This window comes from Microlunatus speluncae (genome assembly GCF_009299835.1).
GTDB lineage: Bacteria > Actinomycetota > Actinomycetes > Propionibacteriales > Propionibacteriaceae > Microlunatus > Microlunatus speluncae.
In genome coordinates this window covers 1-55913 of the sequence record NZ_VKCZ01000009.1, presented here as the reverse complement: position 1 = coordinate 55913, position 55913 = coordinate 1, and the positions used below count along the sequence as shown (strand labels likewise).

Below are 55913 nucleotides of genomic sequence, written 5' to 3'. Positions count from 1 at the left end.
CGATCGGGGCCCGGGTGATCGCGCGGGAGACCATCCGGGCGATCCGCAAGGACGTGCTGGCCAAGTGCTACGGCGGCGACATCACCCGGAAGCGGAAGCTGCTGGAGAAGCAGAAGGAAGGCAAGAAGCGGATGAAGATGGTCGGCCGGGTCGAGGTGCCGCAGGAGGCGTTCGTCGCCGCACTGTCGACCGGCGAGACCAGCAAGGTGGAGAAGAAGGCCTAGGAGGGTGGCGTGATCACCCGGCTGGCCTCGGCCGCCGAGCTGCGGTCCTTCGATCCGGCGGATCCCTTTCTGCAGTGGGAGATCCCGGCCGACTACACCGGTCCGGCCTACGCTCTCGGCCGGGCGTTGATCTTGGCCCGGACGACCCAGACCCGCGGGCCGGGGATGGCGGTGCTCGGTCCTTCCGGCGACGTCGCGAAGCTGCTCGACGTCATGATCACCGACGACCTGCTGGCCGAGTTCTCGCCGATCAACCTGGCCTGCGGCGCGCCGTGCTTCGACGCGGTGGCGGAGCGGTTGGAGCTCGGGCCCGGCGGTGACTGGCACTGGATGTGGACCGAGGCGGCCCCACCCGGCGTTGCCGACGAGTCGGTGATCGAACTCGGCGAAGTCGATCATGCGGACCTGGTCGGGTTGATCGAGCAGCACAACCCGGGCAGTGACGGGAAACCCGGCCGGCAGCCCGGCCAGACCTGGCTCGGGATCCGCGGCCGGGACGGCTTGCTGATCGCCTGCGGCGTGATCGAGTCCAACCTCGCCGGCCGCCCCCTGCTGTCGGGCATCACCGTCCACGCCGATCATCGGGGCCGCGGCCTCGGCCGGACCATGACCTCGGCGCTGACCCGGCGCGCCGTCGCGGCCCACGGCGTCTGCACCCTCGGCGTATACGCGGCCAACACGGTCGCCCTCCGGCTCTACGAGTCGCTCGGCTTCCGGATCGGCCATCGGTGGCGGAGCCGGCGGCTGATCGGCCTGCGCTAGCGCCGCCCAAACCCCGAGCAATCCGAAAATAGATGCCACTGTGCCGGGTGCGGCAGGAGAGGCGATCGCCGCTCTATTTTCAGGCCAGGACGGGCCCCAACCAGGTGGGACTGCGGCTTGTCAGAACTAGGGGACGCTATAGCGTCCCCTAGTTCTGACAAGTCGGGGTTTCTTTGGGGGCGACCACGGCATCAGTCGCGGGCCGGTTCTTGGAGTCGGAGTAGCGGGGAGGAGCCGGTGAAGATGTCGTCCACGGCCTTGCCGAACAGTGCGTACTTCTCGGTGTACTGCACCGGATAGCTGCCCGGCGGGTCCGCCGGCCGGTTCGGATCGACGTAGCGGTTGCCGAGGTTGGAGTGGATCGCGACCACGTAGTGCCGGTCCTCGGCGCCGGGCAGGCTGTGCACGATCCCGGCGTCCTGGCCGGAGGTGTCGATGTAGCCGGTCTTGTGCTGGAAGGTCACCTCGGCTGCCTCCTGGCAGGGCCGGACATCCTGCCCGTAGACGCGGTCGCCGACCTTCACCTGGCCGGTCGCCGGATCGATCCACCGCTCCGAGATCCGCTGCGGCAGCCCGGCCGCCGGATAGCCGCGGCCACAGTAGTTGGTGGTGGACAGGACCTGGTTGAGACCCTGCTCGCCGAGCACCTTCAGATAGTGCGCGCGGGAGGCGTCGGAGAGCAGCGACGCCCGCACCGGCGTCCCGTCCGGCGCGGTCCACAACCGGCCGGCGCCGCCGTTGATCAACACCAGCAGCTTGGCGGTGTCCAGGGCGTTCATGGTGACGTTGCCCCAACCGCCGCCGTCGACGGTCCTGGTGCCGTTCAGTTGCAGCATCGGCAGGCCGACGTCCCGGAAATGCTGGTTCAGCGGGGCCACCGCGTCGTGGTCGTGCAGCAACTTGATCATGGCGCAGGTCGACTCGTTGCGTGAGATCGTCTGCATCTCGTCGAAGAAGGTCGAGATCTTCTTGGTGACGTTGAGGCCGCAGGCCGTGTTCGGTGCGCCGGTGCGATCGTAGGCGTAGTCGTCGTCGAGCTTGATCACGCCGGCGTCGACCAGGCGCAGCACGCCGTAGCCGACCATCAGCTTCAGTACCGACGCCGGATACGGCGACATGAAGTCGATCGGCGCGTCCTCTCGGCCCGGGATCGCGTCCTCGGTGCCCTGCCCGCCGTTGCCGTCCCAGGTGTCGTCGGACCATGATCGCCAGCGGACCTGGTCGGTGGCCAGATCGGCGTCCAGCGGGACGATCCGGCCCTTCGGATACTGCGGGCTGAGCAGCACGTTGGCGGCCGCGATCGGCGTGCCGGCCCCGCTCAACTCGATCACCGTCGCGTCGACGTTGGGCATCTGGTGGATCGGCGCGGCCGCGGCGGTGCCGGCGGTCGGCGTCCGTCGCGGGGCCTGGTCGGGGGAGAGCTCGTACTTCTCGGCGCCCGCGGCATACAACACCCGGGCGGCCGCCGATCCCGGCGGGGCGGTGTCCAGGACGTCCTCGAAGTGCTGCTGCTTGACCGCGCCGAGCAGCGCCAGGGCCAGCCGGCTGTTGCTCGACTCGGATGGCCGCGGCTCGGCCACGGCGGTGCCGGTGGATCCGCCGGCCAACACCAGCGTCGCGGTCAGCCCGGCCGCGACGCCGGTGGCGATGCCGGTGGCGATGCCGGTGGCGATGCCCCGGTTGCAGGATTTCCGGTCACGGCGGAGGGGCATCGAGACTCCTGAAGGTCGGGTCGCAGCGGTCAGGTCGGTGCGTCGCCGACTCTAACGAAACCGCGTTGCGATCCCGGGTACCTCAGCCGGGCACGTCGCCTCTTGCCCGGCGATCAGTCCGGTCAGACGGGTTCGGCCAAGGCGGTGGCGATCCGGCTGACCTGATCATCACTGAGCGGCCCGGCCGTGAGCACGCCGGCGTTGTCCTGTGCCTGCGCCACCGTACGGATACCGGGGATCGGGACGAAGGCCGAGCTGCGGGCGAGCAGCCAGCCGAGGGCACCCTGGGCCAGCGTCCGGCCGTCCTCGGTCAGGATCGTCCTGATCTTGTCCAGCGCGTCCAGCCGCCGACCTTGATCACCGGACCAGTCCCAGCCGTGCCGGACGTCGGTGTCGGAGAAGGTCGTCTGCCGATTCATCTTGCCGGTCAGCAGCCCCATTGACAGCGGCCCGCGGACGATGCTGGCCAGGCCGGCCCGCTCCGCCACCGCCAGGGTGTCGGCGTTGCCGTTGACAATGCTGAACGACTGCTGGATCGCGGCGCAGTGCTCGCCCTCGGCGAAGAACGCGGCCCGCTCCGGATCGTCGGTGCTCCAGCCGTACGCCTTGATCTTGCCGTCGGCGACCAGACCCTCCAACGCGTCCCGGACCTCGCCGGCCTGCTCCAGCGGGTAGTCGCCGATGTGGAACTGGTAGAGATCGATCACGTCGGTCTGCAGTCGGCTCAGGCTGCCGTCGCACTGTTCCTTGATCGATTCCGGCGACGCGTCCCGGCCGATCGCCTCGCGCTTGTCCTCGTCGATCAGGTTGCCGAACTTGGTGGCGATCACCACCTCGTCGCGGCGGCCGTTGAGGGCCCGGGCGACGACCCGCTCGCTGTGCCCGGCGCCGTAGACGTTGGCGGTGTCGATCAAGGTCACCCCGGCGTCGAGCGCGGCGTGGATGGCGGCCACCGACTCGTCGTCGTCGACCTCACCCCAGCCGATCGGCTTCCCCTCGCGGCTGGCCGGTCCGCCGATCGCCCAGGCCCCGAATCCGATGGCACTGACCTCCGGGCCGTTCGCTCCGAGCCGTCGAGTGGTGATTGTCTGCTCAGCCATCGCTATTCCTATCTATGGAAGTGAGTTTCCGATTCTAGTGAGGTGGCGAGGAGGTAACGGCACCTCAAGTGGTATCGAATCCAAATTCGCTTTCCAAGTTGGAAAGTAGTATCTTCATGAGAACCCAATGAGGAGGAGTGAGAGCGATGACCGACGCGAACCAGGCCGCTGATCGACTCCAGGCCGGTGCGATGATCACCCGCGCCGTCGCCGGCACGGATCTCCGACCGTTCCGGCGCGCAGTGCTTGCCGGCGCGATGGCCCAGATCTTGATCTTCGTGGCGTTCGGGCTGCTGTACGCCTATGCCTGGAACTCGGTGACGGCCATGATCGTGTTCGCGGTCGGTGTCGGGATGACGATCCTGCTGTTTCGGTGGGTCACGGCCCGCCGCACGGTGATCCTGGTCGGGCTCGGCCGGCTCGACCGGTTCTCACAGTGGCTGATGCTGATCGGCGGCGCCGCGTTGGTGGCGGCCGCGTCACTGCTGTCGCCGCCCCTCACGCTGCAACTGACCGGCATCGGCCCGCCCGGACTGCTCGTCGGGCTGGCCGGTGTCGTGTTGACCGCGCCGCGACTCGTCTTCGGCCTGCGCCTCGGCAGCGGTCAGCCGTGAGCCTGGCGGATCACCTGGCCGAGTTGGAGCCGGTGCTGTCATCGCCGATCCGCTATTCGATCATCGCCGCGCTGAGCAGCGTCGACTCGGCGACGTTCAAGATCGTCAGGGACGCGCTACAAGTCTCGCAATCGGTTCTGAGCAAGCACATGTGGGCCTTGGCCGAGGCGGAGTTGATCACTGTTGACAAGGTCCCGCAAGGACGGGTCGTGGTCACCATTCTCCGACTGACGCCGAAGGGCCGGTCAACCTTCGCCCGGCACCGTCGCGCCCTCGAATCGATCGCGCAGGGATTCGATGAGAACTAGTGTCACGCACTGACCGACGAGATGGGTTGTCGGTGGCGGCTGGTAGACGAGAGGCATGACGATGAGATTCGGGATCAGCCTGCCCAACGGCGGGGAAGCCGGCAGCCTCGTTCAGCTCGCGGTCGACGCCGAGCAGGCGGGCTGGGACGGCTTCTTCCTCTGGGACCATCTGCAGCTGGATCCGCAGCATCAGGCCGAGACCCTCGATCCGTGGGTGCTGCTCGGCGCGATGGCGGTGCGGACGGAGCGGGTGCGGCTCGGCACGATGGTCACCCCGATCCCGCGGCGCCGGCCGCAGAAGGTGGTCAAGGAGCTGGTCACGCTGGATCGGTTGAGCGCCGGCCGCGCCGTCCTCGGTGTGGGTTTGGGGGTGCCGCAGCAGACGGAGTACGGGGTCTTCGGTGAGCCGACCGACCCGAAGGTGCATGCGGCCAAGCTGGACGAGGCGCTGCCGGTGATCGACGCCCTGCTCCGCGGGCAGGCCGTTGATCATCAGGGCGAGCACTATCGGGTCTCGGCCCAACTGACGCCGTCCCCGATCCAGCGGCCCCGGCCGCCGATCTGGGTCGCGGCCACGCTGCCGGCCCGCGCCGGTGTCCGGCGGGCCAAGCGCTGGGACGGGATCTTCCCGATGACGTACGAGCCGGGCGGCCTGACCCCGGACCGGGTCGCGGCCCTGGTCGCCGAACTCCAGCCGGCCCCCGGCTTCGACGTGGTCGTCTCGCTCACCGCCGACGCCCCGGCCGACGAACTGGCCGAGGCCGGCGCCACCTGGGCCATCGACGGCGCCCGCGACCGCTGGGAATCCCGAACGGACATCCGCAACCGGATCCTCGCCGGCCCACCGCGCTAGCGATTCATTCACCGCAAGGCTCATATCCTCGGTCTGGGGCCTTGGGGCCTTGGGGTCAGGAGGTGCAGGATGACGATCATCCGGATCGACATCGACGACGAGGTGCTGGCAGCAACGATGCGCTTCGCCGGGGAGCGCACGAAGTCCGAGATGGTGAATCTCGCGCTTCGCGAGTATGCCCAGCGCTGCACCGGCAGCGAGGCTCGGCTGCGGCATTTCGCGGCGGCTCAGCAGTGGGACGATCGGGACTTCTGGCGGCGTCATGTGGCAGAGAAGACGCAGACAGCGGGCCGGTCGTCCGGCCATGATCACGACTGATCCGGTTGGCCCTCGTTCTGCAGCAGGGCCGAGATCTCACTCTCGACAGTCGGCTTGGTGACACCTAGTTCGGAAAGGATCTCGTAGGCCCGCCCGTCGCCCTGCTCGAGCAGGGCCAGCAGCTGGTGCTCGGTGCCGATGTAACTGTGGCCGAGCCGGAGCGCCTCGCGAGCGGTCAGTTCGATCGCCTTGCGGCAGTGCTGGCTGAACGGCACGTGCACGTCCGGCACCGAGTCCGCCGGCTCCGGCAGGGCCGCGGTGATCCGGGCGCCGACGTCGGCCTTGGAGCCGCAGAGGTTCCGGATCACCTTCGCGGCGATCCCGTGCTCCTCCTCGACCAGGCTGAGCAGGAGATGGGTGGTCTCGATCGTGTCGTTGCCGACCTCGCGGGCTGAGCGCTCGGCCCGGATCAGCACGTTCCGGGCCCGCGGGCTGTACCGGCTGAACGGGGACTCGGCCTCGGTCGAGAACTCCTTGGGCACGAACCGCTTCTGGGCTGCCTGCTTGGTCACGCCCATGCTGGTGCCGATCTCGGACCAGGACGCACCGGATCGCCGGGCCTGGTCGACGAAGTGCCCGATCAGATGGTCGGCCACCTCGCCGACCTGCTCCGCGACCAGCACGGCCTCGGACAACTGACCCAGGGGGTCGGCACCGGAATGATGGGATTTCACGGCCTCGATCAGATCGTCGAGCCGTACGGGTGAGGTCGTCATGCGTCAACCGTAGGTTGACGATCCATATTCGTCAACCACGAGTTGACGATGTTTCGTTCCCTGGGCCTGTCGAAGTGCAGACAGGCCCTGCCGTTCTCCCGCGGTTTCGTCCTGACGGCCGGAAAAGACGCATCAAAGTGCGGGCGGGTTGTTTGCGGTCCGCATCGCGCCCGGGCGCCGGCTTACAGCGCTGCCCGCTGCCGCCGGTTGCCACTCTCGACGGACGGCACCTCGCCGGGGCGTCGAGGAATTGTGTTGATCATCGAGAGTAACGTTTCCCACCTGGAAACCCGACTATCGAGGTGGAAAAGGTCACACTCGATGAACCCGAAGCACCCCTGCGGCCCGAAACGACTCCGGCCCACCCGAACACCGACGCAACCGCCGAAATCCTGGCGATCATGGCCCGAAGTACACGCACACAATCACTCCGACCGGCACCCGGCCGCGATCCCCACCCACCGCAAACCCTGCCCGTCCTTGCTGCGTCTTTTCCCGGCCGCAAGGCCGAAACCCCGGGAGAACGGTGTGGTCTGGTTTGCCCCCTTCGACAGGCTCAGGACATGCTTCGCCAGGCTCAGGAAACGAAGGTCGATCGGACCTTCAGGGAACGAGGAGGTTCGGTCAGGGTGGACGTTCGGCTGGAGCTGGGAGGGGGCCGATCCGCGTCGTGGATGTGGAGCCGGCTCGGTGGTAGTCGGACGGTGATTTCGAGGCCACCGTCCGGCCGGGCCGTGGCGATCAGGTCTCCGTGATGGGCGGTCACCACCGAGCGGACGATCGACAGTCCAAGACCGGAGCCCTTCGCGCCGGCGAGCCGGTCGGCGTCGAGCCGGCGGAAGGGTTCGAACAACTCGGGCACCTGGCTCTGGATGATCTTCGGGCCGGAGTTGATCACCCGGATCCCGGCCCGACCGTCGACGACCTCGCTGCGCACCCGGACCCAGCCGTGCTCGGCGAGGTTGTGCCGGATCCCGTTCTCGACCAGGTTGTGCGCCAATCGCTGCAGCAGCAGGGGATCGCCGACGGTCAGCGCCGGGCTGATCATGGAATCGACGGTGACGCCGGCCAGCTCGGCCTCCCGTTCGGTGTCCTCGACGACCAGCTCGACGACGTCGGCGAGATCGACCGTCCGGCGTTCCAGCGGCTCGTTGTCGATGCCGGCCAGGGTCAGTAACCCATTGATCAACTTCTCGTGCCGGTCGTTCACCCGGAGCAGGTCCTCGCCCAACCGGTGCAGATCTGCGGACCCGCCCCTGCGGTGCAGGGCCAGTTCGATCATGGCCCGGCTCAGCGCCAGCGGGGTGCGCAGCTCATGCGAGGCGTTGGCCACGAAGCGGCGCTGCCCGGCGAACGAGGAGTCCAGCCGCTCGACCATGGTGTCGAACGCCCTGGCCAGATCCTTCACCTCGTCGTCCGGCCCGGCCGGCGCGATCCGTTCGTGCAGGCTCCGGTCGGCTGTCGGGGCCGCGGCGATCCGCTCGGCGGCCTCGCGGACCCGGTGCAGCGGCGCCAGCACCCGGTCGGCCACCAGCCAGCCGAGGGCGAGGGCGACCCCGCCGACCGCCAGCAGGGCGACGCCGCCCCAGAGCAGGATCGAGTGGGCGGCCGCATCCTGCAGCCGGGCCGCCTGATCGGCCATGAAGGCGCGGGCGTCCTCCCCGGAGAGCATCCGGCCGTCCGGCGTGTAGACGTACACCTGGCTCTTGGTCACCGGCGGATCCTGGCCCGGCTTCGGCGACGGCGCCGCCGGGGGAGCGGACGAGCTGCCGGGTGGGCCGAGCCAAGTCACCTTCTGCCGGCCGAGCTGGCCGAGCAGCTGCTGATGGAACAGCAGGTAGGTGATGATCAACAAGACGGCACCGGCGGCCAGGAACAGCCCGCCGTAGAGCAGCGTCAGCCGGGTCCGCAGGCCGAACCGGCCGCGCCGCCCGGAGCCGGGCCGCCTCATCGGAGCCGGTACCCGACGCCGGTGACCGTGTCGATCATGGTCGGCTCGCCCAGCTTGCGCCGCAACTTGTGCACGGTGAGCCGGACCGACCCGGTGAACGGATCCGCGAACTCGTCCCAGACCTTCTCCAGCAGCTGCTCCGCCGAGACCGTCGCTCCGTCCGCCCGCAGCAGTTCGGCCAGCACACCGAATTCCTTTCTGGCCAAGGGAACGCAACGCTTCCCCCGGAACACCTCGCGGCGTGCCGGATCGAGCGCCAGGTCGCCGCGGCGCAGGACCGGCGGCATCGCCGGCCGGGACCGGCGGCCGAGGGCCTGCACCCGGGCGGCCAGCTCGGCCAGCGCGAACGGTTTGGTCAGGTAGTCGTCGGCACCGAGGGCGAGTCCGCCGACCCGGTCGGTGATCGCCGCCGAGGCGGTGAGCATCAGCACCCGGGCGGTCGACGGTGACTCGATCAGCCGCCGGCAGACCTCGTCGCCGTGCAGCACCGGAAGATCACGATCCAGGACCACCACGTCGTAGTCGTAGGTGTAGATCCGTTCCACCGCGCCGGCTCCGTCGCCGACGATGTCGACGGCGTGCGGTTCATCGCGAAGCCATTCGGCGATGGCATCGGCCAGGATCGGCTCGTCCTCGACCACCAGCACGCGCATGATCATCTCCCTTGTCCGGGCTCGGGTCCCGATCATCCGGGAATCTATGTTTCCTTCCTGTTAGCCACCCATGAATCCGGTAACGGCCGGGAAACGGGCAGCGGGCTTCACTGGGCACCGTCCTGTCGAGTGAAGGAGAAACGACGAAATGTTGAGACGTGTGCAGGGACCGATCTTCGGCCTGCTCCTCGGATTGATCATGCTGGCCGGTTGTGCTGCCGACGGCGGAAACGTCGCCAGCGCAGGTGGCGACGAACCGGGCGCGGACCCGTCGGCGGCCGCGTCGAAGGACCCGCGGCAGGCGGCGCTGGACTATGTCGAATGCCTGCGTGAGCACGGTCTCGAGGTCGACGACCCCGGACCGGACGGCCGGCTGAAGCTGCGGGTGCAGGGCCAGAACGGCCAGTCCAAGGAGGCGATGGAGGCCTGCCGGGATCTGGCGCCGCAGATGGACAAGAACAATCCGAAGGCGAAGGAACAGGCCGAGCGGAGCCGGCAGTTCGCGGCCTGCATGCGGGAGAACGGCGTCGAGAAGTTCCCGGACCCGGATCCGAACTCGCCCGGCATCCAGATCAACAAGGACCTGGCCGACGACCCGGATTTCGAGGCGGCCCAGGTTGCCTGCCGCGACCTGCTCGGCGCGCTGGGGGACAAGTGATCGCCCGAAACGCTCCCGGCCGGCGCCATCCGGGCCGCGTCGTCGCCGTGATCTTCGCCGTCGTGGTGGCGATCGGCGGCGGGATCGCGACCTGGCTGGCCGCCCAGGGCTGGGGTCAGGCCGTCGGCCAGGACGTCAGCCCGCTGCCGCCGGCGACCGCGGAGGTGACCCGGCAGACCCTGACGTCGACCACCACCTTCGACGGCGAGCTCGGCTACGGGGTCGCCGCGACGACCGCCAACCGGCTCACCGGAACGATCACCGCCCTGCCCGAGATCGGCGACGTGATCAAGCAGGGCAAGCCGCTCTACTCGGTCGACGACCAGCCGGTGATCTTGCTGTACGGGGACCTGCCGGCCTACCGGACCCTGGCCGAGGATGCCGAGGGCCCGGACGTCGAGCAGCTCGAGCGCAACCTGGAGCAGCTCGGCTACGACGGGTTCACCGTCGACGACGAGTACACCTGGCGCACCGCGCAGGCAGTCGAGGAGTGGCAGGAAGACCTCGGGGTCGAGGAGACCGGGACCGTCGAGCCGGGCCGGGTCGTGTTCCTGACCGAGGCGCGCCGGATCTCCGCGCTGGATGCCCAACTGGGCGCCGCGGCCACGCCCGGCCAGCCGGTCCTCAGCCACACCGCGACCGCCAAGGCGGTGACGGTCCAGCTGGAGCCGTCCGATCTGGCCGACGTCGAGGTCGGCGCGACCGTCGAGGTCGAGTTGCCGGACGGTGCGACGGTGCCGGCCAAGATCAACGAGCTGTCCACCGAGGTCGTCGCCGGCTCCGGTCAGGACGCGGAATCCACCACGGTCGTGACCGCCGTGGCCCAGTTGACCGGCGACAAGGCCGCGCAGGCAGCGGCGGACTACGACCAGGCGGCGGTCGAGTTGGTGATCACCACCGGCGAGCGGAAGGACGTGCTCACCGTCCCGGTGATCGCGCTGCTGGCACTCTCCGGCGGCGGCTACGGGCTCGAGGTGGTGGCCGGCGGTGCCAGCAGCTATGTCGAGGTCGACACCGGGCTGTTCGCCGCCGGCCGGGTCGAGGTCGAAGGCGACGGCATCGCCGCGGGCACCGTCGTCGGGATGCCGGAATGATCACCGCCGCGATGATCGATGTCGACCGCGCCAGCAAGCGGTACGCCGACGGCGTGACCGCGCTCGACGAGGCCACCTTGCGGATCGAGCCCGGTGAGCTGGTCGCCGTGGTCGGCCCGTCGGGGTCGGGCAAGTCGACCCTGCTGCACCTGATCGGCACCCTGGACCGGCCGTCGTCCGGCGGAGTGACCATCGACGGGTACGCCGTCGCCGACCTGTCCGACCGGGAGCTGTCGGCGCTGCGCGCGTACCGGATCGGGTTCGTGTTCCAGCAGTTCCACCTGGCCGCCGGCGTACCGGCGCTGGACAACGTCGCCGACGGCCTGCTCTACGCCAGGACGCCGCGCCGGCAACGGCGGCGACGGGCGCAGGCTGCCCTGGAACGGGTGGGCCTCGCCGGCCGGATCGACCACCGGCCGCACGAACTGTCCGGCGGCGAACGGCAACGGGTGGCGATCGCCCGGGCCGTGGTCGGCGCCCCGGCCCTGCTGCTTGCCGACGAACCGACCGGCGCGCTCGATTCGGTCTCCTCCGACGCGGTGATGCGGCTGCTCCGCGAACTGAACGCCGATGGCACCACCGTGGTGATCATCACCCATGATCGAGAGCTGGCCGACTCGTTGCCGCGCCAGATCCGGATGCTGGACGGCCGGGTGGTCGCCGACCGGAAGGCTGATGATCAACGAATCGACCGGGAGGCCTCATGAACCAGACGTTGCGGCCGGGGCGGATGGCCCTGGCGGACGTGCTCCGGGTCGGTGGAGCGGGGCTGCGGACCCGGCCGTTGCGAGCGGTCCTGTCCTCGCTCGGGATCGCGATCGGGATCGCGGCCATGGTCGCGGTGATCGGGATCTCGTCGTCCTCCCGGGCCGAGCTGGACCGGACCCTGGACGCGCTGGGGACGAATCTGCTCACCGCCGATCCCGGCTCGACCTTCACCGGCGGCGCCGCCGCGCTGCCGCTGTCGGCGGAGGCGATGATCGGCCGGATCGGTCCCGTCCAGGCGACCTCGGCGATCGGCTCGGTCCCGGACGCGAAGGTGTATCGGACCGACCGGATCCCGGCGGAGCAGACCGGCGGGATCGCCACCTACGCGGCGCGGGAAGGTCTGCTCGCCACCACCGCGACCGCCGTGCACAGCGGCGCCTGGCTGAACGCCGCGACCGGGTCCTATCCGGTGACCGTGCTCGGTGCCGACGCGGCCGAGCGGCTCGGGATCGCCCGCCCCGGCCCCGAGGTCTCGGTGATCATCGGCGGTCTCCGGTTCGTCGTGATCGGCATCCTGGCACCGTCCGTGCTCGCCCCGGAGCTGGACAGCGCGGCCCTGATCGGCTGGCCGGCCGCGGCCGACCGGCTCGGCTTCGACGGGCACGCCACCCGGGTCTACACCCGCTCGGCCGAAGCCCAGGTGGAGCAGGTCGCCGCCGTGCTCGGGGCGACCGCGAATCCGGAGGCACCGAACGAGGTCGACGTCTCCCGGCCGTCCGACGCCCTGGCCGCGCAGCAGGCGGCGGACCGGGCGTTCACCGGACTGTTGGTCGGGCTCGGCGCGGTGGCACTGCTGGTCGGCGGCGTCGGGATCGCCAACACGATGGTGATCTCGGTGCTGGAACGCCGGTCCGAGATCGGCCTGCGCCGATCACTCGGCGCGACCCACGGCCAGGTGCGGACCCAGTTCCTGGTCGAGTCGCTGCTGCTGTCCGGGCTCGGCGGTCTGGCCGGCGCGGCCATCGGAGCGGCGGCGACCCTCGGCTACGCCTGGTATCAGGGCTGGACCGCGGTGGTGCCGCTCTGGGCCGTTGCCGGCGGGCTCGTCGCGACCCTGCTGGTCGGCTCCGTGGCCGGCCTCTATCCGGCCATCCGTGCGTCCCGGCTGTCGCCGACCGAGGCCTTGGCGACCCCCTGAGCGCCGCTCAGGTTTTTCTTTCCTGAAAGGCCTTCCGGGCTCAGGATCGGCGGGTAGAGTGGCCGATCAGAGGGTGCGGAGTAGACCCGGCGTGACCCGCAGCGCGCCGTGGTCCTCCGCATCCTCGCTTTCCTTCTGGTCCCTGCGGGTCAGCCGACGCGGAGGTTGCCGAAGGTGTCGGCGGAGAGCTGATTCCGCGGCTTGTCGCCGATCGGCACCATGCTGACGTAGCCGCTGAGCCGGTCGTCGCGACCGTCGTCGATGATCAGGATCGTCACCACGTCGCCCTCGACGCTGAGGCCCGGCTTGTCCACCCGGACCTCGGCGACCAGGATCCAGCCCGTCCGGCCGTCGACGGTGATCTTCTCGTCGCGGAGGTCCTTCCGGTCGAAGAACTGGGAGAACCAACCGTCGTTGATCGCGCACTGCATCGAGCTCGCGGCCGCCTCCCGGGGCGACTCGAAACGCGGCCCGACCGCCACCTCGCCGACGCCGAACCAGGACTCCCAGCCCGGCTCGGTGGTCTGGGACTGCGAGCCGACATCGAAGAACCAGGTCAGTCCGCCCTTCGGCCGTGGCTCCCCGTACGAGGAGATCCGCGGGAAGGAGAGCCGGCCGCCATAGACCCGGCCGTCGCTCGGATGGGCCGCGACCGTGTACGGGTCACCCTCCGGGCAGGGCACCGAGCCTCCCGTCGGCGTACCGGATGGTGACGGTGACCGGGAGGGGGTCGGCGTGGCTGACGGCGTCGGCGTGGCCGTCGGCCGCGAATCGTCCCAGGCGCTGACGGTCGACGACGGCACCGGATCGGCGATCGGCCCGTCCGCGGTCAGATACCGGATCACCAGCACGCCGATCACGACCAGGACGACCACCAGGGCGACGACGCCGACCAGCACTCCGATCCAGCGCCGGGAGCCCTGCCGACCCGGCTCGGGTGGCCCGGACGGTTGCGCGGAAGTCCGGTCCGACCAGGCCGCACCGTCCCAATAGCGGTACTGCCCGGGCTTGCCACCCGGATCGGGATACCACCCTGGAGTCGACACAGCGACCGAGGCTACCGGCGCCGCGGGTCTGTCAAGGAGGGTGGTGTCAAACGGTGGTCGTTCAACACCACCCTAGGATCACCCCCGATCCTGATTGGATCGACGGGAACCTCGCCCGGCCTGCCGGACTCCACCCCGATGGAGGAGTTCCGGCGGAGGTGAGGTGGACGATGGCGGCGATCGGCGGAAGGGTCGGCACGGATGCGGGACGAGCAGCGGCGAGACGGCGTGCCCGCCGAGCCTGCCGCCGACCGGGAACTCGACGACTCCGCGCTGTGGCAGGACCTCCGCGGCGGGGATCGGGACGCGTTCCGATCGCTGTTCCTGCGGCACAGCGACGCCGTCTACAACTTCGCGTTCCGCCGGACCAGCTCCTGGGCGGTCGCCGACGACGTGGTGCAGGCGACGTTCGGCACGTTGTGGCGCCGGGTGTTGGATCGTACGGTCGACGAACTGCGACTGCCGTCGGCCCGGCCGGTGCTGTTCGCCATGGCCCGCAACGAATGCAGCAACCAGCTCCGGTCCGGCCGCCGACAGACCCAGCTGGCCGACCGGATCGAGGCCGAGCCGGGCGAGCGGGGGAGCGACGACGTCGACGACTGGGTGAGCGCCGAGGCGACGATGCAGGAGATCGCGCGGGCGCTGCGGAAGTTGCCGCGGAGTCAACGGGAGGTGATCGAGTTGGTGGGCTGGTCAGAGCTGTCCCTGGCCGAAGCCGGTGAGACGCTCGGTGTCCCGGTCGGCACGGTCAAGTCGCGGCTGAAACGCGCCCGGGACCGGCTGCTGCGCACCCCGCTGGCCGACCTGTTGCGCGGAGCGGGCCGATGAGGCTGCCACCGGACCGGAGCCTGCCCGACAAGCAGGCCCGGGTCGACCGGATCCTGGACGAGACGACGCCGACCGACCTCGCGGCCCGGCGGCGGCGCCGGCTGTCGTACGCGCTCGCTGCGGCGGTCGCCCTGATCGTCGGCGCGCTCGGCGTCGGCGCCCTGATCCGGACCGGCGGACCCGAGGTTTCGGGCGACCCGCCGGCGACGGTCGCGCCGACCCCGCCGGTCACGTCCCGCCCACCCGGCTCGACCCCGAGCCGGACCATCACCAGCGACCCGTCCGCGTTGCCGGTCGGCGGCACCGCCGAGCTGGAGTTCTTCACCTTCACCCTGCTGGACACGCGGCAGACCTCGGCCGGTTTCGCCGCCGAGATCAGGACCTGCCTCACCGGCACCCCGCCCGGCTACGAGCGGGATTCGATCCCGATCGGCTGGTACGCCTGGCGGGCAGTCACCGAGCGGAACACGTACCAGGCCAACGTCGAGGACCTCACCGATCCGGCCTTCACCCCGGTCTATCCGAGCGGCACCCGGTTCGAGGTCGGCGAGTGCGTCGAGGGCTGGCTGCCGTTCGAGGCGATCGGCGCCGCGGAACGGGTCACCGAGCTCACCTACAGCAACGACTACGGCGGCGAGGCCCGCTGGCAGGTGGAGTAGGAGCGCGTTGCAGCGACCTCTTAGTCTCGATCTTTTGTGATCTTGGTGGCGACGGGTTCGATCGACCAACCGGAACGTTCGTCCTGAGACGAGGCAGCCGTCCTGACGGGTGCACCGTCACAAATCGGGGGCGCAACCCGGTCCCACCGGGCGATTTCCGGTCCCGCGGGGCGTTGTGCCCCCGATTTGTGCCAGTGCGCCAGCTCGCCCCGCTGACCACCGCCGACCCCACATCGAGGTCCACGACCAATCAGGTAAACCCCGGCGGGTGTGACTCGCGGCAACCCGGCTCCGAGACCGACCTCGGCTGGATGCGCAACCCAGCCGCAGCCCCGGGACACCGAACCCGAACCAAGATCATGAGAGATCGAGGCTAGGCGCAAACTGCCGGAAGATCTGTGTCCAGCCGGATCGCCGTCGCCCTCGACTGGCCGCAGGAGGTGCATCGCTTCCCCACGGGACCACCGCCGATGTGAAGTGGGTCACAGTTTGCAACCTTTGGGCGCCCGCCGGACTACTCCCGGGTGACAAGGCGAATGTTTCCCATCCTGAGGAGGATGACTCACAATGCGTACGCTCAAGCGGATTCTCGGTGCAACCGTCGCGGGTGCGGGCCTGGTGGCCGCGGTGTCGATGACGGCGGCTGCGGCACCCCCGTTCGTCAAGGGCACGATCGATGCGAACGGCGGGCTGAACGGCCGGATCGCCCCGAGCGTCCACACCAGCGCCAACTATCTGTTCAAGGACGGCGACAAGGTGAGCATCGACTGCCGGACCAAGGGCACCATCGTCGGCGGCAACGCCGAGTGGTACCTGATCTCCGGTGAGGGCGACGCCAACTGGGTGTCGGCCAAGTACGTCGATCTCGCCGGCGCGGCGCCGGACTGGTGCGGGCCGGACGAGTCGATCTCGGTGACGATCACCAAGGACGTCTACTCCCGGCAGGGGCCGTCGACCGCCGACAAGAAGCGGCGGCTGCAGCACCCGGGCGGCCAGGAAGCGCTCTGCTACACCTACACCAACATCAGCGGCGGCGGCCGCTGGGTGGTCACCACGGAGGACGGCTGGGTCCCGGCCTCGGCGGTGAAGTCGAGCAAGGAGATCCCGTTCTGCGAGCGGTGATCATGACCTGATCGACAGCTGATCAACCCGATCGGTCCGGCATCGGCTCAGTCGATGCCGGACCGTTCCACTCCCTGGATCAGATAGCGCTGCAGGAAGAGAAACACGAGCAGCACCGGCAGGATCGCCACCACGGCGCCGGTGAACAGCTGCGGATAGTCCACCCGCTGCGACGTGAGGAACCCGCTCAGCGCGAGTTGCACGGTCCGGTAGTCCGGATCCTGGCCGATCAACAGCGGCCAGAGGAACGCGTTCCAGGAACCGATGAAGATCAACGTCCCGACCGCGGCCCCGATGCCGTACGAGTTGGGCACGACGATCCGCCAGAAGGTCCGCCAGTAGCCCGCCCCGTCGAGGTAGGCCGCCTCCTCCAACTCCCGGGGGAAGGCCAGGAAATACTGCCGGAACAGGAAAGTGGCCAGCGCCGAGAACATGCCGGGGATGATCAGGCCGCGCAGGGTGGAGATCCAGCCCAGGCTGGACACCATCACGAAGGTCGGCACGAACGTCACCGCCGCCGGCACCATCAGCGTCGCCACGGTGACCCCCAACAGGATCTTGCTGATCCGGTTGTCGATCGCCAGCCCGTAGCCGGCCAGCGCCGAGATGATCACGGTCGCGACGGTCTGCAGCACCGAGACCACGGCGGAGTTGATCATGCTGCGGACCAGCGGCACGCTGGTGTTGCCGAGCAGCTCGGCCAGGTTGCCGAACCCGACGGCGTTCGGCAACCAGTGCCATTCGGCGGCGGTGATCCACTGGCTGGTGGAGAAGGCGTTGCGCAGGATCACCCAGAACGGCAGCAGGAAGATCAGCGCCAGGATGATCAGGGCGGCATAGGTGAGCGCGGTCGGCAGCGGTCGTGATCTCATCGGCTCGCCTTCCGCGCGGTCCGCTCGCGGGATGGCCGGTCCCGGCCGACCAGGCTGAGGATGCCGAGCTGGGCCAGGCCGAAGATCGCGATCACCACGGTCAGGATCATCGACCCGGCACTGCCCAGCCCGAGGTCCTGGCTGCCGGAGCCGAAGGACACCAGATACAGATAGACCAGCGGCGGTTTGGCGAACGGGGGGTAGTTGCCGACCGAGATCAACGTGTTGTAGAACTCGTCGAACGCCTGGAACGCGTTGATCAACAACAGCAGCACCACGGCGATCGAGGTCGCCCGGAGCTGGGGGAACGTGATGAACCGGAACACCCGCCAGCCGCGGGCGCCGTCGATCGCCGCGGCTTCATAGGTGTCCCGCGGGATCCGCTGCAATCCGGCGATGAACAAGATCATGTAGAAGCCGACCTGGAGCCACAGTCGCAGCGTGACCAGCACCACCCAGTAGAGGTAGTTGCCGCCGCCGAGCCAGTTGACCGGCTCCAGGCCGAGCTCGCGGAGGAAGCTGTTGATCATGCCGAACCGGGCGCCGTTGAAGAACACCAGCCGCCACACCATCGCCGCGATCACGTACGACACCGCAGTCGGCAGGAAGAACGCGGACCGGAAGAACGCTCGCGCCACGGTGGCCCGGTTGACCAGCAGGGCCAGCCCGAGTGAGATGACGAAGGTGGTCGGCACGATGAACAGCGCGAACACGATGAACGTGCCCAGGCTGGTCTGGAACGCCCGGTCGGTGAGCAGGTAGACGTAGTTGTCCAGGCCGACGAACTCGGTCGGGGTGACCGTGTTGCGGGCGTCGTACAGGGACAGCCCGACGCTCCAGCCGATCGGCACCAGGGTGAAGATCAACAGCCCGACGAAGAACGGCGCGACGAAGATCAACTGCCACAGGTTGCGATCATGCAAGCCGCGGATCCGCCGGGAGAGTGCCGAGCGGGCCATCGGCCGGTCAGCCGTTCAGTCGCTTGATGTCCGCCTTCGCCTTCTCCGTCACGGCGGCCAGCTCCGTCTTCGGGTCGGCCTTCTTCTGCACCACGTTGGTCAGCGCCGCGACCACCGCCTGCGAGATCGCCGGGGTCCACAGCTTGTCGTTGGCGTGACCCAGCTCGGCGACGAACTTCGCCGCCTCGGCCCCGGCCCCGGTGGCGACCTTGTCGGCCTTCGGGACCAGCGCGGTCTTGGCCGGGATGTGGGTGCCGAACGCGTTGGAGAACTCCAGCTGGTAGTCCTCCTGGTCGACCCAGAGCCAGCGGACGAAGTCCTTGGCCGCGTCGACGTTCGGCCCCTTGGCGTTGACGCAGGCGCCGAACGCGCCGAACACGACGGCCTGCCGGCCGCTGCCGCCGACGCTCGGGAACGGCAGCACCCCGAAGTCGTCGCCGAGCGCCTCGGTGACCTCGGGCAGGATCCACAGCCCGCTCCACTGCATCGCGGCCTCGCCGTTGACGAACGGCGACGCGGTGGACCAGTCACCGGAGGCGCTGGGCACGAAGCCGTCGGCGCCGGCCAGCTCGGCGAACTTGGCGAACGCGTTGTGACCGTCGGCGTTGTCGAATCCGATGGTGGTCTTGTCGGGCGAGATCTGCTCCTGACCGGAGGCCCAGATCAGCATCGAGTTGAGCACGCCGATGCCGCCGTCGGTGCCGGCGTAGAAGCCGCCCATGTCCTTGGTCTTGACCGCGCTCGTCGCCTTGATCAGATCGTCGATCGTCGCCGGCGGTGCGACGCCGGCCTGGTCCAGCGCCGACTTGCGATAGAAGAGCATCTGCATGTCGACGGTCTGCGGGATGGCGTAGATCTTGCCCTCCCAGCTGGCCGCGTCGAGCACGGACTGGGTGAACTGGCTCTTGGCGTCGCCCAGCGCCTCGGTCAGGTCGAGCGCCTGGCCCGCCTTGATCATGTCCAGGGTCGGCCCGTTGCCGTACTCGAAGACGTCGGGAGCGTCGGCCGTCAGCAGTGCGGAGGAGACGAGCTTGTCGTAGTCGCCCGGATTCCACTGCACCGTGACGGTCGCGTTCGGATACGCGGCGGCGTACTTCTTCACCGCCTCCTGGACGCCGTCCTCGCCGTACTCGTGGTACCACTGGCTCAGTTGCGCCTTCGCGCCGCCGGCCGTGTCGGAAGCGCCGGGCTCCGGCCGGCCCGTGTTCGACCCGCAGGCCGACAGTCCCGCAGCGGCCGCGATGCCGCCGGTCAAGGTGAGGAATCCTCGTCGCGCAAGTGCCATACCGGGACTCTAAGGGATGACCGCGACGGCGCGGCGGAACGACCACTCCTCGATAGGCTCGGGTCGATGGGAACCACGTCGTGATCATGAAGGGCGGGCTGCAGCGACGGCTCGGAGTCGGTGACGCCGTCACCATCGGTCTCGGCGCCATGATCGGCGCGGGGGTGTTCGCCGTGTTCGGGACCGCCGCCGGGTCGGCCGGTTCCGGGTTGTTGATCGCGCTGCTGGTGGCGGCGGTGATCGCCTACTGCAACGCGACGTCCTCGGCCCGGCTCGCCGCCCGCTATCCGGATTCCGGCGGCACCTACGTCTACGGTCGGGAACGGCTCGGCGAGTTCTGGGGCTATCTGGCCGGCTGGGGTTTCGTCGTCGGCAAGACCGCCTCCTGTGCCGCGATGGCGCTCACCGCCGGGCTCTATCTGTGGCCGGAGCGGGCGCACGAGGTCGCCGTGGCCGCCGTCGTGCTGCTGACCGCGATCAACTACGTCGGCGTCCGGAAGGCGACCTGGGCCACCCGGGTGATCGTCGCGGCGGTGCTGCTGGTGCTGCTGGCCGCGGTGATCATCGGCTGGACCTCGCCGGCGGCCGACCCGGCCCGGCTGGCGATCGGCGGCGACGCGACCGCCTGGGGCGTGCTGCAGGCGGCCGGGCTGCTGTTCTTCGCCTTCGCCGGCTATGCCCGGGTGGCGACCCTCGGCGAGGAGGTCCGGGAGCCGGAGCGGACCATCCCGATCGCGGTGCCGGTCGCGCTCGGCCTGGTGCTGCTGCTGTACGCGATCATCGCGGTCACCCTGATCGTCGTCCTCGGGCCCGACCTGGCCGGCTCCGCGACCCCGGTGGTCGACCTGGTCCGCCGGGCCGGCGCCGAGCCGATGGTGCCGGTGGTGGCGGTCGGTGCCGGGCTGGCCGCCCTGGGCAGCCTGCTGGCGATGATCTTGGGGGTGTCCCGGACCGTGTTGGCGATGGCCCGTGATCGGCACCTGCCGCCGCCGCTGGCCGCGATCCACCCGCGGTTCGCCGTACCGCATCGGACGATCGTCGCGGTCGGCGTGATCATCGCCGGGCTGGCCCTGTTCGCCGATCTCCGGTCCGCGATCGGGTTCTCCTCGTTCGCGGTGCTGATCTACTACGCGATCGCCAACGTGTCGGCCCTGACCCTGCGTGCGGACGTGGGCCGACCGCCGCGGGCGATCCCGGTCGTCGGCCTGATCGGGTGCCTCGCCGTGGCCGCCGCGCTGCCGCTGCCGTCGGTGATCACCGGACTCGCCGTCCTCGGCCTGGGAATGATCTGCTACCTGGTCGGCGTTCTACTACGTCGACGTGCGGGACGACCGCCCCGCGGAGAGGAAACCCCCTGATGCGTGCCGCGATCTTCGACAAGTACGGCGAACCCGAGGTGCTGACCGTCGCTCAGGCGCCGGATCCCGAGCCCGGACCGGGCGAGGTGCTGATCGCGGTCCGGGGCGCGTCGATCAATCCGATCGACTGGAAGATCCGCTCGGGGATGCTGGCCGACACCGCCGCGCCGGACGAGCCGATGATCATCGGCAACGACGGCTCCGGCACCGTGGTCGCGGTGGGCGAGGGAGTCACCGATGTCGCGGTCGGAGACGAGGTGTTCGGCATCGGCCGGGCCGGCTATGCCGAGCTCGCGGTGTTGAAGGCGTACGCCCGCAAGCCGACCGGGGTCGATCACGTGGCGGCAGCTGCCGCGGCGACGGTCGGGGAGACCGCGATCCGGGCGCTCGGGTTGACCGGGCTGGACACCTCGGGTCGACTGCTGATCGACGGCGGGGCCGGTGGCGTGGGCTCGGTGGCGGTGGAGATCGCCGTCGGCCGCGGCCTGACGGTGATCGCGACCGGCAGCCCGGCCAACCATGACTATTTGCGCTCTCTCGGCGCGACCCCGATCGAGTACGGGCCGGGCCTGGCCGGCCGGGTCCGGGCGATCTGGCCGGAAGGGCCTGACGCCGTGTTCGATGTGGCGGGCCAGACCCCGGCCGCCGACCTGATCGCCCTCGTCGCGGCGCCGGATCGGGTGGTCAGCATCGCCAACTTCGCCGAGGCCGACTCCGGGATCCAGCTCACCGAGGGCGCTCGTGATCAAGGTCCGGCGCTCCGCCAGGTGGCCGACCTGCTGGCCGCCGGCGGTCTGCGGGTCCCGGTCCGGACCTTTCCGTTGGACGAGATCGCGACGGCGCACCGGCTGAGCCAGGACGGCCACGTCCGCGGCAAGCTCGTCCTGGAACCGTGATCAACTGTCGCCCTCGGTGATCAACGCAGGCTGCGCTGCAGCAGGATCGTGTCCAGCCAGCGCCCCTGCTTGAAGCCGACCTCAGTCAGCCGGCCGATCTCGCGGAAGCCGTGCCGCCGGTGCAGGGAGAGCGAGGCCGGCTCGCCGGTGTCGACGATCACCGCGATCAACTCTCGCACGGTCGCCGCGGTGCAGTTCGTGATCAAGGTCGTCAGCAGAGCGTGGCCCACGCCGTGCCCGGTGGCACCCGGCGCGACGTAGATCGAGTCCTCGACCGTCTGCCGGTATGCGGCGCGCAACTTCCACCGGGAACAGAACGCGTAGCCGACGACCGTCTGGTCGAGCTCGGCGACCAGGAAGGGGAGTCCGGCGGCTGCGACGGTCCAGAACCGCTGCGACCAGTCCTGCCGGCTCGGCGGCACGATCTCGAACGTCGCGGTGGTCCGCTGCACGTAGTGGGCATAGATCTCGGTCACGGTGTCCAGATCGCCCGGCGCGGCATCTCGGACCCGCACGGATCCGATCTTCGTTTCGCTATAGCGGAACATGTGAATATTATAGGGGATATGGATCTGGGAGTGCTGGGCGACCGTGTGCGCGGACTGCGACTCGAACGCGGCCTGACCCTGCAGCAGTTGGCCGATCACTGCGCGGTGAGCGTGAGCATGCTGTCCTCGGTCGAACGCGGCGACAAGGCGGCGACCGTCGTCCTGCTCGACAAGATCGCGCAGGGCCTGGGCACGCCGATCGCGGAGCTGGTCGCCGGCCAGTCCGACGGCCGGGTGATCGTCCGCCGGGCCGCCGAGCAGGATGTCGCGGACGAGCCCGGCGGCTGGCGGCGGACGATCCTGACCCCGGTCGTGCCCGGTGTGAACTTCGAGTGGATCCACTCGACCCTTCCGCCGGGTTGCGACGCCGGCACCTTTGCTGCGTACGCGCCCGGCTCCCACGAGTTCGTGGTGGTGCAGGCCGGCACCCTGACGCTGACCATCGGCGCCGATCCGTACGTCCTCGCCGCCGGCGACTCGCTCTATTTCGCTGCCGATGCCCCGCACGGCTACGCCAACCACGGCGATACCGAGTGCGACTACCACGTCGCGGCGTTGATCATGCGCAGCCGCCGCCCCGGCTCCTGATCATCGTTCCCGGCGTTCAGCGGAACTGGTCGGCGTCGGCGACGACCGGCACGTCGTGATCTTCGAGCCAGTCGATGATCTCCTTGCGTTCCGCCCTGGCGCGATCGTTCAGGACGTTCGCCTGGAAGCCGAAGTAATAGTCCTGGAAGGTGTCCCCGCGTGGATTCTCCAGCCGCGGATCCGCCTCGGCCCGTAACAGCTGCAGCAGGATGCCGCCCTGGTTGGCCCGGGCGGGATTGAACAACGGGTTCTCACCGAGCCGGTCGATCACGTTCGGATCGGCACCGGCGTCCAACAGGGTCTGCACGTTGTCGCGATGGCCGTGCAACGCCGCCGTGAAGATCGGCGTCGATCCCGTCTCCCGGTAGCGGACATCGGGATCGGCCCCGGCGTCGAGCAACGCCTGCAGGAACCGGCGATCGGGCTCCCAGGCGGCCGCGTAATAGGGCGCCGGCTCGTCCTTGCGCCCCTCCTGCTCCGGATCGGCATCGTGGTCGAGCAGCGCCTCGAGCCCGGTCAGGCTGCGACTGTCCACCGCCCACTGCAGCAGGCTGGTGCCGTCGGTGCCACGGTCGTCGACGTCGGCATCCCGATCGATCAGATCGTCGATCCGGGCCCGGTCGCCGGCGGTGACGGCGCGGGCCAATTCGACGGTCCGGTCTCCGGTGAACACGTCCCGCGGGTCCTCGGTCACGGCGCCGCAACCGGAGATCAGGCAGGCCACGGCCACCGCGACGACGATCACCGTGGCTCGCATACTTCGATTGAAGCACTCGGGCCCGCGATCCGCTCCATCGCTCGAGGCCGACTTCCGCCGGCGTGATTCCGCCGTCGGGAATACCGGAGGGCCGGATCGGGGTTGGGCGCATCGTGAGCAATGCGCACCCGGCCGGGCCGGCCGGAACCGGACCCGCCACCATCGAGCCGCCGTCGGACCGGCAGCGGCGCAAGGTGCTGTGGGCGTCGCTGGTCGGCACGTCGCTGGAGTCGTTCGACTTCTACGTCTTCAGTTATCTGTCGGCGTTCTTCATCGGCCCGCTGTTCTTCGAGCCGTTGGGCGGCTTCGGCGGCACCCTGAGCGCGTTCCTGACCAGCGCGCTCGGCTTCGTCGCCCGGCCGTTGGGCGCGATCATCTTCGGCCACCTGGGCGACCGCTTCGGCCGGCGGGCGACGTTGATCATGACGATCACGATCATGGGCGTGGCGACCGGTGCGATCGGCCTGCTGCCCGATTACGCCAGCGCCGGCTGGGTCGGCGCGATCCTGCTGGTCGCGCTGCGGCTGATCCAGGGTCTGTCGCTCGGCGGCGAATGGGGCGGCGCGGTGCTGCTCTCCACCGAGAGCGCCCGGCCCGGCCGCCGCGCCTTCTACGCCGCGGTGCCGCAACTCGGCTCGCCGGTCGGCTCGATCCTCAGTGCCGCCCTCTATCTGGCGCTGCCGCTGCTGTTGAACGAGGCCGACCTGTTGTCCTGGGGTTGGCGGATCCCGTTCCTGGTCGCGTTCCCGCTGTTGTTGATCTCTCTCTGGCTGCGGTTCTCGATCGAGGAGACCCCGGTCTTCCGCGAGCTGGTGGCCGAGGATCGGCGGGCCAAGGTGCCGCTGCTCCAGGCGTTCCGGCAGCGGCCGCTGGCGCTGCTGCTGGCCACCGGCGCCGCTCTGCTCGGCATCGGGTCCTACTCGCTGATGAACACCTACACGCTGAACTACGGCGTCACCTCGCTCGGCTTCGACTACAGCCAACTGTTGGCGGCGACCACCATCGGCGGGCTGCTGCAGTTGATCACCATCCCGCTGTTCGGGGCCTGGGCGGAACGGATCGGCTCCGGCCGGGTGGTGCTGATCGGCGCGGTCGGCACCTTGATCGCCGCGTTCCCGATCTATGCGTTGCTGCAGTCGGCCAGCTTCGGGGTGCTGGTCGCGATGATGATCATCGGCGGCATCCTGCCCACCCTCAGCTGGGCGGCCCTCGGCGGATTGATGACCGAGTTGTTCGCCGGCCGCATCCGCTATGCCGCGATCTCGTTCGCGTACGCCATCGCCGCGATCATCTCCGGCTTCGTCCCGGCGATCACGCTGCTGCTCGGCGAATCCACCGGCTACGCCTGGTGGCACCCCGGCGTGGTGCTGGCCGCGATGAGCGTGATCACCGCGATCAGCGCGGCGTTCGCGCTGCGGCGCACGGTACCGATCGACGTGATCTAGGTACGCCTACCCTTACTTGCTGATCACCAGGAATCTCCAACAACTGGAGAAAATCGCCGAGGAGTAACGATCCACCCTCGCGGCGGGTCCGGTGTGATCGCCACCGCCGGGACTGGCAGACTGCACCCAGCAAACTGGGATCAGCGGAGGTGGCGATGGCGTCAACCGAAACGCCGACCGGGGTCAATACCCCGGGCAGGGCGCAGATCGATGCGAGGACGTTGCGGCGGGACAGATGGTGGCTCAGTCCACTGGTGACCTTCGTGGTGTTCGGTGCGTTCATCGTCTACGCCACCTGGCGGGCGTTCAGCGGCGCCAACTACTACGCCTCGCCGTACCTCTCGCCGTTGTACTCGCCGTGCCTGACCAATCTGTGCGTTGAAGGGTCGTCCGACTTCGGCCAGCCCTTCTCCTGGTGGCAGTTGTCGCCGGCGCTGTTGATCCTGATCTTCCCGCTCGGCTTCCGGGCGACCTGCTACTACTACCGGAAGGCCTACTACCGGGCGTTCCTGCTGTCGCCGGCGGCCTGCGGGGTCCCCGAGCCGCGGAAGAAGTACACCGGGGAGACCCGGTTCCCGTTGATCTTGCAGAATATCCATCGCTGGTTCTGGTACGCCGCGATGCTGATCGCCTGCGTGCTCACCTTCGATCTGGTGCTGTCGTTCCGCAACGCCGATCATGAATGGGGCCATATGGGCCTGGGCAGCGTGGTGTTGCTGATCAACGTGGTCCTGATCTGGCTCTACACCCTGTCCTGCCACTCCTGCCGGCACGTCCTGGGCGGCCGGCTGCGGCACTTCTCCAAGCACCCGGTCCGGTACAAGCTGTGGACCTGGGTCTCGAAGCTCAACCCCCGGCACTCGATGCTGGCCTGGGCCTCGCTGGTCTCCGTCGCGTTGGCCGACCTCTACATCTATCTGCTCGCCACCGGCGTGATCACCGACGTGAGGTTCTTCTGATGAGTGATCGTCATCCCATGACCGGCAACGAGATGTCCGGTACGGAAGCGGGCGGGCTGGAACGGCACGCCTACGACGTCGTGGTGATCGGCGCCGGCGGAGCCGGTCTGCGGGCCGCGATCGCCGCGCACGACGCCGGCGCCAAGACCGCCATCGTCTGCAAATCCCTGCTGGGCAAGGCTCATACGGTGATGGCCGAGGGCGGCATCGCGGCCGCCATGGGCAACCGCTGGCCCGAGGACAACTGGGAAGTGCACTTCCGCGACACCATGCGCGGCGGCAAGATGCTGAACAACTGGCGGATGGCCCAACTGCACGCGCAGGAGGCGCCCGAGCGGGTGATGGAGCTCGAGGACTGGGGTGCGCTGTTCGACCGCACCGACGATGGGCTGATCTCGCAGCGCGACTTCGGCGGCCACCGCTACGCCCGGCTCGCGCACGTCGGCGACCGGACCGGCCTGGAGATGATCCGGACGCTGCAGCAGCGCGCCGTTCAGCTCGGCATCGACGTGTTCATGGAGTGCACGATCACCGACCTGCTGACCGGGTCGGGCGAGGGCGACGGCAAGATCAGCGGCGCCTTCGGCTACTGGCGCGAGACCGGCCGGTTCGTGGTCTTCGAGGCACCGTCGGTGATCTTGGCGACCGGCGGCATCGGCAAGGCGTTCAAGGTCACCTCGAACTCCTGGGAATACACCGGCGACGGGCACGCCCTCGCCCTGCGCGCCGGCGCGTCCTTGATCAACATGGAGTTCGTCCAGTTCCATCCGACCGGCATGGTGTGGCCGCCGTCGGTGAAGGGGCTGCTGGTCACCGAGTCGGTCCGCGGTGACGGCGGGATCCTGAAGAACTCCGAAGGCAAGCGCTTCATGTTCGACTACATCCCGGAGTTCTTCAAGGCCGAGACCGCCGACAACGAGGCCGAGGCCGACCGCTGGTACGAGGACAAGAAGAACAACCGGCGGCCACCGGAGCTGTTGCCGCGGGACGAGGTCGCGCGGGCGATCAACTCCGAGATCAAGGCCGGCCGGGGGACGCCGCACGGCGGGATCTTCCTCGACATCGCGTCCCGGCGGACCCCGGACTTCATCCGGCGCCGGCTGCCGTCGATGTATCACCAGTTCAAGGAGCTGGCCGACGTCGACATCACCGCCGAACCGATGGAGATCGGGCCCACCTGTCACTACGTGATGGGCGGGGTCGAGGTCGACGCCGACACCGAACTGACCGGCGTGACTGGGCTGTATGCGGTCGGTGAGTGCTCCGGCGGCATGCACGGATCCAACCGGCTGGGCGGCAACTCGCTGTCCGACCTGCTGGTGTTCGGCCGTCGGGCCGGCGAGGCGGCGGCGTCGTACGCGGCCGAGGTGGGGGAGAGCCGGCCCCGGCCCAGCGAGGCCGAGGTCAAGGCCGCCGAGGAGTTGGCGCTGGCCCCCTTCGCCACCGAGGGCGGGGAGAACCCGTACACGATCCATCAAGAGCTGCAGACCACGATGAACGACCTGGTCGGCATCATCCGCACCTCCGACGAGCTGGCCAAGGCGGCGCAGACCGTCGAGGGGTTCAAGGAGCGGGTGGGCAACCTCTCGGTGGAGGGGCACCGGCAATACAACCCGGGCTGGCACCTGGCGATCGATCTGCGCAACATGCTGTTGGTGTCGGAATGCATCGCCAAGGCGGCGCTGGAGCGCACCGAGTCGCGCGGCGGGCACACCCGGGACGACTACCCGATGACCGACGACACCTGGGGCACGAAGAACATCGTGCTCACCTTGAACGCGAGCGGCGACGGGGTCGACCTGGCCCAGCAGCCGCTGCCGATCATGCCGGACGAGCTCAAGACCTTCTTCGAGAGCAAGTGAGTTGATCATGGGATACAACCTGAAGATGCAGATCTGGCGCGGCGACGCGTCGGAGGGTGAACTCATCGATTACAACGTGGAGGTGGAATCCGGCGAGGTCGTACTGGACGCGATCCACCGGCTGCAGGCCACCCAGGCCGGTGATCTCGCGGTCCGCTGGAACTGCAAGGCCGGCAAGTGCGGCTCCTGCAGCGCCGAGGTCAACGGCAAGCCGCGGCTGATGTGCATGACCCGGTTGTCGGACTTCGACGAGACGGAAACGATCACCGTCACGCCGATGCGGTCCTTCCCGGTGATCCGCGACCTGGTCACCGACGTGTCCTTCAACTACGAGAAGGCGGCCGAGCTGCCGGCCTTCGCGCCGCCGCCCCGCGACGCCGACGGCAAGCGCCGGATGATGCAGGTCGACGTCGAGCGCGGCCAGGAGTTCCGCAAGTGCATCGAGTGCTTCCTCTGCCAGAACACCTGCCACGTCGTCCGTGATCATGACGCCAACAAGCCCGCCTTCGCCGGCCCGCGCTTCTTCCTGCGCTACGCCGAGCTGGACATGCATCCGCTCGACACCCATGATCGGCGCGAGCTGGCTCAGGGCGCAGCCGGCCTCGGCATGTGCAACATCACCAAGTGCTGCACCGACGTCTGCCCCGAGCACATCAAGATCACCGACAACGCGATCATCCCGCTGAAGGAACGCGTCGTCGACCGCAAGTTCGATCCGCTGGTCTGGCTCGGCAACAAGATCGGTATCCGGACCAAGGACTACAAGGACCGCGGCGACGCCTGAGCAGGGATCGCTCGACCAGGCGGCTCGGTCGCGGAGTTCGTTCCCTGAGACTGTCGCCGTTCGTTCGTTCCTGAGCGTGTCGCCGTTTGTTCGTTCCCTGAGCCTGTCGAAGGGCAGGCCAGATGGGTGCCCTTTCGGTTTCGGCCTGACGGCCGGAAAGACGCGCCAAGGACGGGCGGGTCTTGGCGGCTTGTCGCGTCCGGCGGCCGGGCGGCGGTGTTTGGGCGGCGAAAGTCGCCGCTGGGCATCGACTGTGACGTTTCCCGGCTTTGCGGTGCCGATCGAGCCGGGAAACGTCACAGTCGATGGTCCCGACCGCGGCGCAACCGGTACCCGGCCGGAAGTTCCCAGAAACGCCGCAACCCGCCCGTCCTTGGCGCGTCTTTCATCCTCGGCGTGCACCGAGCGGACTTGTCCGGCCGACCTCGAGCGACGACGACCAATGAGCCCTGCCGATCGTGGTCAGGCAGGGCGACGCGACTCCTATCGGTCCGCGCGACTGCTGTAGTGCTCGCGTCGGCCAGTAGCGGTCGCGTGGGGACCGGACCGGCACGGGTTTAGTCGATCGGGGTTCCGGTGGCGAATTCTGTGAGCAGCGGCAGGTCGCCGGCGAAGCGGTTCTGGTCCAGGGGAGTGTCGGTGTACTGCCAGAAGGTCCAGCCGCCGCTCCAGCCGCCGGGGATCTTCTCCGGCGGGGTGGAGCGCCAGGCGGCCAGCCAGAGCGGGTTCGCGTCGGCGAACTCGGTGCTGTTGCCGGTGCAGTCGACCCACCAGTAGTAGCCGGTGTAGATCACGGCCTGCCGGCCGGTCCGCTCGTGATAGCGGGTGGTGAAGGCGCGGATCCAGGCGACCATCTGCTCGGGGGTCAGGTCCCAGCACTGATCGGCGTCGAAATAGGGCATCTCGATGTCCAGGACGCCGGGCAGGGTCTGCCCGTCGGCCGACCAGGCTCCGCCGTGATCGACGAAGTAGTCGGCCTGGACGTCACCGGGGGCGCCGTCCGGCCGGGCGAAGTGATACGCGCCGCGGATGAAACCGGCGTTGTAGGAGTCGGTGTACTGCGCGCTGAACTTGGAGCTGCGGAAGGTCGAGCCCTCGGTCGCCTTGATGTAGGCGAACCGCTTGCCGTCGGCCCAGTGCTGGGCCCAGTCGACCGACTCGTTGTGGCCGGACACGTCGATGCCGTCGACCTGGGCCGGTGCGGGAGCGGGGGCGGGGGCCTCGTTCAGGCCACGGGCGGGCGCGGACTTGCCCGGTTCGCGGACCAACCCGGCGCCGGGCCGGCCGCCGGAGCCGATCACCTGCTCCTCGGCATGCGCCGGCACCGCGGCCGCGAGGGCCACCAGAGCCGCCGCCGCGAGGATCGCCAGCGGTCGGGCGAAGAGTCGTGGACGGGTCGGAGAAAGGTTCATTGCGGGTTCCATCTCACGCGTAAATCCGGAACAGCTCCGCCATCCGCCCTGGCTCCAGACCAGGTCGACGCCCCGAACACGACGGCCCCGCGCATACCGTAGCGGGAAATCTGTGGTCTGCGACACCCCGAAAGTGCCGCCCCTTGAGAGATCCGCCACAGTAGGCTCTCTGAGTTTCTGGCCACCGAAGCTGCGGTTCTAGTGTTAGCCGCGTGGCAAGCACAATCGTGACGCCGTCGCGGCGGGCAACTCGCTCGACGGTCGCGTTGAAGGCGCTGATGGCGGTCAGCGGGTTGATCATGTACGGCTATCTGATCTTGCACATGGCCGGCAACCTCTGGGTCTTCGCCGGCCAGCAGGCGTTCGACACCTACGCGCACCACCTGCGGGTGCTCGGTGAGCCGATGCTGCCGCACAATTCGGTCCTCTGGGTGGCCCGGCTCGTGTTGCTGGCGGGATTGATCGCCCACGTCTGGTCGGCCGTCCTGCTGTCCAAGCGGTCACACCACGCCCGCGGCGGGGCCGGCAAGCGGTACGAGTCCGGTCAGCACAAGCGCGGGGTGCAGCGCAGTTACGCCTCGTTCACGTTGCGCTGGGGTGGGGCGGTGATCGCCCTGTTCGTGATCTATCACCTGCTGCATCTGACCTTCAACGTGGTCGCGCCGGGCGGTGCCAGCGACAGCCCGTATCAGCGCTATGTCAACGGATTCGGCATCTGGTGGGTGCTGCTGTCCTACGTGATCGCCTTGATCGCGGTCGGATTCCACCTGCGGCACGGGTTGTGGAGTGGGCTGACCACTCTGGGAGCCAATTTCAGCCCGGCTACCCGGCGCGGACTGAACCTGGTGGCGATCGGGGTCGCACTGGTGATCACGGTGGGCTTCCTGACCCCACCGGTGTTGATCTTCTTGGGAGTGGTGGGAGCATGAGCGACAACACGGATTCGATCACCGCGGCGGAGGTGCCTTCGGTCGACGCGGATTCGATCTTCGTCGAAGGTGCGCCGATCCAGGACCGGAAGGCGCCGCCGGGACCGATCGCGGATCGCTGGGATCACCGGAAGTTCAATGCCCGGCTGGTCAATCCGGCGAACCGGCGCAAGCTGGACGTGATCATCGTCGGCACCGGTCTGGCCGGGGCGTCGGCCGCGGCGACGCTGGGGGAGGCCGGCTACCGGGTCAAGAGCTTCTGCTATCAGGACTCGCCGCGCCGGGCGCATTCGATCGCCGCGCAGGGCGGCATCAACGCGGCGAAGAACTACCGCAACGACGGCGACTCGGTCTACCGCCTGTTCTACGACACGGTGAAGGGCGGCGACTTCCGGTCCCGGGAGTCCAACGTCTACCGGTTGGCCCAGGTCAGCCTGCAGATCATCGATCAATGTGTGGCCCAGGGCGTCCCGTTCGCCCGCGAGTACGGCGGCCTGCTGGACAACCGGTCCTTCGGCGGGGTGCAGGTGTCGCGCACCTTCTACGCTCGCGGCCAGACCGGGCAGCAGTTGCTGCTCGGCGCCTATCAGGCACTGGAGCGACAGGTCGCGGCCGGCACGGTCGAGGTGCACACCCGGCACGAGATGCTGGAATTGATCATGATCGACGGCCGGGCCCGCGGCATCGTCGTGCGGGACATGGTGACCGGCGAGATCGAGCCGCATTTCGCCGACGTCGTGGTGCTGGCCACCGGCGGCTACGGGAACGTGTTCTATCTGTCCACCAATGCGATGGGGTGCAACGTCACCGCCACCTGGCGGGCCCATCGCAAGGGCGCCTATTTCGCCAATCCGTGTTACACGCAGATTCACCCGACCTGCATTCCGGTGTCCGGCGAATATCAGTCCAAGCTGACGCTGATGAGCGAGTCGCTGCGCAACGACGGCCGGATCTGGGTGCCGAAGGACGGTTCGGACAAACGCGATCCGCGGGAGATCCCGGAGGCGGACCGGGATTACTACCTGGAGCGGATCTATCCGAGCTTCGGCAACCTGGTGCCGCGTGACATCGCGTCTCGGGCGGCCAAGAATGTCTGCGACGAGGGCCGCGGCGTCGGGCCCGGTGGATTGGGCGTCTATCTGGATTTCGCCGACGCGATCAAGAGGCTGGGTCGCAAGGCGGTCGTCGCGAAATACGGCAACCTGTTCGACATGTATGCCCAGATCACCGGCGAGGATCCGTACCAGGTGCCGATGCGGATCTATCCCGCGGTGCACTACACGATGGGCGGGCTGTGGGTGGATTACGACCTGCAGTCGACCATTCCGGGCCTTTTCGTCACCGGTGAGGCGAACTTCTCCGATCATGGTGCGAACCGGCTCGGTGCGAGCGCGCTGATGCAGGGGCTCGGTGACGGCTATTTCGTGCTGCCGTACACGATCAACGACTATCTTGCCGACGGCCCGTTCGAGGATGTGGACGAATCCCATCCGGACGCCGCGGCGGCGATCGATCAGGTCAAGGGCCGGATCGATCAGTTGTTGGCGGTCAACGGCAGTCGTACCGTCGACTCGTTCCACAAGGCCCTCGGCAAGATCATGTGGGACTACTGCGGCATGGAGCGGACCGAGGAAGGCCTGCGCAAGGCGATCACCGAGATCCGTGAATTGAAGCGCGAATTCTGGTCCGACGTGCGGGTGCTCGGCGGCAACGAGGAATTGAACCAGGCCCTGGAACGGGCCGGCCGGGTCGCCGACTTCTTCGAGTTGGCCGAATTGATGTGCATCGACGCGCTGGTCCGCCGCGAATCGTGTGGCGGCCATTTCCGCGCCGAGAGCCAGACCGAGGACGGCGAGGCGCTCCGGCACGACGAGGAATTCGCCCACGTCTCGGCCTGGGAGTTCGGCGGCGACAACGGCAAGGCGGTGCTGCACAAGGAACCGCTGACCTACGAATACGTCGAGCTGAAACAGCGGAGCTACAAGTGATCACGGACCTGATGGGAAGGCGCAACCAGTGAAGATCACGGTACGGGTGTGGCGGCAGCCCGGCCCGGACGCCGAGGGCAAGATGGTGTCCTACCCGGTCGAGGACGTCTCCGAACACATGTCCTTCCTGGAGATGCTGGACGTCCTGAACGAGCGGCTCACCCTGGCCGGCGAGGACCCGATCGCCTTCGACGCCGACTGCCGCGAAGGCATCTGTGGCATGTGCGGCGTCGTGATCAACGGCGTCGCCCACGGCCGGGCGAACTCCCCGGTGCCGACCACCACCTGCCAGCTGCACATGCGATCCTTCTCCGACGGTGATGTGATCGACATCGAGCCGTGGCGGGCCGATCCGTTCCCGGTGATCAAGGACCTGGTCGTCGACCGCGGCGCCTTCGACCGGATCGTCGCCGCCGGCGGCTTCATCAGCGCCAACACCGGCGCCGCCCCCGACGCGCATGCGATGCCGGTGCCGAAGGCCGACGCCGATCATGCCTTCGACGCCGCCACCTGCATCGGCTGCGGCGCCTGCGTCGCGGCCTGCCCGAACGGTTCGGCGATGCTGTTCACCGCGGCCAAGGTGACCCACCTGGGCCTGCTGCCGCAGGGCCAGCCGGAGCGGAAGTCGCGGGTGATCGGGATGGTGGAACAGCACGACGCCGAGGGCTTCGGCAACTGCACCAACATCGGTGAATGCACCGCCGTCTGCCCGAAGGGCATCCCGCTGGAGACCATCTCCCGCCTCAACCGGGACCTGCTCGGCGCCATGCTCCGCCCCGGCTCCTGACCTGCTTCGTTCCCGAGTCAGCTCTTTCGTTCCCTGAGCCTGTCGAAGGGCAGGCCAGGTGCATGATCGTGAGATCAGGCGAATTGCACCCGGCCTGCCCAACGACCAAGCTCAGGGAACGAAACAAGCGAGCCGCACCTGGCCTGCCCAACGACCAGGCTCAGGGAACGGAACGGGCGCTAGCGCAGGTGCTCACCGAGCCAGTCGAACGCCTCGTCCTGCATCCGGCGGTCGAACTTGTGGTGGCCGTCGTAGAACCGGCCCTGATAGGCGTCCGGGGTGTCGGCGTAGTGCCCGGCGATTCGGTCATGCGCCGCCTGCGCGGCGGTGAGGTCGAAGAGGTCGTCCTGCCGGTTGTACTGCACCAGCAGCGGGCTCGGCGCCCGACAGGCGGCCAGATCCGACCAGTCGATCGTGTCCGGCACCCCGGCCGGGAAGAACATCCAGGTGTGCGAGGCGACGTGGCGGTCGAGCAGTCCGTCGTACGTGCTCATCATGCCGACCACGACCGAGGCCGCGACGTCGCTGGTGGCCTGCAGCAGCGCCGCTCGGCAGCCGCCGCCGGACAGCCCGACGCAGCCGAGTTGATCACCGACCTCGGGCCGGGAACGCAGGTACGCCAGGGCGATGCGGTCCTCCCGGTTGACCAGCGCCGCGAAGGTGGTGCCGAGCAGCCGGCAGTATTTCTCGACCAGGTGCTCGTGGTCCCGGGCCGCCGCGTTGTAGGCCTCGACCTCCTCGCCGGTGCGTCGCATCGACTCCGGGATCGCGTCGAGCGGGAAGCCCCGGCTGCCCCAGCAGAACACGTCCGGCACCAGCACCACGAAACCCCGGCGGCAGAGCCGGTTGGCGAACGCCAGCCCGTCGTAGGCGTTCGCCCGCAGCGCGGCGATCGACGGCGGGATCGGATCAGGCCCGTCGGCGATCTTCTCCTTGCCGTAGAACTTGAACCCGTCATGCGAGTGCAGTCCGACGATCCCGGGCAACGGGCCGGTCGCGTCGGCCGGCCGGAGCAGCCAGGCCCGGGTCCGCGGCCCGAAGCCGACCGACCAGGACACCTCCTCGCCCTCGATGCCGTCGTCCTGCCACCGCCGCTCGACCCGGACTTCCGCCGGTTCCTCGTCCGTGACGGCCAGCAACTCGTGCACCCGCCGACGAACCTGATCACGGTCCGGCGGCGTCGCCCGGGCGGCCGGCGCGCCGCTCCAGTCGGGCCAGTCGCTGTACGAACCGAGGTGCGCGTAGCTCATGGTCCGACCCTAGGCCGCCCAGAGCGGGCGCCCGGGCGGCTCGGTCCGCACCGCGGGACGGCTCTGACCGCCGGTCGGACCTACTTGGCGAGCCGCTTGGCGGCGGCCGGGATGATGTCAGCCAGTGGGTGCGGGCCGGCGATCCCAGAGTCCGGATCCGAGTCCCAGTTGGAGTCCTGGCCGTACTTCAGGTTGATCGCGATAGCGAGCCGGTCGCCGACCCGGACCAGCCCGACGGCCTCCCAGAAGCCGCTGCCGTCCTGCTCGTCCGGACGCTGGTAGCTGAACTCGGTGAACCGGGCGGTCTTGACATCGCCGCGGACCGGGAACCATTCGTTGAAGCCGCTCACGGTCCCGCCGCCCGGGGCGCGGAAACCCTCGGCGTCCAGGGTGTCGGCGCAGTTCTCGACCCAGCGACTGACCTCCTCGTACGCGGTCGTCGCCTTCGCCTCGTCGGCGAACTGCAGCGCGACCGTGTAGTAGGTCGGATGCTCATACAGCGGGTCCGAGGTGTCCTCGGTGGTGCCCGGATCGGTGATGACGTAGCGGAAGCTGCGCACCAGGCTGCCGGTCGGCTGCAGCGAGTCGAGACTCTCCGGGAAGCAGTTGGACGGGCGGCTGGCCGGCCGGGCGTTGGCTTTGTATTCCTCGGCGGCGAGGCCGTCGATCTCCGGCAGGTCGCCGGGCCGGACCTGGTTGTCGTCGGTCAGCTCGCGGGTCGGTTCCGTGCTCGGCGTCGGCTCGACCGGGTCGCCGGCCAGCCGAGCCGCGGCCTTGGGCAGCGACCTGATCATCGGGTCCAGCGCCTGCCCGGTGTCCTCGGCCTCCTGCTGATCCGTGGCCCAGTGATGCTCGGTGTTGCGGTTGGCCATCGTGAGGATCTCGACCCGGTTCCCGGAGCGGATCAGCCCGTACTGCTCGAACTGACCGAAGTTCGGGTCGGCTTCGGGCTCGTTCAGGATGTCGTAGCTGATCAGCCGGAACTTGGCCTCGCCGTACTCGGTCTCGACCGGGACCCAGTCCCAGCTGCGGGTCTGCTTGTGTCCCTTGTCGGCCAGTGTCTCCTCGCACTCGTCGGCCCAGGCGGTCAGGGTCCGGTACGCCTCCTGGGCAGCCTGGTCGGTGCCGAACTGCAGTGCCGTCGCCGAGGCCCAGTTCTTGTTCATCGTGTAGCTGCGGTAGGCCTCGGAATCCGAGCCGAGGTCGCTCGGCAGACCCTGGAAGCATTCGCTGGTCAGCTCCGAGCCGGCGCCCGGAGCGGTGCTGCCGATCTTCCAGTCACCCGGCTTGTCCCACTCCAGGTCGGTCTCGGTCGGCAGATTGTCCTCGGTGACGCCCGGCAGCGGGGCGGCGGTGGCCGAGGGCGTGCCGGCCGGGTCGGGGACGTGGGGCAGGACTCCGGTCTGGTTCACCACGCCGAGGCCGATGGCACCGACCAGCACCGCGACGGCCAGGGTGCCGACGGCGGTCCCGACCCGGCGCACCCGCCGGCGGCGGTCGCCTCGGGCCCGGACCTCTTCCGGCTCACTCGGTCGGGCCGCGCGCTCACCGGCCGCGGCCAGGTGGCGCAGGTCGTCGAGCGGATCGTGTCCGGTCATGAGCGCACCTCCTTCGCGGGGTCGTCTTCCAACAGGGCAGCGAGGGCGGTACGTCCTCGGGACAGCCGGGCCTTGATCGTGCCGACCGGCGAACCGACCTCGAGGGCGATCTCGGCCACCGACAGGTCACACAGGTGGTGCAGCACGATCGCGCGGCGCTGGTCGGGCGGCAGTTGCTGCAGGGCCCGCGCCAGGGCGACCCGGGTGACATCGGGCTCGGGCGGGATCTCATCGGGTTGCATGGCCCGGTCGGGCGGCAGCAGGGCCCGGCGCGCCTTGCGCCACCGGCTCACCGCCAGCCGGTAGGCGACCGTCCGCACCCAGGCCTCCGGTGCCTGCTCGGTGTCCAGCGTCCGGCGCTTGTCCCAGGCGCGGACGAACGCCTCCTGGACGCAGTCCTGCGCCTCGGCCACGTTGCCGCACATGGCGTAGATCTGACCGACCAGCCGGCTGAACGAGCCGGCATACAGCGCGTCGAAGGTGTCGGAATCCATGAACTTCCCGGTCGTCGGGCGAGCGCCGGGTGGCGTGCCCTCCGCCCACAGGCGGTGCCGTGGGGTTTCGCTGCGCGCGGTCGTGACCGTGCCCAGGCTCGTGTCCGACGGGGTCGCCGGACCTCCCTGGTGCATCATGCCCGGTAGACGGGCCGAGGTCACGACAGCCTCGCTCATGGCGCGCCGCGTTTCATCGGATCCTCTTTCTCCTCGCCCCCAACTCCCTGTTCACGGGTGGTACGCCCGCCGGGCGGAGCTGGTTGCATCCAGGAGGAAGAAGATCCGAATTGCCTCAGCGGTAGGCCCGGGCCTGCAGCTCGAACAGCCGGGCGTAGCGGCCGCCGGCGGCCAGCAGGTCGGCGTGGCTGCCGTACTCGCTGATCTTGCCGTCGGCGACGACCACGATCAGGTCGGCCATCCGGACCGTCGAGAACCGGTGCGACACCAGGATGGTGACCGCGCCGGTGCGCTCGGCCAGCTCGCGGGCGGCCTGGCCGTACCGGTCGTAGATCGCCGCCTCGGCCTCCGGGTCCAGCGCCGCGGTCGGCTCGTCCAGCAGCATCACCAGCGGCTCCGGCCGCATGAAGGCCCGGGCCAGGGCCAGCCGCTGCCACTGGCCGCCGGACAGGCCGACGCCACCGGTGAAGCGGCGGCCGAGCATGCTGTCCAGCCCGTCGGGCAGCGAGGCGATCACCGGGGCGGCCTCGCCGGAGCGGACGGCGTCGTCCAGCACCGCCCGGTCGTCGCGCCGCTTGAGATCGCCGACGCCGACCGAGTCGGAGGCCAGGAACTCGAAGGTGGCGAAGTCCTGGAAGCCGGCCGAGATCCGTTCCCGCCAGGCGGCCGGATCGAAACTGGTCAGCGCTGTGCCGTCCACGGTGACCTGGCCGTCGGTCGGGTCGTAGAGCCGCGCCAGCAGCTTCACCAGGGTCGACTTCCCGGCGCCGTTCTCGCCGACGAAGGCGACCGTGCGGCCGGCCGGCAGCACCAGGTCGACGTCGTCCAGCACGGTGGTCGTGGTCCCCGGGTAGCTGAACGAGACGCCCTCGAAGCGGATCCCGTCGGTCAGCCGCTCCGGCGGAGCGCCGACACTGCCGGACCAGGACTGGCTGGTGGCGTAGTCGCGGAGCCACTGGTAACGGCCGAAGGTCTGGGTCGCGCCGATCACGATCGCCAGGTTCGCGGCCACCGAGTGGGCGGTGGTGGCGACCTGCGGGCCGATCAGCACGATCAGGATCACGTCCCCGGCCGTTGCCTGGCCGGCCTGCGCCCAGCCGAGGACGCCGACGATCGCCACCGCGTAGCCGGCGCCGAAGATCAACCAGGCCAGGCCCTCGAGCAGCCCGTACCGGCGGGTCATCGCGACCCAGGGGATGCGGCGGGCGTCCATTCCGTTGCGCACCACCTGGACCAGCGGGCCGACCAGGCCGAAGCAACGGACCTCGACCCCGTGCTTGGCCTCGGCCAGCACGTCGGTCACCTCGTTGGCCAGCCGGCGGAACCGCTCGTTGGTGCGCCACAGATTGTTGCGGCGATACAACATCAGGGCGGACACGGCGGCCGGCAGCAACGCCAGCAGGAGCAGCAGGTTGAGCAGTGGGTCGACCGAGCTGAGCAGCACGATCACTGTGGTGACGCCGCTGACCACGCCGATCGTCATCAGCATCCGCCAGATCCCACCGAGCTGGTACGCGTCCCGTTCGATCATGGACACTCGGTCGGCCAGCTCCGGGTTCTCGTGGTGGGCGAGGGAGGGGATGCCGGTGGTCAGCCGGAGCAGGTCGTCATAGACATAGCGGACCACCTGATCATCCAGCGTGTCGCCGAACGGGCCCGCGATCTGGTTCGCCGCGGTCGAGACCAGCAGGGTGATCGTGGTGACCGCGACCCCGAGCAGCAACGTGTCCGCGCCGGTCGCTCCGTCGATGATCAACTTCACGCCGTAGACCGAGATCGGCGCCAAGGCCGAGCCGAGCACCGTGGTGGCGCACATCAGGATGGTCAACCGGGGATTGGCCCGGAAGGCGGTCGCGATCCACAGCGCGAGGATGCGCAAGATCATCATCGCGTGACTCCTTCCGTTGGCTGATCGGAGTGATCATCGACATAGCGGCTGGCCTGCAGCCGGAACATGGCGGAGTAGCGCCCGCCGAGGTCCATCAACTCCTGGTGACTGCCGGTCTCGGTGATCCGGCCGTTCTCCAGCACACAGATCTGCGGCACCGGCCGGACCACCGAGAAGCGGTGCGAGATCACCAGCGACGTGACCCCGGAGGTGAGCTCGAGGTAGCTGTCGACCATCCGGGCCTCGGACTCCACGTCGAGCGCGGCGGCCGGCTCGTCCAAGATCAACACCCGGGCGCCGGCAGCGACCGCGCGCAGGGCGCGGGCCAGGCCGATCCGCTGCCACTCGCCGCCGGACAGGTCGGTGCCGCCCGGGATGGTCTTGCTCAACGGGGTGGCCCATCCGTTCGGCAGCCGGCCGATCAGGTCGGCGATCCCGGCCCGTTCGGCGGTGGCGTCGAGCTCGGCGGTGTCCGGCACCCGGCCCTCGGCGAGATCGATCCGGCCGGACCAGATCCGGCCGGTGCCGAGCGCGACGTTGTCGCCCGCGGCGAGCGGCAACCGGACGAAGTCCTGGGTGATCGGGGCCACTCGCCGCTGCCAGGCCCGGAGCTGATCGGGATCGAGGTCGGCCAGGTCGACGCCGTCCACCAGCACCCGGCCGCGAGTCGGCCGATAGGCCCCGCAGGCCAGCTTCACCAGGGTCGACTTGCCGGCCCCGTTCACCCCGACCAGCGCGACCGCGCGGCCGGCCGGCAGGGCCCAGGTCAGGTCGCGCAGCACGTCGAAGTCGGCGCCGGGATAGCGGAAGGTGACGTCGTCGAAGACGATCGACGGCGGCTGCTCCGGCTGCTCGCCCGCGACGGCCGCCGGCTCCGGGCCGCGGGGCAGGGCGCGGATCCGCTCCAGCACGATCCGCGCCGGCGCGATCCGGTCCAGCCAGGCGAGCACGGCCACGCCGCGCTGCAGCTGGCCCAGCGACCACAGGTCGGTGCTGCCGATCGCGATGATCAACGACAGGGCGGTGGCCAGCGCGGTCAGGTCCAGCCGGCCGGCCGAGGCGAGCCAGGCCGCATACCCGATGGCGCCGGCGGTGAGCACTGCGCGGCCACCGCCGATGCCGAGATTGATCATGGCGCCGCGGCGGCGCTTCTTCCAGTACGGCCGGTAGGCGTCGGTGATGTTGGTCCACCACCGGCGGCGGATGAACTGGGTCAGCCCGAAGATCCTGATCTCCTTGGCCGACTTGCCCATGCCCTGCTCGAACGCGTAGAAGGCGTGCTTCTGCGGCTCGGTCTGGCCGGACCAGACGTCCATCTCGGTCAAGATCAACCGGCGCAGGTATTCGCCCTCGGCCAGCGCGGCCACGAACAGCACCAGCGCGATCCAGGGGGAGAGGGTGATGCCGAGCGCCACCGAGGTGCCGATCAATCCCAGCCACTGGGTGATGCCCGGGCCAGTGGCCATCCGCAGCGCCATCTCGATCTCCCAGCGCCGGTTCCGGACCTTCTGCAGCTGGGCCGCCGCATCGGCGTCCTCGGCTCCGGCCAGGTCGGGGGAGTCGGACAGGGCCAGCCCGATCCGGGAGGTCGCATCCCGCTCGGACAGACCGATCAGCTGCTCACCCGCGGACTTGGCGATCAGCCCGATCCCGTGTCCGACGACGAGCAGGATCAGCAGTGCAGCCAGGGACTGGCTGAACGAGGTCGTGACGCCGTCGGCGACGACGCCGGGGAGCATGCCGATGACGCGGCCGGTGAACACCGGGACCGCGACCAGCAGGCCGGCGCTGAGCAGCGCCGACAGGACCGCGAGCACGGTGTTGAGCGGACTCAGTCGCCAGGAGTAGCGGATCAGTCGAAGCACGTCGTTGTCGCTCCTCGAAGGGGGTTTCGAGCTGCCGAGGACCCGACCCCGACAAAGCTTTCCCAACCTATGTGGCGGCGCTGACAGCGGCAACGGATTATCGGCCGGCCGGGAATAAGAGGCTGTGGCCGGGCGCTATGATCGGTCGTCGGTGGTTCGCCCACCGTGTCCCTGTTGTCGACGCGAGGAGCGCCGGTGTCGAACTGAGGTCCGTCGCCTCAAGCACCCAGGCCCTGTTGACCTGCCCTGTCGGGCGGTCGGGCCGACTCGACGACCTCAGGAGACTCCATGTCCGACGTTCTTGTCTGCCACCGCCTTTCCTTTTCCTGGCCGGACGGCTCGCCCGTGTTCGACCAGTTGGACGTCTCCTTCCCGCGCGGCCGTACCGCCGTCGTCGGGCGCAACGGGGCCGGCAAGTCGACCTTGATCAAGATCCTGGCCGGGGCGCTGACCCCGACCGCGGGGACGGTGACGGGGGCCTCCCGGATCGGTTACCTGCCACAGGATCTGGTCCTCGCGGCGGATCGCACCGTGGCCGACGTGCTCGGCGTGGCCGACGTCCTGGCCGCGCTCGCCGTGGTCGATCAGGGCGACGGCACCGAGTGGGAGTTCGAACTGATCGGCGACCGTTGGGACATCGAGGCCGAGGTCGGGGCCGCGCTGTCCCGGTTCGGGTTCGACGGCCTCGGGTTGGATCGCACCATCGGCACCCTGTCCGGCGGCGAGTCGATCCTGATCGCGTTGGCGGCACTGCTGCTGGACCGGCCGGAAGTCCTGGTCCTGGACGAGCCGACCAACAACCTCGATCGCTCGGCGCGGGAACGGCTCTATGCCGCGGTCGACGACTGGCGGGGCGCGGTGATCCTGGTCAGCCACGACCGGGAACTGTTGGAGCGGGTGGATCAGACCGCGGAGGTCCGCGACGGGGCGGTGCGCCTGTTCGGCGGTCCGTACAGTCTCTATCTCGAAGCGGTCGAGACCGAGCAGCAGGCGGCGCAGCGGGCGCTCCGCAACGCCGAGGCCGATCTGCGCCGGCAGCGCCGGGAGTTGGTCGAGGCGCGGGAGAAGCTGGACCGACGGCAGCGTTACGCCAAGAGCCAGCAGGACAACATCCCGAGGATCCTCGCGGGCAACCTGAAGCGGAAGGCGCAGGTGTCGGCGGGCAAGGTGATGGACACGGCTCAGGGTGAGTTGGCCGAGGCCGCCGCCTCGGTGGCCGCGGCCGAGGACCGGGTCCGCGACGACGACGTGATCAACGTCGATCTCGGCGGCACAACTGTGCCCTCCCGCCGGGACGTCTTGATCACCGAGGATTTGATCTTGCGCAACGGTCTGGCGGTGGACCTGCGGATCCGGGGCCCGGAACGGTTGGCCCTGGTCGGCCCCAACGGTGTGGGCAAGACCACATTGATCAACACGATCATGGGTACGGTCGCGCCGCGGCAGGGTGTGATCGACGTCAAGGTCCCGGTCGGGCTGCTGCCGCAGCGGCTGACCGTACTGAAGGACGACGAGACCGTGCTGGCCGGAGTGTCCCGGTTGGCGCCGACCGCGGACGACAACACGCTGCGTTCTCAGCTGGCGAAGTTCCTGTTGCGGGCCGATGTCGTGGCCCGTCGAGTCGGCGATCTTTCTGGTGGGGAACGGTTTCGAGCCAGTCTGGCCGCGTTGTTGCTGGCCGAGCCGGCGCCGCAGTTGTTGATCTTGGACGAGCCCACCAACAATCTCGATCTTGAAAGTGTGGCGCAACTCACGTCGGCATTGCTTCTATATCGTGGATCTCTCTTGGTGGCAAGCCATGATCATCCCTTTCTGGCTGACCTGGAACTCACCGGAACGGTGGACCTAAATCCGATCAGTTCGGGTGTTGTTGGTTGACGTGACCCCATGGGTTCGGTAGACATACGCGGGGCGACCAGCGGTCGCTACGGGGGCGATCCATGTCGCTCGTGGGTGCGGGACTGAGGAACCGACGAAGGGGACCACGAACCTTGCAAGGGAAACGAAGGTGGGTAGCGCGCACTCTGGTGCCGACGCTGGCGCTGGGTGGAGTTGTTGGATCGCTGGCATTGACGACACCTGCAGTTGCCGATCCGACCGATGCGAGTACGAAAGCCACCATCAAGCCGTTGGTGCTTGATCAGATCCCGGCGGAGGGCAGCAATCCCTCGGCCGACAAGACGATCTGGCTCGATTTCGCGGGCGGCACGGTGTCGGACACCGACTGGAACGCCGACGGCAACAGCGGCAAGGACATCAACTACAAGCCGGCGGACGCACTGTCGGCGGCGGAGAAGCTGGTCGTGTACCAGCGCATTGTCCAGTCGTACTCGGCGTTCGATGTCAACATCACGATCAAGAAGCCGTCGGCCGGTGACCTCCGGCGGAGCAGCATGGACGACGCGAAGTACGGTGCGATCGTTCACGTCACGGACAGCAGCACCAACGACCCGGGCTTCGAGAACATCTTCGATGCCGGCGCCGTTGGCAAGGCCCAGCGGGGCTCCTTCGGCGATCCGTACACGTATGACGCCTGGGTCACCACCGATCTGTTCAAGCAGCAGCAGCAGGCTCAGGCCCTGAAGGCGCGGCTGGCCAACAAGCGCGCCGCGCAGGAGAGCCGGGCCTCGATCGAGGACCGGATCCTCGCCTTCGATCTCGGCACGGCCGCGTCGCACGAACTCGGTCACACGCTGGGGCTGGTGCACCACGGCTACGGCAACGAGGAGTACTACTCGCCGGGCTGGGCCGACGTCACCGCGAAGGGCGCCAGCATCTGGGGCCCGATCATGGGTCATCCGCTCACCGGCATGGTCCGTTGGTCGAACGGCTATGACGGCGGCAACAACAACGACCAGGACGACCTGGCCCTGATCACCAAGGATCTGTCGAAGAAGGACGCGGCGCAGGACCGGCTGTACGACGGCAACGTGGTCTGGACCGGCCCGTCCTGCTATTACCCGACCGACCCTGACGCCGGGCATTTCAAGGGCAAGGTCGGCGACGACGGCAAGTGCAACGAGGATCAGCCGCTGTCCGAGCGGACCGACTACACGGGGCGCCTGGATTACCGGGCCAACCAGGAGGCCGGTTCCGACGGCGTGGCGCGCGTTCTTTCCCTGGGTGACGGCGGCAAGGCCGACGCCTGGGGCGAGTTCACCCGCAACCTGGGTGACGGCAAGGGCAACTGGTACCGCTTCGACTCGGCTGCCGGCCAGGTCAAGATCAACGTGACCCCGCAGGGCCCGTACTCGATGCTGGACCTGAAGGTCACGCTGTACGACGCGGGCCTGAAGCCGATCGCCACCGCCGATCCTGATCTGAAGAACACCTTCGACCAGGATGGTGTCGTCCGCTTCGGCGAGCTCGCCGGCCAGGGCGCCGAGATCAGCCAGGTCGGCCTGGGCAAGCAGACCTATTTCGTCAAGGTCGAGCAGTCCTCGTTCGGCAACATGAAGGAGAACACGGCCGACAAGACCGTGGCGTCGCCGAAGTACGGCGGTCTGGGCACGTACCAGATCGCGGTCGAAGGCACCGCGACGGCCGAGCTGGCTCCGCCGACGGTTGATCCGACCTACGGTCAGACCGTCACCGGCACCGGTGTTCCCGGCGCGACCGTGGACATCGACAACGAGGGCGGCAAGCTGATCGGGTCGGCGAAGGTCGGGCCGGACGGCAAGTACACGGTCAAGCTCGATCCGGCGGCCAAGGTCGGCGACGAGCTGCTGGTCAGCCAGTCGCAGGAGGGCCTGAAGTCCCGTCCGGTCGCCGTCACCGTCGTGTCGGAGGAGAAGCCGGAGGTCAAGGTCAAGGTCGATCCGAGCAAGATCACCAAGGGTGACGACTCGGGTGTGACCGTGATCGGTTCGGGCTTCGAGTCCGGCCAGAAGGTCACCGGTGTCGTGAACTCGGAGCCGGTCGACCTGGGTGTCAAGCTGGCCGACGAGAAGGGCAACGTCGAGTTCGTCTTCGATGCCGGCAAGCTCGAGGTCGGCAAGCACAAGGTCACGTTGACCGCGGTCGACGACAAGGACTACTCCGGCTCGGCCAAGCTGACCGTGGTCAAGGCCCCGGTCGACGATGACGACGACAACACGCCGTCACCGTCCCCGTCGCCGGATGACGATGACAACTCGTCGCCGTCGCCCGATCCCGACGGTGGCAACGAGACGCCGCCGCCGACTGAGGACGGCAGCGACGACGACGGCCTGCCGGGCACCGGCGCCAGCACCGCGCTGACGCTGTTCGGTATCGGTGGTCTGGTCCTGATCGGTTCGGGTGCCACGATCGCTGTGGCCGCCCGTCGGCGGATCCGGGGCTAACCCCTCGGGCCGTCGGTAACGACGCACCGGCCCGGTCCTCAGGAGCGATCCTGGGGGCCGGGCCGTTCGTCGTCCGGACCAGCGGTGCGCACGGCCGTGGCCACCGCGGCGGAGCTGATTTCTGCTCCGTGGCCGGCATGTGGCAGACTTAGCGGCTGTTGTCCTCGGGTAACGCGACTCCTGCCACAGGGGGACCGATCGCGACCGAGGACCCCCGAAACGTCACCCATCACCGTAGTGACCTGTGGCACTGGCGAGGAATGAAACATGAATGAGCTGATCCGCGAGATCGACCAGGCATCGCTGCGGTCGGATGTGCCGGGCTTCCGTCCCGGCGACACGGTCAAGGTGCACGTCAAGGTCGTCGAGGGCAACCGGTCCCGGGTCCAGGTCTTCGCCGGTGTGGTGATCTCCCGGTCCGGTGCCGGACTGCAGGAGTCCTTCACGGTCCGCAAGGTGAGCTTCGGCGTCGGCGTGGAGCGTACGTTCTCCGTGCACTCGCCGATCATCGACAAGATCGAGGTGGAGCGCCGCGGCGATGTCCGTCGGGCCAAGCTCTACTACCTGCGTGATCTTCGTGGCAAGGCGGCGAAGATCAAGGAGAAGCGCGAGAACGGTCGCTGACCCACAGAGGGACGGTGGGTGCAGGTGACCGCTGACGAGGCCGACGAGCCGCGCCCACGTCGAGCGCTGCCGCCCGACGACGATTTCGACAACGACGCCTTCGACACCGACGACGACGCCGACACGGCCGAGCAGCCGCGGGTGGCCCCGGAGCCCGAGCAGTGGACCCGGGAACAGCCCGCGGCGACTCCCCGGGACGCCGAGCCCGAGGCGGCCGGAGCCGCCCGGGACGAGCCCGGTGACGAATCGGCCGAGTCGGAGTCGGAGCAGGACGAGAAGCTCACCTTCGGCCAGCATGTGCTGGCGTTCTTCAAGGAGTTGGCGATCGTCGTGGTCGGCGCGATCGTGGTGGCGGCGCTGCTCCGCGCCTTCGTCGGGCAGATGTTCCTGATCCCGTCCGAGTCGATGCTGAGCACGCTGGCGGTCGACGACCGGGTGGTGGCCGAGAAGATCACCGGCCTGACCCGCGGCGAGGTGGTCGTCTTCGCCGATCCGGGCGGCTGGCTGAGCGGTCCGGACGCGCCGGAGCGGGGGCCGTTCGGCAAGGCCCTGGAGTTCATCGGGGTGTTGCCGGAGAGCGGGACCGACCATTTGATCAAGCGTCTGATCGGCCTGCCCGGTGATCATGTCCGGTGCTGTTCGGCCGACGGCCGGATCGAGGTCAACGGCATCCCGCTGGACGAGCGGGAGTATCTCTACACCGACAGCGGCGGCCGCCAGGCCGACCCGTCCGACATCAACTTCGACGTGATCGTTCCGGCCAACCGGATCTTCGTGATGGGCGACAACCGGGACAACAGCCGGGATTCGCGCTGCCACCTCAATGATCAACGAGCCGGCACGATCAAGGGCGAGAACGCCTTCGTCCCGACCGATCTGGTGGTCGGCCGAGGAATCGCGGTCGTCTGGCCCATGTCGCACCTGCGCGCGTTGGCGATACCGAGTACGTTCGAGGGCGTGCCAGCCGGAACCACGCCGCCCGCCAAACCGACGATAGATGCCGGGCCCGATGCCAACTGCTGACCAGACCCCGAGTTCCGCGAGCAGTTCGGGGCACCGCCGTTCCCGGCCGAGCAGATTCTTCACCGAGCTCGTCATCGTCGTCGTCGGGGCGTTGATCGTCTCCTCGTTGCTGCGGGCGTTCGTCGGACAGATGTTCATCATCCCGTCGGGGTCGATGGAGAACACCCTGCAGATCGACGACCGGGTCGCGGTGCAGAAGATCACCGATTTCCGCCGCGGCGACATCGTGGTGTTCGAGGATCCCGGCGGCTGGCTCGGGTCGGCCGAGGCGGCGGATCCCGATCCCGATCCGTTCGCCCGGGCCCTCGAGTTCACCGGGCTGGTGCCCGCCGGCTCCGATCATTTGATCAAGCGGGTGATCGGGATGCCCGGTGACCGGGTGATCTGCTGCGACAAGCTCGGCCGGCTGACCGTGAACGGTGTGGCGCTGGACGAGACCCGCTATGTCTATGCGTCGCCGGAGGACGGAGAGCCCGACGCGCCGTCGGACCTCGACTTCGAGGTGGTCGTGCCGGCGGGCCGGATCTTCGTGATGGGTGATCATCGTGCGGCCAGCGCCGATTCCCGATGTCACCTGTCCGACATCTCGGTGAAGGGGCCCGAGGGGTCGGTGGCGTTCGTACCGATCGATAAAGTGGTCGGACCGGCGTTCGCGATCGTGATGCCGTTCAATCGACTGAGCACTCTGCAACGCCCGCCGATCTTCGATCTCGTACCGGAGCCGACCGGGCCGCCACCGAAGGAAGCGGTGATCAAGCCCAAGGGGGTGACCTGCTGATGCCGGCCGGAGGCGACGTGCTCGACATTCCGCCGATCCAGGTGCGCCGCAACAGCGGTCTCTACGGGTACGAGCGCGCGCTGTGCCGGGTCGGTCTGGGCCCGGTCGCCGGGGCCGACGAGGCCGGACGCGGAGCCTGTGCCGGGCCGCTGGTGGCCGGCGCGGTGATCTTGTCCGACGCCAAGTCGCGGCAGATCAACGGGCTGCGGGATTCGAAACTGCTCAGCGCCGCGCAGCGGGAACGCTGCTACGACGAGATCCTGGCCAAGGCCGTGGCCTGGTCGGTGGTCAGCATCTCGCCCGAGGAGTGCGACCGACTCGGCATGCACGTCGCCAACATCGCCGCGCTGCGCCGGGCGCTGCTCCGGCTGGACGTGCCGCCGACCTACGTGCTGACCGACGGCTTCGCCGTGGACGGCCTCGGCGTGCCCGGCCTGGCCGTTTGGAAGGGGGACCGGGTCGCGGCCTGTGTCGCCGCGGCGTCGATCATCGCCAAGGTCACCCGGGACCGGACCATGGACGAGCTGGCCCTCGCCTATCCGGCCTACGACTTCGAGGTCCACAAGGGCTATTGCACGCCGCTGCACCAGGAGCGGCTGGACGCCAACGGGCCGTGCCCGACCCACCGGTGGCGGTTCGAGAACGTCCGCCAGGCCGCCGCGAAGACCGGAAACCTCACCGGACGTACGCGGCTGCCCGCGGCGGGGCTAATGTCAGAATCATGAGAACTGAAGGACGGTGCGGTGAGTAGCGAGGACCTGGAGCAGTACGAGAGCGAACTGGAGCTCCAGCTGTATCGCGAGTACAAGGATGTAGTCGGCATCTTCAACTACGCGGTTGAGACCGAGCGCCGGTTCTATCTCTGCAACGCCGTCGACCTCAAGGTCCGCACCGAGGGTGGCGACGTGTATTACGAGGTCTCGATGGGCGACGCCTGGGTCTGGGACATGTACCGCCCGGCCCGGTTCGTCAAGAGTGCCAAGGTGCTCACCTTCCGGGACGTCTCGATCGAGGAGATCGCCCACTCCGACCTGGAGGTGCCGAAGAGCGTGGGCGACTGAGGTCCGAGCCGAGCTCAGGACCGGGTCTCGATCAGGTCGACCACATCCGGATGAAGCGATGCCAGGCCATGGTCGAAGCTGGCCAGCCGGGCGTCGCGTGAACGAGCGAGTTGAGCGAGGTAGGCATCGGTGACTTGGCGATGCCCGATGACCCCCGCAAGATCCACGTCACGATAGGACAGTTCGTCAGGCCAGAACTCGTGTCCGGGGATCGCGGTGAGTCCATAGAGCAGATCCCGCACCGTGGCAACGGTTTGGCCCTCTCGGACGAGGAGACGGACCAGGCTCCCCTCGGTGATCGGACAGGTCGCGAACCGATCGTTGTCGGCGAACCAGGATTCCGCGGGTTCGTGATGGACATGGTCCGCGACGGTCAGGGCGATGAGCACATTCGCGTCCAGGAGGACTGTCACTCGTCATCCTCCAGAGCACGAACGTCTTCGGACGTGATCACTCGTCCGACCCGAACAACGGGAAGTCCGGTCCGCGTGCTGGTAGAGACCTGCGATGTCGCTGGGGCCTGACTCAGGCCGCGGCGCATCAGGGCGACGACCGTCTCGCTGAACGTGCGCGAAGTGTCGCGGGCCAATGCTTGAGCCTGTCGGTGCAGGTCAGCGGGAATGTCGACCGTTGTACGCATACCGTCGAGTCTACATCGATACATCATGATGCGATGATGCATCGTTCTCCACAGGCGATCCCGTTCGAATTCGGTTGTCCACAGCTTTCTTTTCCGCCCGACGACTCCGGGCCGGGCGCAGCACACTCCCTTGCGGAGGTGCGAGATGGCGGATAACAGAAAGACCCGGGTCGGACACCGGGGCGAGGAGTTGGCGGCGGCCGAGCTCGAGCGGGCCGGGCTGCGCGTGCTGGAGCGCAACTGGCGCTGCCGGCTGGGGGAGATCGACATCATCGCCGAGGAGGGCGGGGGTGCCGATCGGACGATCGTGTTCTGCGAGGTGAAGTGCCGGTCCGGGCTCGGCTACGGCGACCCGCTCGAGGCGATCACGTACGCCAAGCTGCGCCGGCTGCGGCAATTGTCGGCCGAATGGTTGTCCGAGCACGGCCCGCCGGCGGCGGGGATCCGGCTGGACGCGGTCGGGGTGCTGCTCGTGGCCGGCGCCCCGCCCGTGGTCAACCACGTCCGAGGGATCGGCTGATGTCGCTGGCGTGCGCCCGGTCGGTGGCCCTGGCCGGGCTGGACGGTCGGATCGTCGAGGTGGAGGCCCACATCGGGGCCGGCCTGCCGCGGACCGTGCTGGTCGGTCTGCCCGACGCCGCGCTGCACGAGGCGAAGGACCGGTGCAAGGCGGCGGTGAGCAACGCCGGGCAACACTGGCCGGCTTCGCTGCTCACGATCAACCTTTCGCCGGCGACGCTGCCCAAGGGCGGCAGCCACTACGATCTGGCGATCGTGTGCGCCGTATTGGCGGCGAACAAGGTGTTTCCGCGGTCCGAGCTGGCCGGGACGGTGCTGCTCGGCGAGCTCGGCCTGGACGCCCGGATCCGCCCGGTGCGGGGCATCCTGCCGGCGACGCTGGCCGCCGCCCAGGCCGGCTTCCGCCGGGTGATCGTTCCGCTGCGGCAGGCCGAGGAAGCGGGACTCGTGCAGGACATCGAGGTGATCGGCCTCGCCTCCCTCGCCCAACTGGTGGCCCTGTTCCGCGGTGACCCGGTGCCCCGGGTCGAGCCGGTCGAGCTCGCCGCCGATTCGGGACCGCCGCTCGGTCCGCAACGGGATCTGGCCGAGGTCGCCGGACAGCTGGAGGCGCGCTGGGCGCTCGAGGTCGCCGCCGCCGGCCGGCACCACCTGTTTCTGCACGGCCCGCCCGGCGTCGGCAAGACGATGCTGGCCGAACGCATGCCGGGCCTGCTGCCGGAGCTGACCGTGGTCGAGTCGCTGGAGGTGTCGGCGATCCATTCGCTGGCCGGGTTCGACCTCAGCGATGGGCTGGTGCGGCGGCCGCCGTATGCCGACCCGCACCATTCGGCCTCGATCCCGAGTCTGGTCGGCGGCGGTGCCCGGATGGCTCGGCCGGGCGCGATCTCCTGTGCCCATCGCGGCGTGCTGTTCCTGGATGAAGCTCCCGAATTCCCGCCGCGGGTGCTGGACGCGCTCCGGGCCCCGCTGGAGTCGGGCGTGATCATGATCGGGCGGAGCGAGGTGCAGGCCCGGTATCCGGCCCGGTTCCAGCTGGTCCTGGCCGCGAATCCCTGCCCCTGTGGCAATGCATCGACTCCGGGCGCCGTCTGCACCTGTCCGCCGATGGCCATCCGCCGCTACTCCGACCGCATCTCCGGCCCGATCCGGGACCGGATCGACATCCAACAGGTGCTGCGCCCGATGAAGAAGAGCTACCTCAAGGCCGCCCTGGCTCAGACCGAGTCGACGGCGGCGGTGGCGGACCGGGTCGCCGAGGCCAGGGCGCGTCAGGCGCACCGGCTGGCGGACGCGCCGTGGCCCACCAACGGCGACGTTCCGGGCCCCTACCTGCGATCCCGGCTGCCGCTGCCGGACGGGATCGAGAAGGTCGAGGAGGCGGTCGGCCGCGGCACCCTCAGCCCGCGCGGCGTCGACAAGGTGCTGCGGATCGCATGGACGATCGCCGATCTGAGCGCTCGCGGCAGGCCCGATGCCGAGGACGTGGCGGTCGCACTGGCGATGCGCCGCGGCGAACCGCCGGGCGTCGCGCAGCGGACAGCGTCATGAGCACCGCGTCACGGCCGGCGGGGCCGCGCCGGGCGGCGCCGGGACTCGACGAGCGAACGGCCCGGATGGCCCTGTCCGGGGTGGTGGAGAGCGGCGAGGTCGAGGTGGCCCGGCTGGTCGACGACCTCGGCGCGGTGGAGATGTGGCGGCGGGTGACGGACGGACAGCTCGGGGCCCCGATGGCCGGCCGGGCCCAACGGCTCGACCTGCGCGGCCTGCTCGCCGACGCCGGACAGCTGGGGATCCGGTTCGTGATGCCCGGCGACGACGAATGGCCCGAGTCGCTGGGGGACCTGCGCCGCGCCGAGTCGGTGCAACGCCGGGGCGGCCAGCCGTTCGGGTTGTGGCTGCGCGGTCCGGCCCGGCTGGATGAGATCTGCCGGCGTTCGGTCGCGGTCGTCGGCTCCCGCGCCTCGACCGGGTACGGGACGTCGGCGTCGACCGACCTGGCGGCCGACCTGGCCGATCGTGGCGTGACCGTCCTGTCCGGCGGCGCGTATGGGATCGACGCGGCCGCCCATCGGGGTGCCCTCGCGGCCGGCGGCCGGACCGTCGCGGTGCTCGCCGGTGGGGCCGACGTGCCCTATCCGAAAGGCAACGAGGCGCTGCTGGACCGGCTGGCCGCCGACCACTTGATCATCTCGGAGCTGCCGCCCGGTGCCGCGCCGACCCGGATGCGGTTCCTGGCCCGGAACCGGTTGATCGCCGCCCTGTCGATCGGTGTTGTCGTCGTCGAGGCGGCGCTGCGATCGGGAGCCAGGAACACGGCGAATTGGGCGGTCGGGTTGGGCCGGGTGTTGATGGCGGTCCCGGGTCCGGTGCATTCGGCGTTGTCGGTGGGGCCGCATCTGCTGATTCGGGAGGGTCAGGCGACCCTGGTTGCCGGCGCGGCGGACGTGCTGGAGTTGATCTCGCCGGTCGGGGAGGAGTTGGTGCCGATCCAGCGTGGTGAGCCGCGGGTCACCGACGGGTTCTCGCCGATCCGGCTGGCGGTGTTCGAGGCGTTGTCGGCTCGTCGCTGGCGTACCGGTGGGGAGATCGCGCTGACGGCCGGGGTGCCGTTGCGTCGGGCGTTGGCCGAGCTCACGGCCCTGGAGTCGGCGGGGTTGGTGGACGGCTCCGTCGACGGCTGGCGGCTGCGGGGCGTTCCCGGCGGCGGGTCAGCTGCCGCTACGGGGTCGGTTCGGTCCAGGTGACGGGCAGTTCGTGGACGCCGTAGATGGTCATGTCGGTCCGGAGCCGTACGTCGCTGAGGGGGACGGCGAGTTCGAGGGTGGGCAGGCGGCGCAGCAGTCCCGTGAACCCGGCCCGCATCTCGATCCGGGCCAGCTGCTGGCCGAGGCACTGATGGACGCCGTGGCCGAAGGACAGGTGGCCGCGGGCGTTGCGGTGGACGTCCAGGGCGTCGGGGTTTTCGAAGCGCCGGGGGTCGTGGTTGGCGGCCAGCAGTGAGATGACGACGGTGGATCCCTGGGGGATGGTCTCGCCGCCCAGCTCGAGGTCCTCCGTGGCGTAGCGGAAGAAGATGTCGGCGATGGACAGGTAGCGCAGCAGTTCCTCCACGGCGCCGACCATCAGATCCGGGTCGGCCCGCAATTCGGCCGCCTGCCCGGGATTCTCCAGCAGGGCAAGGGTGCCGAGGGCCAGCATGTTGGCGGTCGTCTCGTGGCCGGCGAGCAGCAGCAGGAAGGCGGCGCCGGTCAACTCCTCGATGGTGAGGTCTTCCTGGCGGGCCAGGTCGGACAGGATGTCTTCGCCGGGCTCGGCGCGTTTGCCGGTGACCAGCTCGGCCAGGTAGCTGGTCAGCCCGACGTAGGCGCCGATCTTCTGCTCCAGCGTCTGGTCCTTGACCATGAACTGAGCGGTGTTGGCCTGGAAGCCGTCCCGGTCCTCGTACGGGACACCGAGCAGTTCGCAGATCACCAGCGAGGGGACCGGCAGGGTGAACTCCGCGACCAGGTCGACCGGCGGGGTGAGGCTCACCAGGTGATCCAGCTGTCGCTCGCAGACCTCGATGATCTGCTCCTCGAGCTGCTTCATCCGCCGCACGGTGAACGCGCCGGTGAGGCGGCGCCGCAGCCGGGTGTGGTCCGGCGGGTCCATCGCGATGAACAGTCCCGGCTCCTGCGGGGACGGTTCGGTCTGAGCGGGCATGCCCGAAGCGTCGTACGGCACATGGATCACGCCGAGGTCCTGGCGGGAGCTGAACCGGGTGTCGGCCATCAACTGGCGCACCTCGTCATAGCCGGTGACATACCAGCCCCGGTGGCCGTCGGGAAAGATCATCGGGCACACCGGGCGGGTGTCGCGCAGCCGCGTGGTCTCGGTGGGCGGGTTGAACGGGCCCGCGTCGCGCTCCGTCGAGAGGCCGTTCGGGATGGCAACCGGTTGGCTCACAGGACTTCCTTTCGTGGCTGGTTTGGTACGGCCACGATGTCCGGCGGACCTGACATGGGCCTGTCACGGACCTGTCACCGGGTCCGTGACAGGCAGGCCGCGAGTCTCGGCCGGCCCCGGACTCAGTCGGGCGAAAGCGCTCGCAGCCGCGGCGCGAGATCCCGCTCGAACAGGTCGAGGAACCGCTCCTGGTCGGCTCCGGGCGCGTGGAAGACGAGGTGGTTGAAGCCCCAGCGGACGTACTGGGCGATCTGCTCCACGGTCTCGTCCGGGTCGGAGCCGACGATCCAGCGCTTCGCGATGGTCTCGATCGGCAGCGCGTCGGCGGCCTTCTCCATCTCGACCGGGTCGGTGATGTCGTGCTTCTGTTCCTTGCTCAGCGAGAGCGGCGACCAGAACCGGGTGTTCTGCAGCGCGGCGTCCGGATCGGTGTCGTAGGACAGCTTGATCTCGATCATCCGGTCGAGCGCCTCGGCATCCTTGCCGGCGGCCTGCGCACCCTCGGCGACGGCGGGCAAGAGTTGGTCGACGTACAACTCGGCGCCCTTGCCGGAGGTGCAGATGAAGCCGTCGCCGGCGCGACCGGCGTACTTGGCGACGACGGGGCCGCCGGCCGCGATGTAGACCGGGATGCCGCCCTCGGGCCGGTCGTAGATGCTGGCGTCGTGGGTGGAGTAGTACTCACCCTCGAAGGTCACCCGCTCCTCGCTCCACAGCGCCCGCATCAGCCGGATCGACTCGCGGAGCCGGGCGAAGCGCTCCTTGAAGGCGGGCCAGTCCTGGGCGCCGGCGCCGCGGAAGCCGGTGGCGATCTCGTTCAGTGCCTCCCCACTGCCGACTCCGAGCATGATCCGGCCCGGGTACAGGCAGCCAAGAGTGGCGAAGGCCTGCGCGATCACCGCCGGGTTGTAGCGGAAGGTCGGCGTCATCACCGAGGTGCCGATCTGCACCTTCGACGTCCGCTCGCCGACCGCCGCCATCCAGGCCAGCGAGAACGGGGCGTGCCCGCCGGTGTGCCGCCAGGGCTGGAAATGATCACTGACGCTGACGCTCTCCAGGCCGTGCCGCTCGGCCGAGACCGAGAACTCGACCAGATCGCGCGGCGAGAACTGTTCGGCGGATGCCTTGTAGCCGAGCTTCAGGGGCAGGGTCATGGGGATTCTCCTTCGTCACGCGATCGTCACGGCCGGATCCGAGCGTAGCGGCCCGTCCCCACCCTCGAACCCGGACGGAGCCGGCGGCATTCCCGGCGGCGGGTCAGCGGCGATGCGTGAACCGGAGGTAGTAACCGTCGGGGTCGAGGATGCGGAAGTCGCGCAGCCCCCACGGTTGCTCGGTGATCGGGGCGTCGATCGGCCATCCGGAGTCTCGGATGATCGCAAACTCCGCATCGAGATCATCGACTTCGAGGACGATCTCGGTGCCGGTCGGCGGTCGCCGAAACTCCGGAACGGCCGGGTCGGGGTGCGGCGAGACCCCGATGGTGACCCCGTCCCGCTGGAGCGCGGTGTACCCGTCCGCGGCCGCGCCGGGCGGGCCGGTGAAGCGGAGCACCCGGCGATAGAACTCGACGCTCCGACCCGGATCGGTGGTGAACACCTCGATCCGCAGTGTCATTCCCATCGGAGCTCCGTTCTCGAACCCAGTTGATCATGCGAAGTTGATCATGCGGGGTTGATCAGGCGGGGTTGATCAATCCCGGGGTCTGCGCCTTGGCGGCGGCGTAGCGCTTCTGGGCGTCGGCCCAGTTGACGACGTTCCACCAGGCCTTGA

Annotated in this window: 54 protein-coding genes (1 of these 54 running past the window's edge); 33 read left to right on the top strand and 21 right to left on the bottom strand. The window is 69.0% G+C overall.

Annotation, left to right across the window (positions count from 1 at the left end; genetic code table 11):
• Positions 1-224: the 3' portion of a translation elongation factor 4 gene (gene lepA, locus FNH24_RS13135; RefSeq protein ID WP_152362645.1), read on the top strand. 1672 nt of this gene lie to the left of the window's left edge; only the last 224 of its 1896 coding nucleotides appear in the window; its start codon lies beyond the left edge, outside the window; its stop codon occupies positions 222-224.
• 9 nt (positions 225-233) lie between these two features.
• Complete coding sequence (locus FNH24_RS13130; protein WP_152362644.1) at positions 234-986, top strand: GNAT family N-acetyltransferase; 753 nt, start codon at positions 234-236, stop codon at positions 984-986.
• Between the two features lie 191 nt (positions 987-1177).
• On the opposite strand, the gene FNH24_RS13125 is transcribed toward FNH24_RS13130, so the two are convergent.
• Both FNH24_RS13125 and FNH24_RS13120 read right to left on the bottom strand, forming a co-directional pair.
• Complete coding sequence (locus FNH24_RS13125) at positions 1178-2698, bottom strand: serine hydrolase (RefSeq protein WP_152362643.1); 1521 nt, start codon at positions 2696-2698, stop codon at positions 1178-1180.
• 122 nt (positions 2699-2820) lie between these two features.
• On the bottom strand, positions 2821-3798 hold the full coding sequence (locus FNH24_RS13120; RefSeq protein ID WP_152362642.1) for an aldo/keto reductase: 978 nt from the start codon (positions 3796-3798) through the stop codon (positions 2821-2823).
• Between the two features lie 146 nt (positions 3799-3944).
• Here FNH24_RS13120 and FNH24_RS13115 point away from each other — a divergent pair, with 146 nt between their 5' ends.
• The 4 genes from FNH24_RS13115 (at position 3945) to FNH24_RS13100 (ending at position 5891) form a co-directional block, all read left to right on the top strand.
• A complete protein-coding gene (locus FNH24_RS13115) occupies positions 3945-4412 on the top strand; it encodes a hypothetical protein (protein WP_152362641.1) in 468 nt (155 codons plus the stop codon).
• Positions 4413-4444: 32 nt separating this feature from the next.
• Positions 4445-4720, top strand: a complete 276-nt coding sequence (locus FNH24_RS13110; RefSeq protein ID WP_246186880.1) for a transcriptional regulator — start codon at positions 4445-4447, stop codon at positions 4718-4720.
• A 55-nt stretch (positions 4721-4775) separates the two neighbouring features.
• On the top strand, positions 4776-5573 hold the full coding sequence (locus FNH24_RS13105) for an LLM class flavin-dependent oxidoreductase (protein ID WP_217428198.1): 798 nt from the start codon (positions 4776-4778) through the stop codon (positions 5571-5573).
• Between the two features lie 69 nt (positions 5574-5642).
• The gene (locus tag FNH24_RS13100) at positions 5643-5891 is read left to right on the top strand and encodes a type II toxin-antitoxin system VapB family antitoxin (protein WP_152362639.1); all 249 of its coding nucleotides are present in this window, start codon (positions 5643-5645) and stop codon (positions 5889-5891) included.
• Here the strand turns inward: FNH24_RS13100 and FNH24_RS13095 are convergent.
• The 3 genes from FNH24_RS13095 to FNH24_RS13085 form a co-directional block, all read right to left on the bottom strand.
• Positions 5882-6607, bottom strand: a complete 726-nt coding sequence (locus tag FNH24_RS13095) for a Clp protease N-terminal domain-containing protein (protein ID WP_152362638.1) — start codon at positions 6605-6607, stop codon at positions 5882-5884. The genes FNH24_RS13100 and FNH24_RS13095 overlap by 10 nt on opposite strands.
• 577 nt (positions 6608-7184) lie before the next feature.
• The gene (locus FNH24_RS13090) at positions 7185-8558 is read right to left on the bottom strand and encodes a sensor histidine kinase (protein WP_152362637.1); all 1374 of its coding nucleotides are present in this window, start codon (positions 8556-8558) and stop codon (positions 7185-7187) included.
• The gene (locus FNH24_RS13085) at positions 8555-9211 is read right to left on the bottom strand and encodes a response regulator transcription factor (protein ID WP_152362755.1); all 657 of its coding nucleotides are present in this window, start codon (positions 9209-9211) and stop codon (positions 8555-8557) included. Before FNH24_RS13085 ends, FNH24_RS13090 begins: the two co-directional genes overlap by 4 nt.
• 148 nt (positions 9212-9359) lie before the next feature.
• On the opposite strand from FNH24_RS13085, the gene FNH24_RS13080 reads away from it, so the two are divergent.
• Genes FNH24_RS13080 through FNH24_RS13065 form a run of 4 tightly spaced genes read left to right on the top strand, consistent with a single transcriptional unit; the run spans position 9360 to position 12869 of the window.
• Positions 9360-9869 (top strand): hypothetical protein, encoded by a 510-nt coding sequence (locus FNH24_RS13080; protein WP_152362636.1) that lies wholly within the window; start codon positions 9360-9362, stop codon positions 9867-9869.
• Complete coding sequence (locus FNH24_RS13075; protein WP_246186870.1) at positions 9866-10963, top strand: peptidoglycan-binding protein; 1098 nt, start codon at positions 9866-9868, stop codon at positions 10961-10963. The genes FNH24_RS13080 and FNH24_RS13075 overlap by 4 nt, the downstream gene beginning before the upstream one ends.
• A complete protein-coding gene (locus FNH24_RS13070) occupies positions 10960-11670 on the top strand; it encodes an ABC transporter ATP-binding protein (protein ID WP_425486891.1) in 711 nt (236 codons plus the stop codon). Before FNH24_RS13075 ends, FNH24_RS13070 begins: the two co-directional genes overlap by 4 nt.
• Positions 11667-12869, top strand: coding sequence for an ABC transporter permease (locus tag FNH24_RS13065; protein ID WP_217428197.1), 1203 nt, complete (start codon positions 11667-11669; stop codon positions 12867-12869). Before FNH24_RS13070 ends, FNH24_RS13065 begins: the two co-directional genes overlap by 4 nt.
• Positions 12870-13018: 149 nt before the next feature.
• On the opposite strand, the gene FNH24_RS13060 is transcribed toward FNH24_RS13065, so the two are convergent.
• Positions 13019-13915, bottom strand: a complete 897-nt coding sequence (locus FNH24_RS13060) for a DUF2510 domain-containing protein (protein ID WP_152362635.1) — start codon at positions 13913-13915, stop codon at positions 13019-13021.
• Positions 13916-14116: 201 nt separating this feature from the next.
• Between FNH24_RS13060 and FNH24_RS13055 the strand changes: the two genes are divergently transcribed.
• The 3 genes from FNH24_RS13055 (at position 14117) to FNH24_RS13045 (ending at position 16524) form a co-directional block, all read left to right on the top strand.
• Complete coding sequence (locus FNH24_RS13055; protein ID WP_152362634.1) at positions 14117-14743, top strand: RNA polymerase sigma factor; 627 nt, start codon at positions 14117-14119, stop codon at positions 14741-14743.
• Complete coding sequence (locus tag FNH24_RS13050; RefSeq protein ID WP_152362633.1) at positions 14740-15402, top strand: hypothetical protein; 663 nt, start codon at positions 14740-14742, stop codon at positions 15400-15402. The genes FNH24_RS13055 and FNH24_RS13050 overlap by 4 nt, the downstream gene beginning before the upstream one ends.
• Positions 15403-15969: 567 nt before the next feature.
• The gene (locus FNH24_RS13045; protein WP_152362632.1) at positions 15970-16524 is read left to right on the top strand and encodes a hypothetical protein; all 555 of its coding nucleotides are present in this window, start codon (positions 15970-15972) and stop codon (positions 16522-16524) included.
• A 47-nt stretch (positions 16525-16571) separates the two neighbouring features.
• Here FNH24_RS13045 and FNH24_RS13040 read toward each other — a convergent pair whose 3' ends face one another.
• The 3 genes from FNH24_RS13040 to FNH24_RS13030 are packed head-to-tail and all read right to left on the bottom strand — an operon-like array spanning position 16572 to position 19640.
• On the bottom strand, positions 16572-17396 hold the full coding sequence (locus FNH24_RS13040; protein WP_152362631.1) for a carbohydrate ABC transporter permease: 825 nt from the start codon (positions 17394-17396) through the stop codon (positions 16572-16574).
• Positions 17393-18355 carry a carbohydrate ABC transporter permease gene (locus tag FNH24_RS13035; protein WP_152362630.1) on the bottom strand — a complete coding sequence of 321 codons (963 nt, stop codon included), beginning with the start codon at positions 18353-18355 and terminating at the stop codon, positions 17393-17395. The genes FNH24_RS13040 and FNH24_RS13035 overlap by 4 nt, the downstream gene beginning before the upstream one ends.
• Positions 18356-18362: 7 nt before the next feature.
• A complete protein-coding gene (locus tag FNH24_RS13030; protein ID WP_175047883.1) occupies positions 18363-19640 on the bottom strand; it encodes an ABC transporter substrate-binding protein in 1278 nt (425 codons plus the stop codon).
• 86 nt (positions 19641-19726) lie between these two features.
• Here FNH24_RS13030 and FNH24_RS13025 point away from each other — a divergent pair, with 86 nt between their 5' ends.
• On the top strand, positions 19727-20998 hold the full coding sequence (locus FNH24_RS13025) for an APC family permease (protein WP_152362750.1): 1272 nt from the start codon (positions 19727-19729) through the stop codon (positions 20996-20998).
• Positions 20998-21894, top strand: a complete 897-nt coding sequence (locus tag FNH24_RS13020; protein WP_152362629.1) for an NADP-dependent oxidoreductase — start codon at positions 20998-21000, stop codon at positions 21892-21894. The genes FNH24_RS13025 and FNH24_RS13020 overlap by 1 nt, the downstream gene beginning before the upstream one ends.
• Before the next feature lie 20 nt (positions 21895-21914).
• Here the strand turns inward: FNH24_RS13020 and FNH24_RS13015 are convergent, their stop codons facing one another.
• Positions 21915-22442 carry a GNAT family N-acetyltransferase gene (locus FNH24_RS13015; protein WP_152362628.1) on the bottom strand — a complete coding sequence of 176 codons (528 nt, stop codon included), beginning with the start codon at positions 22440-22442 and terminating at the stop codon, positions 21915-21917.
• 18 nt (positions 22443-22460) lie between these two features.
• Here FNH24_RS13015 and FNH24_RS13010 point away from each other — a divergent pair, with 18 nt between their 5' ends.
• A complete protein-coding gene (locus FNH24_RS13010) occupies positions 22461-23030 on the top strand; it encodes a helix-turn-helix domain-containing protein (protein WP_152362627.1) in 570 nt (189 codons plus the stop codon).
• 16 nt (positions 23031-23046) lie between these two features.
• Here the strand turns inward: FNH24_RS13010 and FNH24_RS13005 are convergent, their stop codons facing one another.
• Positions 23047-23787, bottom strand: a complete 741-nt coding sequence (locus tag FNH24_RS13005; RefSeq protein ID WP_152362626.1) for an ankyrin repeat domain-containing protein — start codon at positions 23785-23787, stop codon at positions 23047-23049.
• A gap of 113 nt (positions 23788-23900) precedes the next feature.
• On the opposite strand from FNH24_RS13005, the gene FNH24_RS13000 reads away from it, so the two are divergent.
• The 4 genes from FNH24_RS13000 (at position 23901) to FNH24_RS12985 (ending at position 28837) form a co-directional block, all read left to right on the top strand.
• The gene (locus FNH24_RS13000; protein ID WP_217428196.1) at positions 23901-25232 is read left to right on the top strand and encodes an MFS transporter; all 1332 of its coding nucleotides are present in this window, start codon (positions 23901-23903) and stop codon (positions 25230-25232) included.
• Positions 25233-25486: 254 nt separating this feature from the next.
• A complete protein-coding gene (locus FNH24_RS12995) occupies positions 25487-26191 on the top strand; it encodes a hypothetical protein (RefSeq protein ID WP_246186869.1) in 705 nt (234 codons plus the stop codon).
• Positions 26191-28053, top strand: a complete 1863-nt coding sequence (locus tag FNH24_RS12990) for a fumarate reductase/succinate dehydrogenase flavoprotein subunit (RefSeq protein WP_175047882.1) — start codon at positions 26191-26193, stop codon at positions 28051-28053. Before FNH24_RS12995 ends, FNH24_RS12990 begins: the two co-directional genes overlap by 1 nt.
• Before the next feature lie 7 nt (positions 28054-28060).
• On the top strand, positions 28061-28837 hold the full coding sequence (locus FNH24_RS12985; protein ID WP_152362624.1) for a succinate dehydrogenase/fumarate reductase iron-sulfur subunit: 777 nt from the start codon (positions 28061-28063) through the stop codon (positions 28835-28837).
• A 557-nt stretch (positions 28838-29394) separates the two neighbouring features.
• Here FNH24_RS12985 and FNH24_RS12980 read toward each other — a convergent pair.
• Positions 29395-30249, bottom strand: a complete 855-nt coding sequence (locus FNH24_RS12980) for a GH25 family lysozyme (RefSeq protein ID WP_152362623.1) — start codon at positions 30247-30249, stop codon at positions 29395-29397.
• Between the two features lie 212 nt (positions 30250-30461).
• Between FNH24_RS12980 and FNH24_RS12975 the strand changes: the two genes are divergently transcribed.
• Genes FNH24_RS12975 through FNH24_RS12965 form a run of 3 tightly spaced genes read left to right on the top strand, consistent with a single transcriptional unit; the run spans position 30462 to position 33953 of the window.
• Positions 30462-31178 (top strand): succinate dehydrogenase cytochrome b subunit, encoded by a 717-nt coding sequence (locus FNH24_RS12975; protein ID WP_152362622.1) that lies wholly within the window; start codon positions 30462-30464, stop codon positions 31176-31178.
• Positions 31175-33166, top strand: coding sequence for a fumarate reductase/succinate dehydrogenase flavoprotein subunit (locus tag FNH24_RS12970; protein ID WP_152362621.1), 1992 nt, complete (start codon positions 31175-31177; stop codon positions 33164-33166). The genes FNH24_RS12975 and FNH24_RS12970 overlap by 4 nt, the downstream gene beginning before the upstream one ends.
• A 28-nt stretch (positions 33167-33194) precedes the next feature.
• Positions 33195-33953 carry a succinate dehydrogenase/fumarate reductase iron-sulfur subunit gene (locus FNH24_RS12965; RefSeq protein WP_152362620.1) on the top strand — a complete coding sequence of 253 codons (759 nt, stop codon included), beginning with the start codon at positions 33195-33197 and terminating at the stop codon, positions 33951-33953.
• A gap of 179 nt (positions 33954-34132) precedes the next feature.
• Here FNH24_RS12965 and FNH24_RS12960 read toward each other — a convergent pair whose 3' ends face one another.
• From FNH24_RS12960 to FNH24_RS12940, 5 genes are all read right to left on the bottom strand, one after another.
• The gene (locus tag FNH24_RS12960; protein ID WP_152362619.1) at positions 34133-35203 is read right to left on the bottom strand and encodes a dienelactone hydrolase family protein; all 1071 of its coding nucleotides are present in this window, start codon (positions 35201-35203) and stop codon (positions 34133-34135) included.
• 80 nt (positions 35204-35283) lie between these two features.
• Positions 35284-36801: a hypothetical protein gene (locus FNH24_RS12955; RefSeq protein WP_152362618.1), complete on the bottom strand. Its 1518-nt coding sequence runs from the start codon at positions 36799-36801 to the stop codon at positions 35284-35286.
• Complete coding sequence (locus FNH24_RS12950) at positions 36798-37472, bottom strand: RNA polymerase sigma factor (RefSeq protein ID WP_246186868.1); 675 nt, start codon at positions 37470-37472, stop codon at positions 36798-36800. The genes FNH24_RS12955 and FNH24_RS12950 overlap by 4 nt, the downstream gene beginning before the upstream one ends.
• Before the next feature lie 115 nt (positions 37473-37587).
• Positions 37588-39360: an ABC transporter ATP-binding protein gene (locus FNH24_RS12945; protein WP_152362617.1), complete on the bottom strand. Its 1773-nt coding sequence runs from the start codon at positions 39358-39360 to the stop codon at positions 37588-37590.
• The gene (locus FNH24_RS12940; protein ID WP_152362616.1) at positions 39357-41225 is read right to left on the bottom strand and encodes an ATP-binding cassette domain-containing protein; all 1869 of its coding nucleotides are present in this window, start codon (positions 41223-41225) and stop codon (positions 39357-39359) included. Before FNH24_RS12940 ends, FNH24_RS12945 begins: the two co-directional genes overlap by 4 nt.
• A gap of 288 nt (positions 41226-41513) precedes the next feature.
• Here FNH24_RS12940 and FNH24_RS12935 point away from each other — a divergent pair, with 288 nt between their 5' ends.
• The 7 genes from FNH24_RS12935 (at position 41514) to FNH24_RS12905 (ending at position 49033) form a co-directional block, all read left to right on the top strand.
• Positions 41514-43103, top strand: coding sequence for an ABC-F family ATP-binding cassette domain-containing protein (locus tag FNH24_RS12935; protein ID WP_152362615.1), 1590 nt, complete (start codon positions 41514-41516; stop codon positions 43101-43103).
• A 254-nt stretch (positions 43104-43357) separates the two neighbouring features.
• Positions 43358-45547: an Ig-like domain-containing protein gene (locus FNH24_RS12930; RefSeq protein ID WP_246186879.1), complete on the top strand. Its 2190-nt coding sequence runs from the start codon at positions 43358-43360 to the stop codon at positions 45545-45547.
• Between the two features lie 267 nt (positions 45548-45814).
• Positions 45815-46171, top strand: coding sequence for a 50S ribosomal protein L19 (rplS, locus tag FNH24_RS12925; protein ID WP_152362613.1), 357 nt, complete (start codon positions 45815-45817; stop codon positions 46169-46171).
• A 24-nt stretch (positions 46172-46195) separates the two neighbouring features.
• Positions 46196-47194 (top strand): signal peptidase I, encoded by a 999-nt coding sequence (gene lepB, locus FNH24_RS12920; RefSeq protein ID WP_246186867.1) that lies wholly within the window; start codon positions 46196-46198, stop codon positions 47192-47194.
• Positions 47181-47972, top strand: a complete 792-nt coding sequence (gene lepB, locus FNH24_RS12915; RefSeq protein WP_152362612.1) for a signal peptidase I — start codon at positions 47181-47183, stop codon at positions 47970-47972. Before lepB (FNH24_RS12920) ends, lepB (FNH24_RS12915) begins: the two co-directional genes overlap by 14 nt.
• The gene (locus tag FNH24_RS12910) at positions 47972-48697 is read left to right on the top strand and encodes a ribonuclease HII (RefSeq protein WP_152362611.1); all 726 of its coding nucleotides are present in this window, start codon (positions 47972-47974) and stop codon (positions 48695-48697) included. Before lepB (FNH24_RS12915) ends, FNH24_RS12910 begins: the two co-directional genes overlap by 1 nt.
• Before the next feature lie 18 nt (positions 48698-48715).
• The gene (locus tag FNH24_RS12905) at positions 48716-49033 is read left to right on the top strand and encodes a DUF2469 domain-containing protein (RefSeq protein WP_152362610.1); all 318 of its coding nucleotides are present in this window, start codon (positions 48716-48718) and stop codon (positions 49031-49033) included.
• A gap of 14 nt (positions 49034-49047) precedes the next feature.
• Here the strand turns inward: FNH24_RS12905 and FNH24_RS12900 are convergent, their stop codons facing one another.
• Complete coding sequence (locus FNH24_RS12900; RefSeq protein WP_152362609.1) at positions 49048-49446, bottom strand: TA system VapC family ribonuclease toxin; 399 nt, start codon at positions 49444-49446, stop codon at positions 49048-49050.
• Positions 49447-49818: 372 nt separating this feature from the next.
• Here FNH24_RS12900 and FNH24_RS12890 point away from each other — a divergent pair, with 372 nt between their 5' ends.
• From FNH24_RS12890 to dprA, 3 genes are read left to right on the top strand one after another with little or no spacing between them, the layout of a single operon-like run.
• Positions 49819-50193, top strand: a complete 375-nt coding sequence (locus FNH24_RS12890; protein ID WP_152362607.1) for a YraN family protein — start codon at positions 49819-49821, stop codon at positions 50191-50193.
• Positions 50193-51743, top strand: coding sequence for a YifB family Mg chelatase-like AAA ATPase (locus FNH24_RS12885; protein ID WP_152362606.1), 1551 nt, complete (start codon positions 50193-50195; stop codon positions 51741-51743). Before FNH24_RS12890 ends, FNH24_RS12885 begins: the two co-directional genes overlap by 1 nt.
• Positions 51740-52939 (top strand): DNA-processing protein DprA, encoded by a 1200-nt coding sequence (dprA, locus tag FNH24_RS12880; protein WP_246186866.1) that lies wholly within the window; start codon positions 51740-51742, stop codon positions 52937-52939. The genes FNH24_RS12885 and dprA overlap by 4 nt, the downstream gene beginning before the upstream one ends.
• On the opposite strand, the gene FNH24_RS12875 is transcribed toward dprA, so the two are convergent.
• The 3 genes from FNH24_RS12875 to FNH24_RS12865 all read right to left on the bottom strand — a co-directional run bounded on the left by FNH24_RS12875 (position 52914) and on the right by FNH24_RS12865 (position 55763).
• Positions 52914-54140 carry a cytochrome P450 gene (locus tag FNH24_RS12875; protein WP_152362605.1) on the bottom strand — a complete coding sequence of 409 codons (1227 nt, stop codon included), beginning with the start codon at positions 54138-54140 and terminating at the stop codon, positions 52914-52916. The two genes, dprA and FNH24_RS12875, sit on opposite strands and share 26 nt — an antisense overlap.
• 122 nt (positions 54141-54262) lie before the next feature.
• Positions 54263-55288 carry a glucose-6-phosphate dehydrogenase (coenzyme-F420) gene (gene fgd, locus FNH24_RS12870; protein WP_217428210.1) on the bottom strand — a complete coding sequence of 342 codons (1026 nt, stop codon included), beginning with the start codon at positions 55286-55288 and terminating at the stop codon, positions 54263-54265.
• A gap of 109 nt (positions 55289-55397) precedes the next feature.
• A complete protein-coding gene (locus tag FNH24_RS12865) occupies positions 55398-55763 on the bottom strand; it encodes a VOC family protein (protein ID WP_152362603.1) in 366 nt (121 codons plus the stop codon).
• Between the last annotated feature and the right edge of the window lie 150 nt (positions 55764-55913).

Bases quoted from the DNA above. Each gene is read 5' to 3' on its own strand.
- FNH24_RS13080 (WP_152362636.1), top strand. From the start codon at position 9,360: ATGTTGAGACGTGTGCAGGGACCGATCTTCGGCCTGCTCCTCGGATTG.
- FNH24_RS13105 (WP_217428198.1), top strand. From the start codon at position 4,776: ATGACGATGAGATTCGGGATCAGCCTGCCCAACGGCGGGGAAGCCGGC.
- FNH24_RS12865 (WP_152362603.1), bottom strand. From the start codon at position 55,763: ATGGGAATGACACTGCGGATCGAGGTGTTCACCACCGATCCGGGTCGG.
- FNH24_RS13090 (WP_152362637.1), bottom strand. From the start codon at position 8,558: ATGAGGCGGCCCGGCTCCGGGCGGCGCGGCCGGTTCGGCCTGCGGACC.
- FNH24_RS13025 (WP_152362750.1), top strand. From the start codon at position 19,727: ATGAAGGGCGGGCTGCAGCGACGGCTCGGAGTCGGTGACGCCGTCACC.
- FNH24_RS12945 (WP_152362617.1), bottom strand. From the start codon at position 39,360: ATGATGATCTTGCGCATCCTCGCGCTGTGGATCGCGACCGCCTTCCGG.
- FNH24_RS12885 (WP_152362606.1), top strand. From the start codon at position 50,193: ATGTCGCTGGCGTGCGCCCGGTCGGTGGCCCTGGCCGGGCTGGACGGT.
- FNH24_RS13070 (WP_425486891.1), top strand. From the start codon at position 10,960: ATGATCACCGCCGCGATGATCGATGTCGACCGCGCCAGCAAGCGGTAC.
- FNH24_RS13015 (WP_152362628.1), bottom strand. From the start codon at position 22,442: ATGTTCCGCTATAGCGAAACGAAGATCGGATCCGTGCGGGTCCGAGAT.
- FNH24_RS13035 (WP_152362630.1), bottom strand. From the start codon at position 18,355: ATGGCCCGCTCGGCACTCTCCCGGCGGATCCGCGGCTTGCATGATCGC.
- FNH24_RS13065 (WP_217428197.1), top strand. From the start codon at position 11,667: ATGAACCAGACGTTGCGGCCGGGGCGGATGGCCCTGGCGGACGTGCTC.
- FNH24_RS13120 (WP_152362642.1), bottom strand. From the start codon at position 3,798: ATGGCTGAGCAGACAATCACCACTCGACGGCTCGGAGCGAACGGCCCG.
- FNH24_RS12980 (WP_152362623.1), bottom strand. From the start codon at position 30,249: ATGAACCTTTCTCCGACCCGTCCACGACTCTTCGCCCGACCGCTGGCG.
- FNH24_RS12985 (WP_152362624.1), top strand. From the start codon at position 28,061: ATGGGATACAACCTGAAGATGCAGATCTGGCGCGGCGACGCGTCGGAG.
- FNH24_RS13040 (WP_152362631.1), bottom strand. From the start codon at position 17,396: ATGAGATCACGACCGCTGCCGACCGCGCTCACCTATGCCGCCCTGATC.
- FNH24_RS12910 (WP_152362611.1), top strand. From the start codon at position 47,972: ATGCCGGCCGGAGGCGACGTGCTCGACATTCCGCCGATCCAGGTGCGC.
- FNH24_RS13045 (WP_152362632.1), top strand. From the start codon at position 15,970: ATGCGTACGCTCAAGCGGATTCTCGGTGCAACCGTCGCGGGTGCGGGC.
- FNH24_RS13100 (WP_152362639.1), top strand. From the start codon at position 5,643: ATGACGATCATCCGGATCGACATCGACGACGAGGTGCTGGCAGCAACG.
- FNH24_RS12935 (WP_152362615.1), top strand. From the start codon at position 41,514: ATGTCCGACGTTCTTGTCTGCCACCGCCTTTCCTTTTCCTGGCCGGAC.
- FNH24_RS12890 (WP_152362607.1), top strand. From the start codon at position 49,819: ATGGCGGATAACAGAAAGACCCGGGTCGGACACCGGGGCGAGGAGTTG.
- FNH24_RS12970 (WP_152362621.1), top strand. From the start codon at position 31,175: ATGAGCGACAACACGGATTCGATCACCGCGGCGGAGGTGCCTTCGGTC.
- FNH24_RS13050 (WP_152362633.1), top strand. From the start codon at position 14,740: ATGAGGCTGCCACCGGACCGGAGCCTGCCCGACAAGCAGGCCCGGGTC.
- FNH24_RS13020 (WP_152362629.1), top strand. From the start codon at position 20,998: ATGCGTGCCGCGATCTTCGACAAGTACGGCGAACCCGAGGTGCTGACC.
- FNH24_RS12955 (WP_152362618.1), bottom strand. From the start codon at position 36,801: ATGACCGGACACGATCCGCTCGACGACCTGCGCCACCTGGCCGCGGCC.
- FNH24_RS13115 (WP_152362641.1), top strand. From the start codon at position 3,945: ATGACCGACGCGAACCAGGCCGCTGATCGACTCCAGGCCGGTGCGATG.
- FNH24_RS13125 (WP_152362643.1), bottom strand. From the start codon at position 2,698: ATGCCCCTCCGCCGTGACCGGAAATCCTGCAACCGGGGCATCGCCACC.
- rplS (WP_152362613.1), top strand. From the start codon at position 45,815: ATGAATGAGCTGATCCGCGAGATCGACCAGGCATCGCTGCGGTCGGAT.
- FNH24_RS12950 (WP_246186868.1), bottom strand. From the start codon at position 37,472: ATGAGCGAGGCTGTCGTGACCTCGGCCCGTCTACCGGGCATGATGCAC.
- FNH24_RS13005 (WP_152362626.1), bottom strand. From the start codon at position 23,787: ATGCGAGCCACGGTGATCGTCGTCGCGGTGGCCGTGGCCTGCCTGATC.
- FNH24_RS13030 (WP_175047883.1), bottom strand. From the start codon at position 19,640: ATGGCACTTGCGCGACGAGGATTCCTCACCTTGACCGGCGGCATCGCG.
- dprA (WP_246186866.1), top strand. From the start codon at position 51,740: ATGAGCACCGCGTCACGGCCGGCGGGGCCGCGCCGGGCGGCGCCGGGA.
- FNH24_RS12990 (WP_175047882.1), top strand. From the start codon at position 26,191: ATGAGTGATCGTCATCCCATGACCGGCAACGAGATGTCCGGTACGGAA.
- FNH24_RS13085 (WP_152362755.1), bottom strand. From the start codon at position 9,211: ATGCGCGTGCTGGTGGTCGAGGACGAGCCGATCCTGGCCGATGCCATC.
- FNH24_RS12960 (WP_152362619.1), bottom strand. From the start codon at position 35,203: ATGAGCTACGCGCACCTCGGTTCGTACAGCGACTGGCCCGACTGGAGC.
- lepB (WP_152362612.1), top strand. From the start codon at position 47,181: ATGCCAACTGCTGACCAGACCCCGAGTTCCGCGAGCAGTTCGGGGCAC.
- FNH24_RS13055 (WP_152362634.1), top strand. From the start codon at position 14,117: ATGCGGGACGAGCAGCGGCGAGACGGCGTGCCCGCCGAGCCTGCCGCC.
- FNH24_RS13010 (WP_152362627.1), top strand. From the start codon at position 22,461: ATGGATCTGGGAGTGCTGGGCGACCGTGTGCGCGGACTGCGACTCGAA.
- FNH24_RS13095 (WP_152362638.1), bottom strand. From the start codon at position 6,607: ATGACGACCTCACCCGTACGGCTCGACGATCTGATCGAGGCCGTGAAA.